We start from the raw sequence: 57,671 nt of genomic DNA on the forward strand, positions 1-57,671 counted from the left end.
AGCCGGGGTTTGTCAGGTCCTTCAGACTCCCTTCAGATTCGACGCAGATACTCACCCCCGTCGAGCCCAATCGGGGGGAGTTTCATGACCCAGCTTGAATGGAGCAGCCTGCTCCCATTGTCTGTCGGCAGTCATGCCGAGCATCACGCACAGCTATCCCTTCACCTTCCTCACGACAGCGGTCGCGGGGAACTGGAGCAGTTCATCCATCAGTGTTTCGCCAGCATGCACCAGGCCGATGTCCAGCACTATCTGCCGGAACTGCTGGCCCTGCATGACCGCAACGGGCGGATGATCGCAGCGGCCGGGGTACGTCCGGCCCAGACCGGTCCGCTGTTTCTGGAACGTTATCTGGACGAACCCCTCGAGGTTGCGGTTTCGCGACTGGCAGGCGGTCCGCTGGGGCGTGATTGCCTGGTCGAGGTGGGTAACCTGGCGTCGCTGAGCGCCGGCAGTGCCCGGATCATCATCATCGTGGTTACCTGGTTGCTGGCCATTCGCGGCCTGAAATGGGTGGCCTTCACCGGTGCAGCTTCCTTGATCAACAGCTTCCAGCGCCTGGGGCTGCAGCCCAGCTTACTGGCGGTGGCCGATCCTGAGCGCCTGGACGGCGAGCAGGACCAGTGGGGGACCTACTACGCCCAGCGTCCCCAGGTCTTTGCCGGCAACATCGGCTACGGCTTCGAGGCCTTGACCCAGGCCGGGGTATTCCAGCGCCTTGGCTTGCCGGCGCTCTCCCAGGGGACCGGTCATGCCGCATGAACTGGAACGTTTTCAGCAGGTACTGACGATCAATGCCCGTGACCGGGGGGACGCCATCGCAATACAGGGGGCCAGTCGGCGCTTGAGCTGGATGGAGCTGTTCGTCGAGATCAAGGGGCGTGCCCAGGTCTTGCGCCAGCAGGCACCGGGCGCCCTGGTTCTGGCCATGGACAACGGCCCCGAGGCGTTGCTTTGGGATCTGGCAGCGCTGTTCGCCGAGCGGCCGTGCGTGTTCATTCCGTCGTTTTTCAGTGCTGCTCAGTTCGAACACTGCCTGCAGCAGAGCGGTGCCACGCTGGCGTTGGCCGAAGCGCAATGGAGCGATCACTTCGCCGAGCAGGGTTTCAACCAGCAGGACGGATTCTGGCGACGGGCCGTCGCGGCGCCGGTGGCGCTGCCCGGCGGCACGGCGAAGATCACCTACACCTCCGGTAGCACTGGCCGACCCAAAGGTGTGTGCCTGAGTGCCGACACCCTGCTGCGGGTGGCTCGGGAACTGGAAACGGCCAGTCGGGCAACCGCTCCCCAGCGCTACCTGGCGGTACTGCCGCTGGGGGTGCTGCTGGAAAACCTCGGCGTCTATGCCGCGTTGATGGCCGGTGCCTGCGTGCTGCTCTATCCGCAGGCGCAACTGGGCATCGGCGGTGCCAGCCAGGTGGATTTCAAGCGTCTGCTCGGTGCCGTTGCCCTGAGCGGTGCGCACAGCCTGATTCTGGTGCCGCAACTGTTGATGGGGCTGGTGACTGCCATTGAGCGCGGACTGATGCCGGTCGGCCCTCTACGCTTCGTCGCCGTTGGTGGTGCCCGGGTTTCCCCTGACCTGTTGGCCCGCGCCGAAGCTGTCGGCCTGCCGGTATTCGAGGGCTATGGCTTGTCCGAGTGCGCGTCGGTGGTGGCCTTGAACCGGCCAGGCGCCGTGCGGCCTGGGAGCGTCGGCAAGCCGTTGCCGCACGTGCAGGTCCGCATCGCCGAGGACGGCGAAGTCATGGTGGCCGGATCGACCCTGCTGGGTTACCTGGAGGAGCCAGTATTCCATGGACAGTGGTGGGCTACCGGCGATCTTGGCTACTTCGACGAGCAGGGCTACCTGTACCTGAACGGACGCAAGAAGCACCAGTTCATCACCAGCTTTGGACGCAACGTCAACCCTGAATGGGTGGAAGCCGAACTGACCCAGGGCGGAGTCCTGGCCCAGGCCTTCGTCCATGGCGAGGGCCTGCCGCGCAACAGTGCCTTGCTCTGGCCGCTCGACCCGAATGCCAGTGACGACACCATCGAGCAGGCCGTTCAGCAGTGCAACGCACGCTTGCCGGATTACGCCAGGGTACATGCCTGGCGGCGCCTGCCAATGCCCCTCGATAGCCGTGATGAAACCCTGACTGCCAATGGTCGTCCGCGCCGCGAGGCGATCCTGAAGCGTTACCACACCCTGTTATCCGACATTCCGTTGTGAGGTTCACCATGTCCTTTTTCGACACCCTGCAAATGCAAACCGCCCAGGAACGCCAGGCGCTATTCGCCGTTCCGGTGATCCGCGAGGCGCTGGCCGGCCAGGTCAGCCTGGACAGCTACATCGCGTTCCTGAGCCAGGCCTACCACCATGTCCGCCACACCGTGCCACTGATGATGGCCTGCGGCGCACGCCTGCCATCGCGCCTGGAGTGGCTGCGCGGCGCGGTCTGCGAATACATCGAGGAGGAGTACGGCCACGAGCAGTGGATTCTCAACGACATCAAGGCCTGTGGCGGCGACTGGGAGGGCGTGCGGGACGGCCGGCCGTCATTGCCCATCGAACTGATGGTGGCTTACCTCTACGACCTCATCGCCCGTGGCAATCCGGTCGGGCTGTTCGGCATGGTCAACGTGCTCGAGGGAACCAGCATCGCCCTGGCAACCCAGGCGGCCGGCACCATCCAGAGCACCCTGGAGCTGCCGGACAAGGCTTTCAGCTACCTCAGTTCCCACGGCGCCCTGGACCAGGACCACATGGTCACCTATCGCAATCTGATGGATCGCCTGGACGACCAGGCAGACCAGCAGGCCGTGATCCATGCCGCCAAGGTGGTGTACCGCCTGTACACCGGGATGTTCGAGAGCCTGCCACGGGTGGGGCAGTCTGAGGTGCGCCATGCGCTTGTCTGATTCCGTGGTGATCCTGACCGGCGCCAGTGGTGGCATCGGCCTTGAACTGGCCGAGCAACTCTGTGCCGCCGGCGCCAGGGTCCTGGCGGTCAGCCGGCAGATGGGCGAACTGAGCAGTCTGTTGAAGCGCTACCCGCAGCGGCTGTATTGGCAGAGCGCCGACCTGCGCACTGCCGAAGGCCGTGAGCTGGTAGTTGGTCGGGCCCGGGAAATCGGCGGGGTCAACGTGCTGATCAATGCCGCAGGTGTCAATCGCTTCGCTTTGCTCGACCAGTTGGACGAGCATGCGCTCGACGAGTTGCTGGATATCAACCTTAAGGCGCCGCTGCAATTGACCCGAGCTTGCCTGCCCTTGTTACGAGCGCAGGCTCGGGCACTGGTGGTCAACGTCGGCTCGACCTACGGCTCGATCGGCTATCCGGGGTACGCCACTTACTGCGCCAGCAAGTTTGCCCTGCGCGGATTTTCCGAAGCACTGCGCCGGGAACTGGCGGATACCAACGTTGATGTGTTGTACGCCGCACCCAGGGCCACGCGCACGAGCATGAACAGCAGCGCCGCTATCGCCCTTAATCAGGCCCTCAAGGTCGGTATGGACGATCCAGCGGACGTTGCTAGGGCGGTGCTCGAAGCCGTGCAGTCCGAGCGCAGCGAGCTTTACCTGGGCTGGCCGGAAAAGCTCTTCGTACGCCTTAACGGCATGCTGCCGGGGGTGGTCGATCGAGCGCTGCGCAAGCAATTACCCTTGATCCGCCGGCACATTGGCAGTCACTCCAAGGAGTCGATCAAATGAAACGTCTTTTCGTAGCCTGCCTGCTGGCATTCAGCCCCCTGACCTGGGCGCTGGACCAGGCTGGCCTGCAGCACCTGGGTGAGTTGCAGCAACGCTGGGCACAGATCCAGTACCAGACACCCAAGGACCAGCGTGCCGATGCCTTCGAGAAACTGGCCGGTGATGCCGCCAGCTTCGTTCAGCAATATCCCGGCAAGGCCGAGCCGCTGATCTGGGACGGCATCATCAATAGCAGCTGGGCGGGGGCTATCGGTGGGTTGGGCGCACTGGGCAAGGTCAAGGCGGCGAAGGCCAGCCTTGAGCAGGCCCTGAAACTGGATGCCAATGCGCTGCAGGGCTCGGCCTACACTAGCCTGGGCACCCTGTACGACCAGGTGCCCGGCTGGCCGATCGGCTTCGGTGACAGCGACAAGGCCGAGACGTTGTTGCGCAAGGCGTTGCAGATCAACCCCAACGGTATCGACAGCAATTACTTCTGGGCCGATCATCTGTTCCGGCAAAAACGCTATGGCGAAGCCCGTCTGGCGCTGGAGAAAGCCTTGCAGGCACCGCCGCGACCGGGGCGTGAACTGGCCGACCAGGGCAGGCGTAGTGATATCGATGCTTTACTCAAGGCGATCAAGGACAAACAGGACTGACTATGCGGCTGCTGCTGGTTGAGGACGATACCGCGCTGGGCGAGGGGATCTGCGATGGTCTGCGCCAGGAGGGCTATACCCTCGACTGGTTACGCGACGGTGTGAGCGGATTGCATGCGTTGCAGCATGAGGCCTTTGACCTGGCGATCCTCGATCTGGGGCTGCCGCGCCTGGATGGCATCGAACTGCTGAGGCGGGTGAGGGCCGGCGGTGACAGCCTGCCGGTGCTCATTCTCACCGCCCGGGATGCTACCGAAGACCGCATCACCGGCCTCGATGCCGGAGCAGACGATTACCTGGTCAAACCCTTCGATCTTAACGAACTCAAAGCCCGCCTGCGTGCCTTGCTGCGACGCAGTGCGGGGCGGGCCAAGGTGCTGATCGAACACGCTGGCGTCAGCCTTGACCCAGCCACCCAGCAAGTGCACTACAACGGCGAGCCCGTGGTACTCACGCCCAAGGAATACGTGTTGCTACACGAACTGCTGGCCCAGCCGGGCAAGGTCTTCACCCGCGAGCGCCTGACCCAACTGCTCTATGGCTGGGACGAAGAACCGGAAAGCAACACGCTGGAAGTGAACATCTATCACCTGCGCAAAAAACTGTTCAACGGCCTGATCCGCACCGTGCGTGGTATCGGCTATCTGGTCGAGGGCAAGGCATGAGCTCGCTGCGCCAGAGGACGCTATGGCGGGTGATGCTTTTGCTGGTGCTGGGGACCAGCCTGTTGGCGCTGTACAACTACCACGACAGCCGCCGCGAAATCACCGAAGTCTATGATGCCCATCTTGCGCAGAATGCCCGCCTGCTAGAGGGCGTAATGAGCATACCGGTGCAGGACGGTAGCCGTGAGGAGCTGTACCGGGCCTTCAACGACGCCTTGGGCAAAGCTGGACGGCATAGGGTTGGCCATCCCTATGAAAGCAAGCTGGCCTTTCAGGTCTGGGATGATACCGGCAAGCTGTTGGTTCACACCCCCAGCGCCCCGGCCCTGGGGGCGCTTCCAGTCTCTTCGGGCTTTGCCGACTTTCCGGTTAATGGTGAACAGTGGCGTGGTTTCGTCCTCCCCGTGCCGCAACGGCATTGGGTCATCTGGGTCGGCGAACGCGAGGATGTCCGATACGACCTGATCGACCGGATTGTCCGCCACACCTTGTTTCCTTTCCTGGTCGGTAGCCTTGCCCTGGCCCTGCTGGTCTGGGCCGCGATCGGGTGGGGGCTGCAACCCTTGCAGAACATGGCCAATGTCATACGCGCCCGGCATGCCGACTCCCTGGAGCCGTTGCAATTGGTGCCATTGCCATCGGAGCTGGAGCCCATGCAGGCGGCGATCAATCGTCTACTGGCGCAGATCGAAGACCTGTTGCGTCGCGAGCATCGCTTCATCGCCGACGCAGCCCATGAGATGCGCACCCCACTGGCGATCCTGCGCCTGCATGCGCAGAACGCCCAGGCGGCCACCACCGAGGACGAGCGGCATAAAGCTCTGACTTTCCTGATCGGCGGCGTCGATCGCCTGGCTCGGGTGGTCAACCAGCTGTTGACCCTGGCCCGCCTGGAGCCGCGCCTGGGACAACGTGCGAGCCCCCCGGTCGATCTTGCGCAGGTGGTCACCGATACGCTGGCGGAGTTGACCCCCTGGATTCTCGACCGTGGCCTGGAACCGTCGCTGGACATCGGCGAGGGTGATCACCATCTGGCTGTCGATCCCGGCGTGCTGGGCATCGCCTTGCAGAACCTGGTGGCGAACGCGGTGGAGCACTCGCCGGCGGGAGGGCGTGTCACGGTGTCGCTCAGGCAGTTGGACGGTGAGGCCGTGTTAACCGTCGAAGACGAAGGTCCGGGTATCGACGAGGCCAGCCTGTCGCGGGTCTTCGAGCGCTTCTACAGCCGGAACAGCCCCAATGGCGCCGGCCTCGGACTCTCTATCGTCGCCACCATCGTTGAGCGCATGGGGGGGCAGGTGCGGCTTGAAAACCGATCGGGCGGCGGACTTGCCGCGACCCTGTCGATCCCGCTCGAGCGCACGGTCGCTACGGACTTCAGACTTCCTTAAGCTTCAGATGGCACCTTGGCATCGTCTGTTCCACTCCGAGGGGCCAAGGATATGAAGCACGAATCAAGCACTGACCGTTACGGTCGCCTGTCCATCATCATGCACTGGAGCATGGTGATCCTGTTCATTGGAACATATGCCTGTATCGAGTTGCGTGGTGCCCTGCCCAAAGGGCATGCCCTGAAGGGACCACTGCTGGGCGTCCATGGTCTGCTGGGCCTGGCAGTCTTCGCGCTGGTCTGGGTTCGCCTGCTGGGCCGTCTGACTCCCCGTCCGCCGATACGGCCGCAACCACCGGCTTGGCAGAACGCGGTGGCGAAACTTATGCACCTGGCGCTGTATGGCCTGATGATCGTTACGCCTTTGTTGGCCTGGCTAATGTTGAGCGCCGCAGGCAAACCGCTACCGTACTGGGATATCTCGCTGCCATCGCTGATCGCTCTCGATCCCGCCTTGGCCCGGCAACTCAAGGGATGGCATGAATGGTTGGGTAGCGCTGGTTATTGGCTGATCGGCATGCATGCGCTGGCTGGTCTTGTTCACCACTACTGGTTCAAGGACAACACCCTCAGGCGCATGCTGCCTGGTCGTTGAGCGAAGGAGCATGCCTTGTGGCAACTGCCGCTGCATGCCTTGTTCTACATCAATCCCGCCTTTGCACTGAATAGAATAATGATCTCGACGGCGTCTGCCGATCGGGCCACAAAACCCTGGCGTGCGTTGCCCATCAACCTGTTGTAGCTATTCGGGAACTCATCATGTGGTTTAGACAAATACGGATTGGCCTGCGCTCGACCTTGGCATTTTCGTCGTTAGGGCTTCTGTTGATCGTGCTGGGGCTTATCTCGCTCTATCAGATGAACCAGATGGATGGCCACAGCGACGAGGTCAATGACAACTGGTTGCCATCGATCATGACGGTCAACGACATGAGTGCGGCCAGTTCGCGCATTCGCGCCATGACCTTGCGCTATGCGCTGGTGGAGGGGAGTGCCAGGGACAGTACCTTGGCTAGCCTGGAAAAGGCCGAACGCGACCTGGAAACGAGCGAGCGCCTTTATGAATCGCTGATTTCGTCCAAGGAAGAACGTGCCCTGTACGAGACTTACAAATCCGCCAAAGCACTCTATATGGAGCAGTCCAGGTTGACCGTTTCACTCAGTCGCTCCGGCGATCTGGAGGCGACCCGCAAGTTGGTGGCGCAGAAGCTCGGCGACTATGCCGAAAACGTTGCCAGGGCTCTAGACGAATTGACCCGGGTCAACGACGAAGGCGCCAAACGCGCTGCAGCCGCCAGCGATACCGCGTTCAACGACTCGATGAAGATGGTGATCTTCATCATGCTGGTGGCCGTGCTGTTGACCGCCGCGCTTGCCATGACTTTCACCCGAAGCCTGGTCCTCCCCCTCGCGCAAGCGGTGGAACAAGCCCGGGTAGTGGCGTCCGGCGATCTGACCCGACATGTCGAGATCGTGGGTAAGGACGAGCCGGCACAGTTGCTGAGTGCCCTGCAGGACATGCAGGTTAGCCTGCGTGGCACCATCCAGCATATTGCCGACTCCGCCAACCAGTTGGCCTCTGCCTCCGAACAGTTGCATTCGGTCACCGAGGACTCGACCCGTGGCCTGCACCAACAGAATGCGGAAATCGAGCAGGCAGCCACCGCTGTGAACGAGATGACCAGCGCCGTCGAGGAGGTGGCGCGCAATGCCGTGAGCACCTCGGAAGCCTCGCGCCAGGCCGACCAGACGTCACGCAATGGTCGTGAGCAGGTTGGCCAGACGGTAAGTTCCATTGTTCGGCTGGCCGAGGACGTCACGCAGACTTCCGGCAGTGTCGAGCATCTGGCCAATCATGTACGTGACATCAGCCAGGTGCTCTCGGTCATTCGTGCCATTGCCGAACAGACCAATCTGTTGGCGCTCAACGCTGCTATCGAAGCGGCTCGCGCCGGAGAGCAGGGACGCGGCTTTGCGGTGGTGGCCGATGAGGTAAGGGCACTGGCGCACCGTACCCAGCAATCGACCCAGGAAATTGAACAGATGATAGCGGCCATCGACCAAGGCACCAGTCAGGCCGTGGCGGCGATGCGTACCAGTTGTGAGCGGGTCGATTTCACCTTGGAAGTGGCCCGTGCGGCGGGTATGGCACTTGACGAGATTGCCCAGTCGATTTCCGCCATCAACGAGCGCAACCTGGTGATAGCCAGCGCCTCGGAAGAACAGGCCAATGTCGCCCGTGAGGTTGATCGCAACCTGCTGAATATCCGTGACCTGTCGCAGCAAAGCTCAGCAGGTGCCGATCAGACCAGTGCTGCGAGCCAGGAGCTGTCGCGGTTGGCGGTCGATCTGAATGGTGTGGTGCAGCGCTTTCAACTGTGAAGGTTGAGCAAGCGAATTAGCCATACGGGCCACTAGCGGCTTTTCCCGGGAGCTGTTTTGGGGCGAGTCCACAGTTTCGGACACAGATGAGTAGGAGATGTAACCACCTCATACAGCGGAGTCCTAGTCGATTGAGTACCTGCCGGGGTGGCATAGTCATGCATCTACCGGAGCACAGCGCTATTCAGGGTTTCCAGGATGGTAGACGCTTGGCTCAGGAAAACGAACCGGGTATATGGATGCAATGCTCACGCAACGCAGATTATCCCATCACGCTGGTATGGGGGCTGACGAATTCTAGCGTCTACCCAGGAGTTGCCGATTTGGGGCGATTGCGGTCATCCAAGAGCGGCTTGGCGATGGAGAGCTAGCCGATACTCAAATCTATCGGCTACATCAATCTTCCGAGGCTCCAGATATTGAGCATTTCCTCTCAGGTTTGGAAATACGCATTGGCTGATGACGATCAACTGAGAATGGTCACGGGAGCCATGGATGGCCTGCTGAGGGCTTTCACAAGTGAAGAATACCCAAATGGTTGAGACCACCTCTACAGTGAGTGAACAGCCGCCATCACAAGCGGCTCAGCAGTCAGTCGGCCTCTGTGAAGCCTTCCTGTTCTGGCTCAAACTGGGTTTCATCAGCTTTGGTGGGCCCGCCGGGCAGATTTCGATCATGCACGAGGAATTGGTTGAGCGTCGGCGCTGGATCAGCGAGAAGCGTTTTCTGCACGCGCTGAACTACTGCATGTTGCTGCCTGGCCCTGAGGCTCAACAGCTCGCCACTTACATCGGCTGGCTCATGCACCGCTCCTGGGGCGGAGTGATTGCCGGCGCATTGTTTGTGCTGCCATCACTGTTCATCCTGATCGGCTTGTCTTGGGTCTACGTCGCCTTTGGCGAGGTGCCGGTAGTCGCGGGAATCTTCTATGGCATCAAGCCGGCGGTCACGGCCATTGTCCTCCATGCAGCTCACCGGATTGGCTCGAGAGCCCTGAAGAATGGCTGGCTGTGGGCCATGGCCGGTGCCTCGTTCGTGGCCATCTTCGCCCTCAATGTGCCATTCCCGCTAATCGTGCTGGTCGCCGCCATCATTGGCTACGTGGGTGGTCGCCTCGTCCCAAGCAAATTCGTGATCGGTGGCGGGCATGGGGCCGCGAAGAACAGCTACGGCCCGGCCATTATCGATGACGACACCCCGGCCCCTGAGCATGCCCGTTTCAACTGGGGACATCTGGCACGCCTGCTGCTAGTCGGTGCAGGGCTCTGGGTCCTGCCCACGGGACTGCTGACGCTGTCGTTTGGCTGGGGCGGCACCCTGACGCAGATGAGCTGGTTCTTCACCAAGGCCGCACTGATGACGTTTGGCGGTGCATACGCTGTGCTGCCCTATGTCTACCAAGGCGCTGTCGGGCATTACGGGTGGCTGACGCCAACCCAGATGATTGATGGCCTCGCCTTGGGGGAAAGCACTCCGGGGCCTCTGATCATGGTGGTTGCCTTCGTCGGCTTCGTGGGTGGCTACGTGAATCCGATGTTCGGAGCAGAAAGCCCTTTCCTTGCCGGCGCAGTCGCCGCGAGCCTAGTCACCTGGTTCACCTTCCTGCCATCGTTCCTATTCATTCTCGCCGGTGGCCCACTGATGGAATCGACCCACAACGAGATGAAGTTCACCGCACCGCTGACAGGCATCACCGCCGCTGTGGTGGGTGTGATCCTGAACCTCGCTATGTTCTTCGGCTATCACGTGCTTTGGCCAACGGGCTTCAGCGGGACGTTTGACTGGCCTTCAGCGCTGATCGCGCTTGCAGCTGCAATGGCTTTGTTTCTCTTCAAGCGAGGTGTAATCCAGGTACTGTTCGCCTGTGCAGTGGCTGGCCTAGCAGTTCACATGCTGCGCATATAAGGCCAACGGATATGCCTAGCAGGAATTTTCAGAGGCTGACCCAGCCCTTTCTCAGCGAGCCCTGGCAAGAACTGAAAGGATTTGGAGGGCGGGTTTTCCTCGCCAACGTCTGCTTTGGGTCGAAAGCCGCCGTTCGCAAGTGACCGCTTTCGACCCAGGCTGTGTGAAAACGTTTTAGAGCAAGATTGACAGTCAGAATCGGAGCGAAAGTCGCGTTCCTACGCAAATTTCAGGTCTGCTGACTAACCAAACGCTGGCAGATTTTACGTAGCAACGCAGACTTCAAAACGGTGCATACGTTTTCACACAGCCTGGACCCAAAGCTGACAGGCGCGGAACAATTTCATGGTCAGAAGTTGGCATAGAAAGACACGGATGGAACTTCGGGAGCCGCGATGAACGAAGCGAGTGCGTAGGAATCTACTCGGATATGATGGACGGATGCCAACCGGATAACGTCATGACAGCAAACGAAGATTTGATTAATTGGAATACGCGCTGGCGACTTGCTGGTGGAGTTGTGTCTTGCAGGACATGTCATTCCTGGCAGCCTGAGACTCACCGAGGAAAGGCTTTTGAGCATCTTCCGGGTTGTGGTCATGCGGGGCAGCACAGCACGCCGTGGGATGACCTAGACATGATCTGCCAGAGCTTCAAACACTACAAATGACCTGTTATCCCAATCAATCGTAGTGGCACCGACTGCTTCTGGCCGTTAGCGACGGCCTGACTCCGACCGTCGCCATGCGGCCATTCCCTTATTCGAAGGCTGATGGCTGCGTGTTGCAAAAAAGTTCATGACTTATCCTCCTCGTTGAGTGAGAGCGATGCTGGATAAGTGCGAAGCGGGCTTGCGCTGGTTCCGCGCTGTCATTGCCCGATGGGGTGATAGTATCGATCCTGGATGCGCTCCAGCTCGCCCGAGTGGCGCAGTTGCTCTAGGGCGTGGGCCCAGGAGGCTACCAGTTCGTCGTCACAGTCGCGGCTGAAGGCGATGTACAGCGATGAGCGATAGAGCTCGATGGGAATCTGCCGCAGCGTGCCGGGGGCGATGTTCAACTGGCGGCTGTAGTAAACCACTCCCGCATCGGTGTCGCCTATGATGATGTCGGTGCGCCCGGCTAGCAGCATGCGATAGAGCTGCAGGCTCTCGGTTGCAGTTTTTTCGAGGTTGTTGAAGCCGCGCGACTGTAGAGTCTCGGGTATCAGGCCGGCATGTCTCGTCGTAATTTTTGGGGCGTGAAGTAGCTGCTCCAAGGAATTCACCGGCTGCTGCGTATTGGCTAACTGATAGGGGTGAATGGACTCTTCCACGATCGGTCCGACCCACTTGTATAGCGGTTCGCGCTCTGCCGTGCGGAATAGTGAATACATGATGGTCTTGGGCCGGGTCTTCAATACACGGGCGCTTCGCATACTAGGCAGCACCACCACCTCAAAGTCATCCCCGGTCCGCGCCATTATGGCTCGAACGATCTCCGTGGCCATGCCGGTGAGGTGATTTTTCTGCTGGTAGTTGTACGGCGCCCACTCTTCAGTAACGACCTGATACTGCTCGGCCCTCACGGGAGGGCCAAGTAATAGACAGAGCAGCGCGGCAGTAAGTGTCGAATGTGTCACGTGTTCTACCTGGTGGGCTGTGCGGTGATTAAGGATGGATCTGATCAAAATATAGAAATTAGTATAGACCCGTGACACACGGCAAACGCCGGATGCAGTCCCGTAAATCGCCACCATGGCGATTGATACACACGAACCAGTACGTATGGCATAGGTTTCTCAAGAGCGTTTAGCGGATTGCCTCTTATCGATATCGGTTGGAACATGTTGTGACCGTACGGTTCTGGCCGTTTTCTGCCCTCCACGAACGGCACAGATCGGCCAATTGCTGCCGGTGGCGATAGTCAAAAAACGGCCAGAAGTGTTCATTCCGAGGCGTCTACGAAATTGGCATTTAGGACGACGCGCCAGGCTAGATTTCTATTTAGTTCAGGCGCCCTGAAAATCGCTCTTCAGGCAGTCCGTCGGCGACAATAGCTTCGGCTTTTATGAGCGCCCCATCCGAATTTGTCGGCTTATTCAGTCCTATCAACGCGCTGGTGCTGTACAGCGTTGCATAACCGGGGCCCGCTAATACCGGGCAAGTGGTCTGAACACACGGGGAGTAGATTACGCGATCGACTTTTCCATCGGGCGTATAACGCACCACTCTGCTGCCGCCCCATTCGGCATTCCAGAGAAAGCCTTGAGCATCAATGCACGAACCGTCTGGAGCGCCTTGACCGTCAACTGTCGTGAACACGCGCTGGTTTTCCAGCGAGGGGTAATCGCAGCAGGAAATGCATCCCTGAAGGGAATCGGCGTAGTAGAGGGTAGAACCGTCCGGACTGAAACAGATGCTGTTCGGAATCGCTACTGCGGGAAGGTCGAGCGTTTCTGTTTCGAGCGTTGCCGCGTTGAGTCGATGAAATCTGCCGGTGGTTTGCACATGCTCAGCTGCGTCCATCGTACTGAATACAAAGTTGCCCATGCGGTCGCAGCGGCCGTCATTGATACGGGTTCAGGGGGCACCCGGCGTGGCTGCAATTTTGCTGAAACGACCGGTGGTCAGTTGGTAGTAGCCCAGGCAGGATGCCAACCCCATTAGCAATACGTCTTCGTCTGCCGTGAGGGCAAATGAACCTAGCGACTCGGGCAGTGACCAGCGCTGCACTTCACCGCTTGTGAGATCCAGAGCACGCAACTCACAGCCGGGGATGTCGGTCCAGAACAGACGTTCGGTTCTTTCACACCAGACAGGGCACTCGCCAAGTAGGCTGGTGGTATCGGTTAGGGATTCTCCGATCAAGTCAGCATCGGCATCTGACCTGTGCTGAAATAGCCCTCCGTCCAATTGCCCTCTACAAGCCCGCCATCCCATGAGTCAGATGAGCTTTTCCGATTTCGAGTACGCTGGTAAGCGCAAGCAAACCCGTCGCGAGCGTTTCCTGGCCGAGATGGAGCAGGTGGTTCCATGGAGCGGTTTGGTGGCATTGATCGAGCCGCATTACCCAAAGGCCGGCGGTGGTCGCAAGCCGTATCCACTGGAAACCATGCTGCGTGTTCACCTGCTGCAGAACTGGTTCTCGTTGAGCGATCCAGCCATGGAAGAGGCGCTGTACGAGATCACTTCGATGCGCCAGTTTGCTCGGCTGACGCTCAGCGCTCCTATCCCCGAAGACACGACGATCATGAATTTCCGGCACCTGCTGGAGAAGCACCAACTGGCGTCGGGCATTCTGGAAACCATACCTGCGAGACAAGGGCCTGTCGTTGCGCCAGGGCACCATCGTCGACGCCACCATCATTCACGCGCCCAGTTCGACCAAGAACAAGGAAGGCAAGCGCGATCCTGAAATGCATCAAACGAAGAAGGGCAACCAGTACTATTTCGGCATGAAGGCGCATATCGGTGCCGATGCTGAATCGGGCCTGGTGCATCACGTCCACGGCACAGCGGCGAATGTGGCTGATGTAACGGAGGTCGCTCACCTGCTGCATGGCGACGAAAATGTTGTCTGTGCCGATGCGGGTTATACCGGCGCAGAGAAGCGACCGGAGCATGAAGGGCGGCCGGTGATCTGGCAGATCGCAGCCCGCCGCAGTACCTACAAGCACTTGAGCAAACGCAGCGTGCTCTACAAAGCCAGACGCAAGATCGAGAAGGTCAAAGCGCAGACGCGAGCGAAAGTCGAACATCCATTTCGTGTGATCAAGCGTCAGTTCGGCTATGTGAAAACCCGCTTCCGTGGCTTGGCTAAGAACACGGCGCAACTGACCACGCTGTTTGCCCTATCGAATCTGTGGATGGTGCGCCGGCAATTATTGCCTGCTACGGGAGAGGTGCGCCCGTGAGGGCAGATAACCAAGGCTTCGCCTTGGTTATCCAATAATCAGCGACTGATAGTCGGGCTTTTCGGCATCCCTGAGCCGCCCATTTCCGGCTGATGAGCAACTTGTTCGGAGTTTCCTTAGGGTTTTAAACATGGTTACGACCTACAAAACAGGATGGGGTAAACAAGGCAATCAGTTGGAGAAAAGTGCTGACCACCTGTCACCGAACAGGGCGATAGCCAGGCCTGCGAGCATCACCATCGCCCCGACCAACTTAATGGGAGACACCGGCCTTTCTAATGCTCCCATCAAGCCGAAATGATCGATAACCAGTGACGAAATGATCTGCCCGGCGATAGCGAGGCCGAGCAGGGCTGACAGACCGATCTTTGGGGCAAGCACCACATAGCTAAGCAGCGCACCGGCACCCAGCAAACCGCCCAGCAGGTTCCATAAGGGTTGGGTAGGGATAGCCGCCAGTGAGGCCACTATCCCGCCTCGCATTAATGAGAAGATGCCCAGGCATACCGCGCCGGCAGTGAAAGAGAACAGCGCTGCCGCTACGGAATCTCCACCTACACCTTTAGAGAGTTGGCCATTCAGCGTGGTCTGCAGAGTGATGCCAAGCCCAGCACAGACGGCCAGCAGGTAGTAGGCTACGTTCATCTCGCGCCTCCTTATTTGTCTGACTCAAGCGGCAGGAATGTCTCGGCAAACATATCCTGCTGATAGCCTGCAGCAGCAAACAGATGCTCACGGGACTCGTCGATCGCCGCACGCAGCCTTTCGCTGTCCACGCCCAGCACTTTGCCGCCGCGTTTGACGATACGCCCACCAATCATGACCGTGTCTACATTGCTGCGTTCGGCCGCATGTACAACGGTGCCAAAGGCGTTGCCTGACGGGTAAAGGTTGATGTCCTGCGCGTTGATCAGGATCAGATCCGCCTGTTTGCCTGGAACCAAGCTCCCGACTTTGTCCTGCAGGCCAGCGCAGGTGGCGCCGTCTAGCGTGGCGGCTTTGAGCAGGCCGTGGGCGGGCAGGGTCACTACTGGATTATGATCTTCACCGCAGCAGCGCTGCTGGTGCATGCCCATGACGCGTTGCAGGTAGAACGCCACCCGCATCTCCATGAACATGTCGCCGCTGTAGGAGGTTTCATTATCAACGCTCAGCCCCGGACTGATGCCGTGACGCTTGGCCGACCGCATGGCGAACATTCCATCTTCAATGCCGTAGTGAGCATCTGAACGCGGGCATACGTTGACTCTCACGCCAGCCTCGCGAAGGATCTTCCAGCCGGCGTCCGGCAGCGCCGTGCAGTGGTTGAAGATGTTGTCGGACCGCAGCAGGCCTTCGCGATGCAAACCTTCCAACTCAGCAGCCATGTCCCCGCCAAAAAACTCGGTGATGATCGGCAGCCCCAGGCGTCTGGCCTCAGCCCACAGCTCAGGTTCCAGCTGCGCCATCACCGCCAGCGAGAGCAGCGGGTTGTCACCGTTCTTGATGTATTTTTCCTGCAGGCGCTCTAGGTTGCCCGGCCAGTGGGCTTTGTCCCACTCACCCGCAACCGGCGCCCCCGAGGCATGTACGGCGCGTATACCAGCATCAAGCAGCGCCTCGACCGCAGCGTCGGAGTGAGCGCCGGTGCGGCTGTTGTGCGAGTTGTCCACCAAGGTCGTGATACCGGCATCAATGCAGCCCAATGCACTCAGCAGGTTGCCGATGTACATGTCCGCCGGACGATAGTGTTTGGCGAACGAAAAGTGGGTGGCGTTGCAGTAGTCCTCCAGGGTTGCGGCGTTCGGATTGATTCGCCGTAGTTGCCCTTCCCAGGAGTGGCGGTGCGTATCGACCATGCCCGGCATGGCGATCATGCCAGATGCCTCGATCACAACAGCATCGCCGGCTTCGATATGTTCACCGATGGCCGCGATGGTGCTGCCTTCGATAAGGATATCGCCACGCACCAGATTGCCGACGTCGCCGTCCATGCTCAGCACAGTGGCGCTGCTGATAAGTGTGCGGGCGGCCTGAGCGGCCGGGGCCTGCACGATGCTGCGGTTGTATTCCGCCATATCAGTACACCTCTTCAAATTTCGTTGGAAGAAATGTACGTAAGGCGATACTGCCAGAAAAAGATGGGTAAACTGTTTTTATTATTCAGTATTGGCGAATAATAACGCCGTTCCCGATCACTGTTTTGAGGCTGCTAACCGCCATGGATCGTATTCAAGCGATGCAGGTTTTCGTCCGCGTGGCTGAGGCAGGAAGCTTTATTCAAGCGGCGCAGACGCTCTCTCTACCGGCCTCGACGGTCACCAGCAGCGTCAAAAATCTTGAGAAGTACCTGCAGGTGCGACTACTCAACCGAACAACGCGGCGGGTCAGCCTTACGCCGGAGGGCGCAAGGTATCTGACGCAATGCCGGGAAATATTGGAGCTGATCGAACACACGGAGACCAGCCTGACGGACTCCATAAAACGGCCGCAGGGGCGTCTGCGTGTCGATATGCCGGGCGGTATTGCCCACTTCATTGTCATGCCGAATCTGTACGACTTTTACCGGCGCTACCCGGATATCTACCTGATGATAGGTGTGAATGATCGACCTGTTGATCTGATTCAGGAGGGCGTCGATTGCGTGATTCGTACGGGCGAGCTCCATGATTCGACGCTCGTTGCGCGTCCACTCGGCCGGTTTCGCTGGGTGACCTGTGCGTCTGCCGCCTATCTCGAAGAGAACGGTACTCCGCAAACACCACACGACCTATCGCACCACCGGGCCATCCACTACTTTTCGGGCAGCGCTAGGCAAGCTGGTGAAATGCGCTTCGCACGCGCTACTGAAAAGATCTCAGTCCCGATAAACGGTACAGCCGCCGTCAACGAGACTGGGCTCTACATCAAAATGTGCCTTGATGGTTTCGGGTTGATTCAGCTCGCTGAGAACGTGGTGAGCGAGCACCTGCAGCAAGGACGGCTGATCGAAGTGCTTGCTGATTGGCAACCGGATCCGGTGCCCGTGAACCTGCTGTACCCGCATCAGCGATTTCTTTCGCCCGCTGTGAGCTCGTTCGCCGATTGGATAGCTGGGCTGATCCGAGACGAGTAATTGACACTTGCTAGCAGGGGAAATCTCATCTGCCATTTGAAAAAGCGTTAGCCCCCGACTCTTCTTCATACCCCATAACTGAGGCCTCCTAAGCGTCTGCTTTTGGCCGAAAGCAGCCTCTGGGGGACGTCCGCAATGGGGCGGCAGCGGTCATGTTCGACTATGCGGTCCGTGGTGAGCTGCTCATTGCATACCACGACCGCGTTCCCTTCGCAAAAGCAGAACGCTGGTCGCCAATTCGCGTCCCGTTCGACTCTTGACGCTGCCCGAACTGTCCCGCCACGCTGGGGGGCAAGACGCTCCAAGGCACGGTGCCGCGCGACATCGATAGCGACCTCGCCCTGGAGGAAAGCTGCACTTCGGGATTGAGCGTTCTCCTGTCGTCGCTACAGGATGGGCCAGCCGGATCTTCATAGACTTCACCCTGAACCGGCTCAGCGCCGAAGCCGAACAGCAATTGCTGGCCGAGATGTTCCGAGCACTCAGCCTGACCGGCTGCTCTATCTGCGGTGTAATAGTGAGTGACGAACCATTGGAGTCCCTGCACAACGTCGGCTCAGATCACTTGGGGGCGTTGGATGTGCTGGAAGAGAACCGCAGGGTTGAGGTTGACGGGACGCGCGCTGGTAGGTCAGCAAGGCGACGGGACCGGCCAGGCCTTGGCGACGCTGATCGGCGTCACCCGTACCGCGCGCAACAGCGTAAATGAGGCAGTGGAATACCTGAGCAGGGTGGTGCCGCCCGATGTCTATCGGAATGGAGATTCGTGTCGCTAGATCAGAGAATACAGAAGCGATCCAGGCCATCTAACTGCCTATCGCGCTCCATCCGGCCAATCGAAGTGTGGAGCAAATGCGTCAGCGGATCGCCACGACGCTGCAAACCTTCCCCTATCTGGTAGCCGTACGGGAAGGGTGGGTAGTCGGTATATGCCTATGCCAGTCAGCACAGGGCGCATGCGGCGTACCGCAGGGCGGTGGGTATGACGTTCTATGTCGCCGAGGGCCAACGCCGCAGTAGGGTTGGTCAGCAGCTCTATGACGTGCTGCTGACGGTTCTGAAGCGTTCGGGGTATCACTGCATTGCTTTGTCGAATGAAGGCAGTGTCGGGCTATACGAGCGACTGGGTTTCCAGCACATCGGGACGTTTCCCTAGGTCGGGTTCAAGCCCGATACCTGGTATGGCGTAGCGCACTAGATTTGATCTGGGGGCGACGGCCTTCGTCCCGATGATCTCGCGCGTTTTCGAGCAATCTGCTGAAACGCGGGGTCATGCTTGCGGCGGGCGAATTTAGAGCGCTTCAAATTTCGCTTTCTGTTGGGCCATTTCCGCAATGGCTTGATGGACACGGTTCTCGATGATCTCTATCAGTTCGAGGTGCTTGGGAAATTCCTGCTTGAGCCAGGTGCTGCAGACGAAGTAATGATCGAGGTGTATCGCAAGAGGTTGCCGGTCACCCTGAGCGCATAGCATCACATTGAATTCTGTCTCGTCTCCTGCCATGGCGGCGGGCACGAAAATGGTCCCCTTGTCGCTGAAACCGCACGAGCGGCGCCATTCAGGGATGCGTTTCTTCTCGGGGTTATCTGCGGCAAACCAGGTGATTCTTTCCATTAAATCGACCTCATAGATGAGCAATGCGAAATGTGCGTCGTGTCTGATGCGGGTGTTTGGTTCAGCCCGAATGGAGGTCCGCTAGAAGCGTTGGGTCGTTACCTGGCTCGGGCGTTGGTAGGGCAGGCAACTGGTTTGTTATCAGCCGCAGGATGACTCACCGGCCACTGGCGAACTTGGCAACTACCAGGTGACGCTAGAGGCTTGCATCGACCAACAGCTCGGACGGTTTGCATTCCACTGCAACGGCGATGCGCAAGATATTCAGGAAGGTGACATTCCTTTCCCCCCTCTCGATCTTCCCCATGTGAGAACGATCCACGCCTGCCGCATCGGCTAGTGCTTCCTGAGAAAGCGCGAGCGCCAGGCGGCGGGCCCGAATTGCTGCACCGAGCTTTTTCAGACTGCCGTCGTTGTCGAGGGTTGCGGAGATTCTTGCCATGGAAAGAATCGTCCCGTTATGATGCCTATACGGCCACGGTATTTACGACCCATTTTTGAGTTTGGCTTGTTGGGCCCAGTTCGCGGTTAACCGTCATACGACAAGAGAGAGCATCCATGGATGGGGCGCGGAGAGGCGTGCTGCTTGAGCAGGAGGGCAGGCGGGCTGGTGAGAGGAAGCATCTCCAATCCAGGTTTGGCATCAGACGTTTCTGGTTCGGTTGGCTCAGCGTGAGATTTGATGGCGGCCCGGTCTACTTCGACATGGTTGAATCACTTCAACAGGCAATTGCTGATTTCGGATATCTCGTGAGGTGTGGCGAGCAGTTGAGTGCTGAGGAGTGGCTCCACCGAATCAATACACTCGGTCTCCGTATTACGCCAGCGCAATTGACGGCGATCGAAACGCTCATGCGGAATCACTAAAGCTGCAGTAGCTTGCTTCAATAGGGGGAGGGTGGTGAGCTGTCGTCTTTGAATGACAGGCTCACCACCGCTGTGCGGTAGCATTAATCTGGCTGCAACTGTCTAAGTTTTGCCGAAGTAGCCTTCTAGCCATTTTTCGTGCTCTTCCTCCAGAGCAAGCGTTTCCGGCGTTGGCAAATGGTGTACCACACCCCTGCTCCTGTTTACCGCTTTACCGTGCCGCGAGCTGCACGTGTTTGATCTTGCCTGTGAGCCTTGTTTCCCGTGGCCTGGAGCGAGTTCCTTGTCTGGCAGAGATGTCCGGAAATTGTCTGCCTTTTGGCTGAAGCCTGTCAGGCTGTTGTCTGCCAGAAAGGCCCTCTCTATCTCCTCAGCAGTTACTGAGAGGGGGCGCAATGTCTTTTTATCGAGGCGTTCGGAGCCACTGTCGCTACCGTCGGCGATGAACAGAATTCCCTTCAGGTTGCCCATGTAGTCGTGGAATGAGGATAAGCGAGCAGGGAACTTCAGGCCGGAGCGCTCCCAGAATTTGTGAAAGCCCCACCGCTGGTTGTTAATTCGAAATTGGCCAGCGGGTAACCTCCCTCCTTTCTTGCCTGCTACCGTGTTTCTTGAACGAGATAAATCAGCATTGTAAATCGCATAGGCGTGGGTCCTTTTTACCACGGAGCGAAAATGAAGGGTTACGCCCCCAGATTTTTTCGTTCCATAAAAGTCAGCTCCATAATCATAATACTGGTATGAGTCTATCCCTAGGCCAGAAAGGATATCTTTTATAATCGCGTCTGAATGTTCACTCAGCCATTCTTGTGGTACTACCTTCTTGCTCTTCGGGCGAATAGCTAGTCGTCCTAAGTCGATACTAACTTCGTCACCTTTTTTAAGTAGTCGAATGAGCATGTTTGCTATTGAGCTGATGTAATTATTGATGAGGTGCAGGAAAAGTCGATTCGCGCAGCGCTTATGCTCACCTCGGAGAAGTGCACAAGCGCCACGGTGAAAGCCCGCCGAGAAAAGTCGGCTTGACTCAGAGGGACTTCCCGGTGTGGTCGGCAGTGCGGCGAGCCATGAACTCGGCCAGCCCGCTCAGTCGGTAGCGCACCAAGCGACCGACTTTGAGGAAGGGGAGGTTATAGCGACCGGTAGAGCGCCAGACGGAGAGAGTGCTGACCTTCACGCCCAGGATCTGGGCTGCTTGCTTGTCGTCTACATGGACGGGAGGGGTCTTGGGATCGTAGCCAAGTTGCGCGGCAATTTCGGTCTTGATTGCCTCGATTTGATTGGTGCTTGTGTCTTGCATGGAGAAGCCCTGTGCGGAATTAAGCTTGGCAGGACTACATGGTGTCCTGCAGGTTTTGACCGGTCAGGGCTAGTCTCCGGTAAGCGAATCGGTATGTCGTTACACTGATGGCGCTTGGTGTTCTATAAATTTTTTGACCCATTTCACGACCGTCTGCGGGCGGTTCAGTTGCTCAAATACTGTACACACCTCCTCAGCAAATTTTACGGGAGCTTTCTTGTCATTTAGATTGAATTCTCCACTCGTGATCCGCTGTGCCAGCATCCGTTCTACCGTTTCGCGATTTATGTGATTTTGGGCGGGACGAGGCCCTTTGCTGGCTGAGCTAGCTTGCCTAGATTGCATTTCCTTGTAGGCGTGTGTGCGAACCGCATTCGCGTTCTCGATAAACCTTGGGGGCAAATACTTACCTAACTCTTCGGGGCGAGTTGTTTCGGCAAGCGCCGTAGGTTTTCGTATCTCGTGAAAAGATTTTTGCTCAAGGCGTTCGAAGAGTTGCATAACGAGGATCGGCGACAACCCTTCTGATAAATCTAATTCAGAAAAAAGCCGTTCGAATCGCTCTAAAAGCTGCTCGGGAGTTGCGGGAATGTCTGCCCAAAGGAAACCGAGGAATTCCTTCTCCAGTAGCTCGACCGCCGCAAGCTGTCGTTTGAGTTGGGCTTGATGATTGGCGATTTCGATAGTCATTGCGTCTCCATTCATTTGCGATGGTTCTGGTGTAGATCAAGCACCTTGGCGGGCTCCTTCAAACCCGCAGCCTCAAGCATCGCTTGTGTTGCGGTGTTGACCGATTGGCGAACTGGGTCCAGGTCTAGGCGAGCATAAATCTGCGTCGCCTGATGGGTCTTGTGGTTGAGGCTTTTGCCAATGATCGCCAGCGAGGCGCCGGTTTTCGCCTGCCAACTGCCAAGCGTGCGGCGCAGATCGTGAATGCGTAGATCGGTCATGTCATACGAAGCCGTATCTATGGCGAGGCTATCTGCCAGTGCCCGGTATTTCCTTTCTGCTTTTGCCGAAGCAGTCAGAAGTTCGAAGTCGGCGGTCTGGCGTTCTTCGCTGCTCAGCTTCTCCTCTTTCTCCAGCAGATCCAGCAAGCGTCTCATGCTGGCACGGCGTAACACGGTTGCCCACGCCTTCTTTGGCTCGACCAGGTGTCCAGTTTTCCCCGTTCCTGGAAAAACAAAACTGGAGCCCTTCTTTTGCGGTTGCCGGTTCTTCAGTGTGGCTACGGCCTGCGGGGAGAGGGTGACGTTTTGCGGGGTTCCGTTTTTGGTCATGCCAAGACGCCAGATGCCCGCGTCGAGGTCGAGATCGCGCCATGCCATCTCCTGCACGTTAGAGCGGCGTGCGCCGGTCAATAGTGACAACAAAAAGAAGTCGCAAAGATCTGACTCTGCGATGGCCTCCATCAGATAAGGAAGCTCGGGGCCCAAGGCGAATCGATCCCGTGATGGAGCGGGGTTCTTTTGGATACGGCTTGCAGGGTTGCTGCCGGTGAACAGTTCGAGGTCTGCTGCGAAGTTGTAGACCGACGATACGACGATGATCGCGCGATCAGCTTGAGCGGGGCTTTTCTTCGTCGTCCTGGAGTGAATCGTCTTGATCTCGGACCGTGTTATCTGCGACAGCTTGCTGCTATGGATTGGCGCCAGATACATGTTCACCACATCCGTATAGTCGCGCTTGGTGCGTTCACTAAGCGGGGAGCCGTCGCGCTTTTTCTTTTCAGACAGGTACTGCTGGAACACGTCGAGGAAAGTGGGCTCCTCTCGGATCGCTCGACGGACTGCTGCTGGATTGGCCCCAGTGGCGAATTCGCTGAGCACCTTCTGTGCATTGGTACGAGCCTGCTCGACCGTCATCTCGGGGAAGGATCCGAGTTTGATCCACTCCATGGCGCCGGCAACCCGCTTGATCACATAGAAGGTACGGCTGCCTGCAGCGGTAATGCGAAGTACCAACTTGGGTATCTCTGTGTCGTAGACGTTCAAGCGGTTAATGGCTGGCGGCTCGATGGCCATCAGGGCGGTCTTGGTGAACTTCAGCTTCATCGTGGCTTCAACCTGAATCGCTGGCTAGCACTGGGCTAGCGCGGGCTATCAAAAATGGTCCATCTCGGTGATGGTTCGTTAAGCCAAGACTAAGCTGAAAGCCCTATTCTGCATAGGTCTGTAAGGGGTGATGAAAATTGGTAAAGCATACGAGCATCTAACTCGTAACGCGAAGGTCGCAGGTTCGATTCCTGTCTCCGGCACCAGTACAGGTTCCAGCGAAGGCTACCAAAATCTCTGGAACCCCCGTAAAACCCGCCTTCTGGCGGGTTTTTTCGTTATGGCGTTCCGTTGGAAACCGACAGTTGCCAGCCGATTTAGGGGTAACGTTTGGGATAAAGTCGATTCGATGACTGGCATAAGGAAGTGTCCGTGAAGTGGGCGCCTGGCCATTCCCGGACAGTGCTGAGTCGTTTGAAGACTCACGTATTCCCGCTGCTAGGCGCACGGGCCATCGTTGATCTGGATACCTTCGACCTCATGCAGCCGCTTGAGGCAATCAAGAAGCGCGGCACGATCGATGTGGCGTTAAGGGTACAAAACTACCTTCAAAGCATCATGCGTGAGGCGAAGCGGCTGCGGCTGATCACGGTGAACCCTGCATATGACCTTGAGGGCTTCATCAGCGCGCCACGGGTTACGCATCGGCCTGCACTCCCGCTGTCACCTTTGCCTGAGTTGATGGACCGCATCGAGAACTACAAGGGACGCACGCTCACTCGGCTGACCGTCATGCTCTCGCTGCATGTGTTTGTCCGGTCCAGCGAGTTGCGCTTCGCACGCTGGAGTGAGTTCGATCTGAAGCGCGGCATATGGGATATACCTGACACGCGGCCCGCTTTTGAAGGCGTCCCGTATTCGACCAGAGGCACGAAGATGGCGGGCGACATCCATCTGGTCCCTCTGTCACCGCAAGCGGTGGCGTTGCTCGAACAGATTCATGCGATCACGGGGTACTTCGATCTGGTGTTCACCAGTGACGCTCGCTCGTGGAAGCCAATGTCCGAGAACACGGTCAACAGTGCTCTGCGGAACATGGGCTATGACACCAAGACCGAAATCTGCGGGCATGGCTTCCGGTCCATGGAGTGCAGTGCCTTGGTCGAATCTGGGTTGTGGTCAGAGACCGCTATCGAGCGGCAGATGAGCCACAGGGAGCGCAACAACGTTCGGGCGGCGTATATCCACAAGGCCGAGTTTCTGGAGGAACGGCGATTGATCATGAGTTGGTGGAGTCGTTATCTCGAAGCCAACCGGCGAGAGCATATCTCGCCGAATGAGTTCGCGAATCAGACCGGGGCAAACGTTTCTAGCCTAAGAGCAAGGCGTGGCGCCGTCGAGTGAGCGCACGGCTTTGAAATTTCGGTGATCCGCTTTCCACTCGGGTCCATCCAAACAGGGCTGCAAAGCCGCCCTGTTTGGATGGACCTCATCTGAAAAGTCAAAAGCACCCAATATGCCACTGGAAACCACGGGATTCCGTACATGGCCAATGCCATTTTCAACCGCAAAACCCAGCGGGCGAGTCGCTTGACCCTCTCGAATTGCGGGCGTAGAAAAGACAGTGCAAAGGCTGTCGTTGACAGCACCCCAGGTGACCCGAGCCTTCAAGGTCGCGCCGCTCTCGCGGTGGTTCTCCCCAAGGGCGATTCGCATCCGGCAGCTCGCCCGGTCACTACCCATGTGATGGATGCTCTTACACATAAGGCGTTCGTGCGCCGATGCACCGTACCTCGCTGCCCTGCAGCAACCTATCCGCTTGGCCGAATATTGCGCCAACCTGTGCCCGTCTCTTTCTTTTGGAAAGAGACGGGCACTTCTATCACTGCTGCAGCCCTGATCGCACGGGGTTTTGCGGCAATCCTCCTCGTGACAATCGGTGTGACAAACGCTGATGTCACCAGCAACAGCCATGTAGATGATGGTGCCGCAGACCAGGGAATGGACTGCACCTGACTGACAGTCAGGCATGTCCCGGTCATCGCATTGCTGCGTTCACCCGGCTCAGGATCTTCAGGCGCTGGTTTAGTCAGCCAGCACTGCCTCCACCCGCCCACCGGCAACGGTGTTAGGAGGCCAGATCATGAGATGCCCTTGCTCCCGGTTGTAAGGAGCCGTCAGTCCCGCGTAGTGGGCATTCCCCACAGGTCGCAGGGGCCTTGATCCCTGATAACACTAAACATTCTTGGCGGGATGACGTGGGGCGAGGATCGGAAAGCGAACGATGAGGTGACAGACATGGCATTGGTGGGTAGGCGCGACGGCCGCAATTTTGGCTGCGGCAGACAATTGAGCTATGCAGGGCCGCAAGCGCTGAAAGACATGTTCTGCAAGGGCCACTACGGCACGGTCAAGGCGCATTTTGCGCGGGACATCCTGCATGCACTCAACCTCAAAGGCTTCCATGTGCTACGAGCGGAGTATGCCTGTGAGCGCTATGAGCAGATCACCGACACCGAGCGCCCATCAACGGCGGCCAATATTGCCAGGTAGATATGAACCTTGATAGTGAAGCTCGGAGGCAGATCAGCTGTCAGCTAGGATACGGTCGGCTCGATGTAGTCGCTGCCTATGTAGGAGATCGCAGATGAGTAAGGTATTCGATATGAAGCTGTTCTTGGCTGCAGTGCTGACAGGTTCGTACGCAACCCGGCAGCGACATTTACGTCAAGCAAAGCACATCCAAACCGAGATATCTGTGCACTGGCAGCTTGAAACACCGTGGTAAAACATATCTCTTAGTTTCTTGAGCACCGACTAGCTGGGCGATGCGTGGCGACCCAGTAGTACTACTTGCTAACGGTGCGGCTGCTTGCTCGTCGTTTGGAAAAACCGTGGGTCATCAAATACCAGGCTAAGGTCTGATTGATAGACACAACTGACCGCTTTTGACCCAGGCTGCGTGAAAACGTTTTCGAGTAGGTTTTACAGTCAGGATTGGAATGAAAAGCGCGCTCCGACACAAATTTCCGGCCTGCTGAGTAACCAAGAGCTGGCAGATTTTACATAGCAACGCAGACTTCAAAGCGGCGCATGCGTTTTCGCACAGCCTGAAGCCAGAACAGCCTACCGCAGAAGGTAGCAATCGGGTTGAGATGCCATTCGCATACCTCGAATGATTTTAGGCCGATTGAGCCTGCTGAGGCGTTGAAAGGAGGGCTGGAGGGGGCAGCGCGAAGCTCATAATTCCCCCCCAAAAATAGAAATTTGTGCTATACCGATATCAAATTGCCATGACTGGCTGTGCAATTCTTCGCTCTAATCGACAATAAGAGTTGGCGTTATTGGAAGTTCAATGAAACTAAAAATTATGAATAATCTGAGTGTGCCTTAAGAGGTTTGGGGGTAACGCAGGATGCTTTTTGAATAATACTGGGGGTTATTCATGGCTAACATTTATGAAGGCGTAAAGGTTTAAGTTAGGGGTTTGTTTGTGACTGAGCCAATTATTTCATATGGAAAACAAGTGACGGAGTTTGTCTTTGGTTTTTCCGTGCTTAATTCAAATAAAATTGATCTCTGCCTGGCTCAAACATCAATGCCGGATTGGGAGTTGGTAAAGGATGATTTATCAAGGTCGCAGTCTGTAAATGCATTTAAAGAGTTATTTGTTGGCGGCGACACGCATCCTCAAGCTATTTTAGTAGAGATGATCCCTAGTAGTGAGGCTGTCGTGGTAATCGCTCCGGAGTTCGCGTTTGGATTCATGGACTGGGATAGTTTAGATAGTTATATCCGAGCTAGCGAAACTAGATTGATTGTTATTGCAGGTTTTGGGGCTGCTCTTGGCTCAAGTTTAATAGATTGGGAAAGCCAAAAGGGTGAGACCACTCGTCATTTTGGCTGGAATGCTAAACTGAGTCACACAAAACCGGTGAACGGAGCTTGGTGTTGGGTGCACCAACCAGGAGTAAGAACTGATTGTATCGCTATTAGGAAAAATGTTGCAGAGCAAAGCACGGAGGCTGTAGAGCTCCCTAATATGCAGTATGGTAAAGAGGTGCTTCATCTAAAATTTAATGACCTTGATTTGTTTCCATTGATCTGCGCGGACTTGTTGCCTTCTGCGAGTGCTTCAATTGACTCACCTCAGTCAATAATCAAATCTGCAGTTATGGATGAGCAAAGAAAAGGTATACCTGTATTGGTGACAGGTTCTCTCTGGCAAAAAGGTTATAATAGAAATTGGGAGGCGGCAATCAGTGATGTCCTTCACCACATTGTTCCCGCTAGACCAGTGGCGCTTGCTCTTTGCAATATTGCATATGATAAACCAACTCAAGATGAGGGGTGTGATAGGTGGCGAAGTCTTAGCGGCGTATATGTGAAGTTTCAAGATATGCCAAAAGGGCAGAAGAACCTTCCCGCAGGACGAGCTTTAGATACAGCTACAATCTCTGGGGTAGTGGTGAGAGATACGAATGCTTGTGTAGTAGGAGGTAAATTAGGTTGGCGTCCATATACGCCTGTGCTTGGTAACTTTGCTTGGCATCCGGATGCACTATATCACATTAAGGATGAAGGAATTGATCTGGCAGGATCACATTCGAATAGTGCAGTTAGATGTGAAGTTAACCGCCAGCTTCGCCGCTTCCCATGTGAAAGTGAATGGGACCCGAGAGTGGCTACAGGCATGGAGCAAATTAAGGCGCGAGTCAATCTACAGTCCGATAGCGTTTTGTCAAGATTTGTATCGTCAATACTCTACGGCGTCGAGTCTGAGGAAAGAGCAGATATTGACGGCTTGCATGAAAGCGAAAATTTTCGATATTACCTTGAGGGTATTTATGCAATAGCAACTTTGAAAACTCTGGGAGATACAGAGTGGGTTGCGGATCACAAACAATATGGCCAGGTGGTAGTGTCAGGTGCTAGTAATTTGCTCGTCTGGAATCATAAGGCAAAAACTGCGCGTTCAATCGTAAGAAGCATTGAGTTGTGGTTGAATAATCCTATTGCTCATCCAGCTCTTATTGTATTCGGTGGTAGGCATAGTGGAAGCGTCCCGCAGGGCGCGATAGTGCCAAGTAGAAGAAGTGATATAACGGGAGTTGATCCACAGTCTAGCGGAAAGTTAAATGTAGTCGAAATCCTAAGGGATGGCGATGATATTACTCGGCCAAAAATTTTAAGAAAAGCAGCATATTATAGTATCGATCAAGTTTCAGATGTCTATCTCGATTTTGATCCTAATGATCCAGTTGCTCGTGTTGATCGGTTGTTACAAGTAATAAAAACAAGCTTTGAGGAGCGAGTATGATTGCTGCTATCGAGGGCGCGCAACTAATTCTGGATTCATTATGCTCAAAGGTGAAGCTAAGTAGAGATAGTATTCCGGTAATAGATATTTCAATTCCTATACCAGAGGGAACTTGTCTATGGTCTGGGGACTATGCGTGCCTATTACTCTGGCCTTTAGCTGGGCAGACTTCAGAAAGTATTAGAGAAAGCGTTGAGCGAGCTCAAGATTATTTTGATGAGGTTCTAGTAGCGAAGGAGGGGCAATTAACTAGCTACGATGGATATCTGGTATTGGCTTTAGATTCACAGCCAGTAGGAGATATGAATAAAATCGTCCAGGAGGTTGAGCTTTCAACTAGCGTTTGTCGGAAGAATGTTATCTGGCCAACGCTTGGAATAACACAGTCAGAAAGAGAATGGCCACGGATAGCCGACGTGGCCGTTTTAGGGTTGCCTGATATTCCGATTGTTCCGGAAGAGCATTTATCTTGGCCAGACGTCGGCGACGATGTGCGGCGGCTTTGGCAGGAATTAAATTCAACCGCATATCTCAAAGTTAGCTCAAAAGTGGAGAAGTACGGTGAGCGTTAGAATCGAAAACCTTCGTGTGGAAGCGTTTAGGGGTATTGGAGCTCCATTGTACTTTGATTTTAGTTCACCTTTGACTCTGATATATGCACCGAACGGTACGGGCAAAACCACTTTATGTGAAGCTGCTGAGTGGTTGCTGACTGGCCAAGTAGAGCGGCTCTCTAAAGGAAACGAATTTGATAGGGCTTTATTGAATTCAAAGTTTATGAGTTCGCCCTCATTCCCGGTTGTGGAAGCGGAAGTCGGCTTCGAGAACGGGGTTGAATACGTGCGCAGAGAAATTAATCAAAGTGCTGAGGTTTTACAGGTAAAGTTATCTAACGGATCTTCTGCGTTAATTTCCGATCATCAGTGGCTTAAAACACTTGCTACCGGTGTCGAGCAATCCAGTGCAGGATTAAGTACCTCTTCTTCTATAATGAGGCAATGGATAAAAGGCTCAAGGTTTTTAACCATTGAAGCTTTGGCTGCGTTAGTCGATAGCGATGAAGATAACGCCGAAAAAAGATTGCAGGTATTTTCAGATATTTTGGGTGTGCGGCATTTACTTGAAGCAGAGAAGCTTTTTGCAGGTCATGCTTCTGCGCTAAACGAAAAGCTTGAGGTATTGCAAAGAGATGTGATCGCTCTGGAAAATGAAAAAAATAGTCTTAGGGATTTTGAACAAGGCTCAATTAGCGGTGCACTTGTTCCAAGTGGTGGTGTAGGGATTGATTCCAAGCTCAATTCTATTGAAGGATTGCTTGGGGTATCTACAGATAACTCATTAACATACTCTCCTACAGCTTTGCGAATTGAGAAGGCTGAATCTGCCTATGGCAAAAGCAAACGGAATTATGAAAGAAGAAGTAGTTCGTTTGATAAATTAAGTAACTATGTCTCAGAGCAAGAAAGCAATGAAGAACGTCTCAGGGTGATCGATAAGACTCTAATAAAGTTTTCTAGTAAATATAAATTATCCGAGGAGCGCTGTCAGAAAAAGCATAAAAATTTGCAGGTGCTTGATGGTCAGGTTAAAGTTAATGAAGAGCTTTTAAGAAAATTTATTGATATTAAGATGGATTTGGACGCGCGCTCGAAGGAGTTGTCTGCGGAGCTAGAGCGTCATTCTGAGATTTTGAAGATTCCAAGCGGTATTGGTTTTAAACTGTCGCGCTTGCGTAGCTTTCTAAATCATAATGGAATGAGTGGCTACCCTAGCGATGAAGATTCTGAGTTGCGAGAGTTGCATAGTAAAAGTAATAGTTTGAAGTATTTGAAGAGTGAGCTTAATAAACTAGAGAGTGAAAGAAAGCACCTACAATCCTCGCTCTTGGACGAGTCAAAGGTTCGAGAACTTGAGGAAAAGGTCTCAGAGTTAGATGTAGAGATAGAGAAGTTATCAGCTGATTTCGACGTAATGGCGCGACCTTTAGAGCGACTGAGGTCGTCAGTAAATAGCTATTTAAGTCACTCGCACTTTGGTAGCGCTGAAGCGGACTGCCCAGTATGTGGTCACGAATGGGATAGTTTGGAGTCTATGCTTTCTGCTATAACTTCAACGATTGATGAATTCCCGCTGTTTATGAAAAAGAGAAAGGCGCAATGCGACTTTTTAAGTTCAAAAAAATCGGCAATACAGGGAGAAATAAATTTCGCAAAAAACCAGAGGTCAAAATTTGAAATTGTTGAGGTTGATTTAAAGTTAAATCAATATCGGCTGGAGATTTTAACGTCGGAACTTAAGCTTCACGGAATTTCTTCGCGCGATCCATTGATCTCGTTGCAACGTGAAGCTGCACGTATGCGTCTTCGCTCTAGATATACTGAGTTGCTAAATTCAATTTCTTTGTTTGAGAATTACTTTCCAGGGGAAGAAAAGCTTCTTAGCGTTCCTCTGGCTGGATTTTCGAAAGCTATTTCAGCTTTGCTCTCAGGGGTACAGAGAAAACTTGAAAAAAACGTTGAGACCGCTCGTGAATCAATTGTCCGTGAAAGACATGAGCTCAATGGGATGCGAGCGCAGCAGAGTGTCGAAAGGCAAGAGCTGAAAGAAGTGCAGAATAAATATGATTTCCTCCGGCGTCGAATATCCGACTTCCAAGTTTTATGGGGCGAGGTCGGAGATGGGCTCGAATGGAATATGGCTAATTTCAAGAAGGCACATGCGGAAATCATACTTTTGCATGGGCGGCTTATTTCAATCGGTTCTGCTTTAGATGAGGTAAGGCAGGAGTTTAAAAGTTTGGCATCCGCGCACAGAATTGGCGAGCTAGACAAGGAGATTCGAATTCTTTCACACAAGCTTTCTCGAGCTAAAGTTGAGCGTGATTTGGCGAGCCGAGCACAAGATGATTTTAAAACAGCTTATTCCAAGACTACCTCGGAACGGATGTCCGAGTTGTCAGGAGTGGTAAATCCTTTGTTTTCTCGTATGCACTCTAATCGAGTTTATGATGAAATACAGTTTGGCAGTAAAAATGATAAGTTATTTTTGACCGCAAGTTCGGCGGGCAGTCAATTTAATCCTGATAGGGACTTTAGCCAGGGTCAGCGTCAAGATCTAGCTTTGGCGATATTTATTGCTAGGGCACGAAGTATTGGAGGGACGTTCTTTTTGGACGAGCCTGTTATGCATCTTGATGACCTCAATCGTGTTGGTCTCTTGGATATTTTTAGGTCGTCAGCTTTGGAAGGTAGCAAAAGATTTAATTTGGTTGTTACTACTTCAAGTAAAGCCCTCGCGCGTCATATAATTCAGAAGTTTTCTTCAATTAAAAGTGTGGAATCTTCAAGCGGCCTTGTCCCGCCGCTGAAAGTCTATGGCTTGGAGGGAAACGCGCGGAGTGGAGTGGCCGCAACTCAGTTGTACCCTTTGTAGGGTTTAGGCTCTGTCTGAAGTTCGGAGAAATCGAACGCCCGTACTCCAAAAGCTGAAATTTTGAAAAATTTTAGCCATCTACAGAAGGCAACTCTGTGATGGCTAAAGTATGGGGCGTAATTGCGGATCTCTTCACCTCAACCCACTCCAGAGGCTGGACCGCGATCAAGTGATCACCTGTTGCTCGGCGGCGTGGAGTGGCTGCTGTGCTCAGGCGCTGCGTGGAGGGATATGCCCAAGTAGTTCGGGCCTTGGCGAACGGTCTACCATCGCTTCCGGGTATGGCAGAATTGGGGGGGCGTTCAATCAGTTGCTTAAGCGTTTACACCTCAGGCTAAACGATCAAGGTCTCATCGAGCTGCAGACCTGGCTGATTGACACGACCGCTGTCCGTGCAACCCGCGCCTCATCAGGTGCAGGTATAAAAGGGGGCCTGATGAACCTGCCGATCACGCTCTAGGCCGCAGTCGCGGTGGCCTCACAACAAAAATTCATATGCTTTGCGATGCCAATGGAGTGCCGTTCCACTTCCTTCTCTCTGGCGGTGAAGCCAGTGACATCAGCCCCATGCAGCCGGTCTTTGCGTTCGATGAAGCGCAAACCCAAAACTAGGCTACCCCGCTTTTTGATCGCCCAAAATGCCGGCAACGCAATGTGATCGAGCGCATGTTTGGCAGGTTGAAAGAAAATCGAAGGGTCGTTACTCGTTTCGAAAAGCTTGCGAAAAGTTATGCGGCGGTGGTCTCGCAGGCTTACGTGATGCGGTGTTTGAGGTACCTTTTTCAGGCAGGATCAAGGCAAACTTTGGAGCATGGGTGCAGAGTCCTCCAGCACCTTCCATCACCCAGTCAGGGCTTCTTCACGGCGGTTCGCAATCTGGAAATAGGCTGAGGATAATTTTAGAGATAAAGAGCTGTACCTTGAAGAATAATACCTATTGAATTCAGCTCCTTTCGCGCTGATACGACTCCTGTCTCCGCACCAGTACAGGTTCCAGTGAAAGCAGCCCAAATCTCTGGAAACCCCTTGAAACCTGCCTTCTGGCGGGTTTTTTCGTTATGGCGTTCCCTTGGGGGCCTGTTGTTTCAGGGGTAGCTTTGGGGATGCAGCCGCTTGAGGTGATCAAGAAGCACAGCCTGGCGCAGTCGAGTAAGCGTACGGCCTTGAAAATTCGATGATCCGCAAGGAATGGCAGCGTTCTGGCCCACTATCCATTTTCGGCAATTCCTCCTGTCCGCCCCGCCCTTGGGAGCGGAACTTGCTTCGGATGCGGTTCCCGCCTCAGCGTCTCGCAAATGGTTACCGATATGCTCACTCCCGATCTCTGCGCATCCTCGGCCGCTGGCATGCACCACCACCACACCACGGATGTAGAAGAACACGCCGAGCGCCTGCAGGGCTGGCAATTGCGATACGACCAGCTCACTTCCGGCCGCTTCAGCGGCACGATCAGTGAGTTGCGCCTGGACGGTATGCAACTGGTGCGCGATCGGGCCAATCAGGCAATGGTGAAGAACGGCTGTACCTGGGATGGTGCCATCAGTTTCAGCATGCCTCTGGCCAAGCATCAGGATGATTTCCACTGTGCCGGCCACTCCATCAGTGGCCATAACCTTCTGGTGGCTCGGGGGCAAAGCCTGCCAGAACTGCGTGCCCCGGCCGGACTGGATCTGCTCTGCGTGACCATCGACCAGCAGTTGCTGGAGCAGACCCTGCAACACCAAAACCATGGTTTCGACCTCCAGGCGCTGCCACGTTGTTACCGCCTGCACGACGGCGGTAGTCAGTTCGGGTTGATCACGCTGTTCCACAGTTTGTTCGACGAGACCAGCCTGCAGGCGCCGCTGCTGGATTACAGCGCGATTCGCGAAGGTATCCGCGACGCCGTACTGATGCACCTGCTTGATCTGTTGGACGAAGAAGACGTCCAGCCCCTCACGCCCAGCGCCCGCAAGCGCATGGTGGACCGCGCCCGGGAATACGCCCTGAGCAACCCCGACAGCCCGCCGTCGATTGTTGAACTGTGCAACCGCGTCGGTGCCAGCCGGCGCAAGTTGCAGTACTGCTTCCAGGAAACCCTGGGCATCAACCCTCTCGCTTATCTGCGCGCGCTGCGCCTCAACGCTGTGCACCGCGTCCTGCTCCAGGGCGATTCCGCACCGGTACAGGACGTTGCCGCCAGTTGGGGCTTCTGGCACTTGAGTCGTTTCGCCACCGATTACCGCCAATTGTTCGGCGAGCGACCCTCGGATACCCGGCGACGCAACCGCAACCGTGCTGATTTCGGATAACGTCCACGCCTTCCCCGGCGCCAGTCTCGTGGCACAACACGCCAACACCGGGGATCACGATGTACACCAACAACGCCAAGCTGCTTGCACTGCTCCTCTGCTCGTCCGCCTTGCTCGGCAACACCGCCTGGGCTGCTGAAAACGGCACGCCCACCACGCCCAACGGCGTCTACGACTTCGGTGCCGGTTTCACCCCTCCACCCACGCCCACCGGGACTTTCGGCCTGCGCACCGCGTTTTACTCTGCCAACCGGCTGATGGACGGCAACGGCGACAAGGCACCGGTGGATTTTTCCATTGATGTGCTGTCTATCGGCGCCGCCTACGTGCGCATGACCGGTCACGAACTGTTTGGTGCTCGTTACGGCTTTGCCGCAGTCCTGCCATTTTTCAGCATGGACGCTTCACTGGACGTCCCCACGCCGTTCGGTACGGTTTCCCGCGATGCACGCCTGTTTCGCCAGGCCGACGCCCAGATTATCCCGCTGATCCTGCAATGGACTCCGGCGCCAAACCTTGGAATCAACACCCAGTTGCAGATTCAGACGCCCACCGGCGACTACGACAAGGACCGTTTTGTGTCGCCGGGCCTGAACCACTGGACCGTTTCGCCGATTCTCAATGCCACGTGGATCAGCGAAAGCGGGCTGGAGTTGTCGTCGAGCTTCGAGCTGGATTTCAACACCCGCAACCGCGCCACCGACTACCGCAACGGTGTCGAGTACCGCCACGAATTCGCCGTCGGCCAGCACGTAGGGCCCTGGACTGTGGGACTCGGCGGATATTACTTCCGTCAACTGAGCGACGACGACGGTCCGAATCTCACCGATGGCAATCGCGCTCGCGTTATCGCTCTGGGCCCCGCCATCAGTTGGTTCAAACCAGGGCTGCCGCCGGTCTGGCTGCATGCCTACAAGGAGTTCGACGCTCGCAACCGGGCCGAGGGCTACACCGTTGCCCTGCGCTTCTCCCATAGTTTCTGAGGACATCCCGATGAATTCCCAAACCCGCGTAGCACGCCAGGCCAGTGCCGGGCGCGAGGGGGTCGTGCTGGTGCTCGGCAGCAGCTTGACCATCATGGGCGCAGTGATGGTGGCGCCTATCCTGCCCCGTTTGGCGGCTGAATTTGGCCCGATCGAACCGCGTGCCGATGTGCTGATTCCTTTGGCGATCACTGGCCCCGCCCTGGCCATCGCCCTGTTCGCGCCACTGGCCGGTTGGTTTGCCGACCGTATCGGGCGGAAAACACTGCTGATCGTCGCGACCCTGCTTTACGCACTGCTCGGCGCATTACCGGCGCTGCTCGACGACCTGGGCTCAATCGTCGCGTCGCGGCTGCTGTTCGGCTGTGCCGAAGCCGCGATCATGACCTGCTGCGCCACCCTGATTGCCGACTACTGGCAGGGCGAGCAACGAATGCGCTTGGTCAATTACCAGGTGGTGGGCATCGGTCTGGTAGGTGCGTTGTTCTTTGTCATCGGCGGCGTGGCGGGCGAGCACGACTGGCGCATGCCCTTTTATCTCTACCTGTTGCCGCTGTTGCTGGTGCCGCTCATGAGCCGGCTGCTGTGGGAGCCGCAAAGCCGCCAGCACGCCGCTCCGCAGCCTGAAGACCAGCGTACTGCCGTGGGCAGCGTAGCGCTCGGTTACCTGCTGATCTTCGGCGGCATGCTGCTCAACTTCGTGGTTCCGGTGCAGACGCCTGCGCTGCTGGTGAGCATCGGTGTCACCTCCAGCACCTTGATAGGACTGGCCGCTGGCCTCGGCCTGCTGGCGACCCTGGTCGGCTCGCTGCTGTGGCCCCTGTCCCGCAGCTGTCTTGGCGTTCGCGGCAGTAATGCGCTGTTGCTGACCCTGCTGGCCGTCGGGTTGTGGTGGCTGGGCGAGGCCCGAAGCTACAACAGCGTGCTCTTGGCGGTGTTTATCCACGGTATCGGCGCCGGGCTGCTGGTGCCCAACGCCATGGCGCCGGTGATGAATGCCCTCAGCGCCCGTGCCCGAGGCCGTGGCCTCGGTGGCTTCACTGCCGGTCTGTACCTCGGCCAGTTCGCCAGCCCGCTATTGGTCATTGCCCTTGCCGGTGGCGACCACAACCTGCGCGGCGCCATCCACTGGCTGGCTTTTGCGAGCCTCGTCGCTGCCTTGGCCTGGGCCATCTGCGGAGCGCTGAAGCGTCCGTCTTGTTCCATCGACAACAACGCCCACTGAACACCGGCCTGACCTGAGGATCACCATGTACGACATTCAAGCCCTGCTGGATCAGCACGACGCCACCGGCCTTGCCGGCCTGGTCAATAGCGGTGAAATCAGCCGCCGCGAACTGCTGGAGGCCAGCATCGTCCGCCTGGAACAGGTGGAGCCGCGACTCAACGCTGTCGCCGAGAAACTCTACGACAGCGCCCGCCGCGCGCGAGCGGTGGAAGGCCCCTTTGCCGGGGTGCCTACGTTGACCAAAGACCTGTTTTCTCCTCTGGCCGAGGCGCGGATGACCAACGGCTCGCTAGCCCTTGGCGAGGCTCGCCCCGGTCTGGATGATGCAGTGGTCAGCCGCCTGCGAGAGGCCGGTTGTCAGTTCATTGGCACCAGCACCTCACCAGAATTCGGCACCTCATATACCACTGAGTCGACTCGCTTTGGCGCCACCCGCAACCCCTGGGACACCGACCGCAGTGCCGGCGGTTCCAGCGGTGGGGCTGCCGCTCTGGTAGCTGCCCGGGTAGTGCCCTTCGCTCATGGCAACGACGGCGGCGGCTCGCTACGGGTGCCTGCTTCCTGTTGCGGGGTGTTTGGCCTCAAGCCGAGCCGCGGGCGTATGCCTTGCGGCCCACTGGTAGGCGAAGGTTGGGCCGGGATGGGCACGCCCCATGCCATCACCCTGTCGGTGCGCGACAGTGCCGCTTTGCTCGACATCACCGCCGGCGCCGACCTTGGCGCGCCCTATGCAGCGCCGTGGCAGGACATGCCCTTTGTCGACACCTTGCACCAGCCGCACCGTCCGCTACGCATTGCTTTAGTCGAGCACCTGGCCCCCTGGACCAGCAGCCCGCAGGCGCTGGAGGCGGTACGCCATACCGCGCGTCTGTGCGAATCGCTGGGGCACGTAGTGGAGCCCGCGATGCTGCCGGTGCAGCCGCTGGGATTTCTGGACAAGGTGTTCGATGTAATCGGCGCGAGTACTCGCAGCTATCTCGATCTGCTCGGTGAGTTGCGCGGGCAGCCGGTTCCCGATGAGGAACTGGAACCGCGGACCCGGATTATCCTGCGGGAGAAGGGGGGAATCAGCGGCGCGACCTACGCCAGTGCCGTGGAAAGTATCCATGCACTGGGCCGGCAGTTGGCCCGCTTCATGGAGAACTATGATTTGGTTCTGACGCCGACCCTGACCCGCGAACCCCCCTTGATCGGCAGCCTCGATCGCTTCGACGACCGGCTCGACCTCGCCACGTTGATCGAGGACTTCCACAGCTATTCGCCGTTCACCGCGCTGTTCAACGCCAGCGGCCAGCCTGCGATGTCGGTGCCGCTTTACTGGACGCCGGGCGGCTTGCCGATCGGTTCGCATTTCGCCGGGCGTTTCGCCGAGGAAGGCACCTTGCTGGCGCTGGCTGCGCAACTGGAACTGGCCCAGCCATGGGCGGGGCGGGTTCCACCTGTCAATGCCGTTCGGAGCTGAATCCTTCTCAGGTCCAAAGGCATTCGCCCGCAATAGCGGGCGAATGCCTTTGGACTCATCGTCTCACTCTTGCACACCCATCCCGCCATTCCCTGCGAGGAAGCCTTGTTGCACGCATGGATGCTGATAGGTCGCAAAACCGGTGCTCGATGATCAGCGGGTTGGTTGCCTCCTAAACAACCCTGAACTGCTGCAGCGCAGCCATCATGCCGACCAACGCGACGGCCAGGCCGATGATCGCGGTGATATCAGCCTGCCGGGTATCACGGAGCCAGGAACCTTTTTGAGGATACCGTCCGAGCGTGATGAGTTTCACGAGGGGCCAGCCGAGGGGGTAGAACAAGGCCCGGAGAACAGGGGCAATGAGTTCGAAGAACAGGGATGACAAGAAGTCGAGCATGTAGGTGCTTTCCATGGCTGATGTCGAAACGATATCTCAACCATGACCGGCAAACCATGCATTGAGTGGATGGTTATTCGGTCGAATAGGCGGCAATTCAAAACCATCCATTCGGTCAGGTTTGTAACATTCAGACACAAATTCCCGCATCACCCTGAATACAAACCTTTTTCTAACCACTCCTACCGTTCGTCGGCTCAAGACCACGCCCCACATCGGTTTCATCTCGCGAAACCGGCTACTAATCAGGAAGTATTAATACTAAGTGAACGTACGAATTGTCCGACGTGGATCCAATTTTTCGGCTACAAATTCACCCCAAATGGAACCAGTAGTCGCCAAGGTCAGGCTGTTCGACGCGCAGTGTGTGTATTTCCAAGGGGGCTTATCTCGACACCCCACACGCATTCAGTAACGGATATGCCTGGCCCACGAAGGAGTCGCCCGTGGTCAGACAGTTCGGCAAAAAAACCTTTCAAGCTCGCTTTGCTCCGCTTCCGCTGGCCATCAGCATGGCAGCGGCCGGCGCGCTTTCCGGATTGCTCAGCCCGCAGGCGCTGGCGGCCTGTGTCACGTCTGTCCCCACCACCACTTGCACTGGTGTCACCGTTGGTCTGGTGAGCTCGGCCAGCAACCAGACATATAACGTGGACAACGGCGCGCAGATCTACACGGGTTTGGTGGATCTGGTGAACGCGGTGTCGCTCACGGGAACTGGCGTCACTTTCAACAACTCCGGGAAAATCGACCCGTCGCTGGTGGGGCTGGTGTCGCTTACCACCGCGCTCAATATCAGCAATGCGGCTGGCAGTACTGTCACCGTCAACAACCTCGCGACTGGCCAGATTCTGGGGACCTCGTCGCTGTTGTCGGCTAGCCTGCTCGGGCTGGGCGGGGTTGGCCTGGTGGTGCAGAACGGCGCCAGCGGTACGACCACCCTGACCAACAGTGGACTGATCAGCGGTACCGCTCTGGCGAGTGCTGCCGTGCTGCCGGAAGACATGGCGGTGATCGCGCTGCGTGGTGGTGCGAAGAACGTCATTCTCAACAACGGCATCATCACTGGCCGAGTGGCCATGCAGGCCTCCGCCGCAGGCAACGTCTTTACCAACAACGCTACCGGCGTCGTCAACGGCAGTATCAACCTTGGCGCTGGAAATGCTGCCAACACCTTCAATGCCATTACCGGATCGACAATGGGCGCGGGGTCGGGCGTCGGTGTTGACCTGGGGGTTCTGGGGGGACTGGGTATCAACTACGTGCCTGCCGGCATCGTCAACGGCGGTACCGTCAACAACGGCAACGTCCTGAATCTGCAGAACGCCGTTGGTGGCGGTTCGGGGTCCATTGGTTTAGGCAATATCGACGGCACCAAATACCTCAACTTCAGTAATCTGAACGTCCAAAGCGGTACCTGGACGTTGCTTAACCGGTTGTTCCCCGTTGCGACTACCAACGGGGCAGTGCAACTCACTGGCGGCGTGTTGAGGGTCGACGCCAACGCGCTGATCGGCGCCACGGTGACTGCCAATGGCGGCGGTCTGGATGCTGCAGCCAACAACACCACGGTAAGCAACGGCATCACCCTTGGCGCCAATGGCCTGAGGGTTTCCAACGCCAGCAATACCCTGACCCTGTCTGGCGTACTTACAGGTAGCGGTGCCCTGACCAAGAGCGGTGCCGGCACCCTGATACTCACCGGAGCCAACAACTACACCGGCGGCACTGTCCTCGCGGGCGGTACGGTTCAGTTGGACAATATCGCGGCACTGGGCACTGGCTCGATCATCGTCAACAGCGCGTCCACGCTGCAAAACACTACCGGGATTGCTCTCACCAGCGGCATGACGCTCACTGCCGGATTGAGCATTGCTGGCTCCAACGCGCAGACCCTGAGCGGTACCCTGAGCGGCACCGGAGCCCTCAGCAAGACCGGCGCGGGCGACCTGATCCTCAACGGTGTCAACGGCTTCACCGGCGGCTTCAACCTCGCGGCCGGCAAGGTCATCCTCGGCAATGATTTTGCCGTCGGCAGCGGTCTCATCACTGCGAGCAACACCACTACTCTGGATAGCACTGCCCTCCGTACCCTGACCAACAACCTGGCCCTCAACGGCGCCCTGACCGTCACCGGTACCAACGACCTGATCCTCAACGGCCAGACCAGCGGCACCGGCAGCCTGCTCAAGACCGGCGCGGGCACCACGCTGACCCTCAATGGCGCGAACAATCACAGCGGCGGCGTGACCCTCAGCGCGGGCAGCCTGATCGTGGGGCACAATCTCGCCCTGGGCACTGGCACGCTGACGGTGGGCGCTGCGACCAGCGTCGACGCCAACACTGCTGTCACCCTGACCAACAACATCGCCATGGGCACCAACGCCCTGACCCTGCTCAACAATAACGCCATGAAGCTCGGCGGTACCATCACGGGTTCCGGTAGTGGCGGTGTGGTCAAAACCGGTGCGGCCGACCTGACCCTCAGCGGCAACAACACCTTCAGCAGTGGCGTGAAACTGCAGAGCGGCAAGCTGATCATCGGCCACAACAGTGCGCTGGGCACTGGCGTGCTGTCCGCATCGGCGGGCACGACCCTGGATACCGATGCCGCGTGGGTGGTGAGCAACATCGTCAATGTGGCGGGGAATTTCAGCATCGCTGGCAGCAATGCCCTGACACTCACTGGCGCGATCACCGGCGCCGGTTCGCTGACCAAAGACGGTGCGGCGAGCCTGACCCTTAGCGGTGTCAACAACTTCCTCGGTGGCGTAAGCCTGAATGCCGGCACGCTGATCGCCGGCTCCACTAAAGCGCTGGGCAACGGCGCGCTGACTGCGGCAGCCGGCACTACCCTCGATGCCAGCACCGCGGTGACCCTGGCCAACATCGTCAACCTGAACGGCGACCTGAAGATCGGCGGCAACGCCAACCTTGGCCTCAGCGGGACCATCAGCGGTACCGGTGGTCTGATCAAGAATGGCAGTGCTGACCTGACCCTCAGCGGTACCAACAATTACCAAGGCAACACTCAACTGAACGCCGGGCGCCTGGTGCTCGGCAATGCCGGCGCTCTCGGCCAACGCGAGTTGGTCGCGTCCGGCGGCACCACGCTGGATGTCAGTTCCGCACTGACCCTGAACAATGCAGTCACCGCCAACGGTTTGCTGAACATCGGCGGCTTCGCGGACCTCACCCTCACGGGCGTGGTAGACGGTGCGGGTGGCCTGGTCAAAAACGGCGCCTCCAACCTGACCCTGACCGGCGTCAACACCTACCTGGGTGGCACCATCCTGAACGCCGGGACCCTGACCGTGGCCAACGCGGCCGCGCTGAGCAGCGGTGACCTGACTGTCGGAGGCGCCGCCACCCTCGCGGCCACCGGTCCGCTGGGCAACGCCATTCACCTCAACAGCACCTTGACCACCCCGGTCACCGGTTCCCTGGCTCTCACTGGCGTGATCGATGGCGCCAGCAGCCTGACCAAGACGGGCGCGGGCGTCTTGCTGTTGTCCGGCAACAACAGCTACGGCGGTGGCACGGAACTGAACAGCGGCATCCTGAGTCTGGGCAGCAACACTGCGCTGGGTACCGGCACACTGAGCACGGCCAACGGCACCACCCTGAACGCCCTCGCGGCCCTGACCGTCGGCAACGCCATCAGCCTGACCGGCAATCTCAACCTGCCGGGCACCAACGATCTGACCCTGACTGGCAGCATCAGTGGCGCCGGCGGCCTGACCAAGACCGGCACCGCCAGCCTGACCCTGAGTGGCAATAGCACCTACCTGGGCAACACCAACCTCAACGCCGGCACGCTGGTGCTCGGCAGCAACACTGCGCTGGGCGTCGGCATCCTGAATACGGCGGCGGGCACCGGGCTGGATTCGAATGCAGCGGTGGCCATCGACAATCAGGTCAACCTCGGCGGCATCCTGTATGTCGGCGGAAGTGACAACCTGCGTCTGAATGGCGTGGTCGCCGGCGTCGGCCGGATCTCCAAGGACGGCGCGGCCACGCTCACGCTCAATGGGGCGAACACCTACACGGGCGGTACCGTGCTCAATGCCGGTGTGCTCCAAGTGGGCAACGCCCAGGCGCTGGGGAGCAGCACGCTGATCGTCGGCGGCACCTCGACTCTCGACAGCACTACAGCGCTCAATATTGGCAACCGCCTCAGCCTTGGCGCTGACCTGACCATCGGCGGCAGCAACAACCTCGGCCTGACCGGCGTGATTACCGGCAATGGCGGCCTGATCAAGAACGGTGTGGCTGACCTGACCCTCAGCAACGTCAACACCTACGTCGGCAATACCGTGCTGAACGTCGGCAGGCTGATGCTCGGTAACGCCAGCGCGCTGGGGCAGGGCGCTCTGGTCGCGGCGGCGGGCACCACCCTGGATGCCAGCACGGCGCTCGCGCTGGGCAATGCGGTCACCCTCAACGGCGCCGTCAATGTTGGCGGTACCTTCGACCTGAACCTTCAAGGCGTGGTCGGCGGTACTGGCGGCCTGATCAAGAACGGCAACGCCAACCTGACCCTGAGTGGCGCTAACGCCTTCCAGGGCGGCACCACCCTGAACAACGGCACCCTGACTGTCGGCAGCGGCCTGGCACTGGGCACCGGCGACCTGACTGTCGCCGGCGTCGCCAACCTCGCCAGCGCGGGCGCGCAAGCCATTGCCAATGCGATTCACCTGAACGCCGGCCTGATCCTGCCGGGCAGCGCCAACCTGACCCTCAACGGTGTGATCGACGGCGCCGCCGGGCTGACCAAGTCCGGCACCGGCAGCGTGATCCTCAACGGCGCCAACACCTACACCGGCGGCACCGTCCTCAACAGCGGCAACCTGGTACTCGGCGCCACCACCGCCCTGGGCAGCGGCAGCCTCACCGCGAATGGCGGTTCGCTGGACGCCAACAAAGTCCTTAGCGTCGCCAACGGCATCACGGTCACCGGCAATCTGAATGTGTTGGGCAGCAATGACCTGACCCTCACCGGCGACATCGCCGGCACCGGCGGCCTGACCAAGTCCGGCGGCGCGACCCTGGTTCTGTCCGGCAACAACACTTACCAAGGCAACACCAACCTCAACGCCGGCATCCTGAAACTGGGCAGCAGCGGCGCGCTGGGTTCGGGCACCCTGAATACTGCGGCGGGCACCACGCTGGATGCCACCACCGCCCTGACGCTCACCAACCTGGTCAATCTGGGCGGCAACACTGCAATCGGCGGCAGCGCCGACCTCGCGCTCAATGGCGTGGTCAGCGGCACAGGCGCGCTGATCAAGCAGGGCAGCGCGACCCTGAGTCTGAACGCCGCCAATACCTACACGGGCGGCACCAACCTGCAGGGCGGCACCCTGCAACTGGGTAACAGCCTGTCCCTGGGCACTGGCGCGTTGAACGTCAACGGCGCCGGCACCCTCGACAGTACCACCGCGATCAACCTGGCCAACCAGGTCAACCTGAATGCCGCCCTGACCATCGGCGGCAGCGCCGACCAGACCCTCAGCGGCGTCATCGGCGGCAATGGCAGCCTGATCAAGGCCGGCGCGGGCAATCTGACCCTGACCGGCGTCAACACCTACGCTGGCGGCACCACCCTGGCCGCAGGCACCCTGACCCTCGGCAATGCCTTGGCGCTGGGTAGCGGCGCGCTGAAGCTGAACGTCAGCGGCGCGGCCAACCTTGACACCACCTCGGCATTCGCGCTGGGCAACGCTATTACCCTGGGCGCCAACCTGACCCTGGTCGGCCACAGCGACCTGACCCTCAACGGCGTCATCGACGGTGCCGCAGGCCTGGTCAAGACCGGCGCGGGCAACCTGACCCTGAACGGCGTCAACACCTACGTCGGCGGCACCACGCTGGCTGCCGGCACCCTGACCCTCGGCAACGCTGCGGCGCTGGGCAGCGGCACGCTTAACGTGAGCGGCGCGGCGACCCTGGACAACAGCGCGGCGTTCGCGCTGGGCAACGCCATTGCACTGGGCGCCGACCTGACCCTGGCGGGCAACAATGCCCTGACCCTGGGCGGTGTGATCAGCGGCACTGGCGGTCTGATCAAGACCGGCCTGGCTGACGTGACCCTGAGCGGTGCCAACACCTTCACCGGCGCGCTGAACATCCTGTCCGGCAGCGTGACCACCGTCGGCACCGGCGCGCTCGGCAACACCTCGCTGGTGAATGTTGGCGCTGGCGCCAACCTCAACCTGGGCGCCAGCGGCAGCGTCGGCACCCTCGGCGGCAGCGGTGCGATCAACCTCGGCACCGGCGCCAACCTGAGCGTCGGCACCGGCAATCTCAGCGGCGTCTTCAATGGTGCGCTGAACGGCAATGGCGGCCTGATCAAGGTCGGCAACGGCAGCCTGGAACTCGCCGGCATCAACGTCTACACCGGCAACACCCAGATCAACGGCGGCGTGCTGAACGTCACCGGTTCGGTCGCCAGTGGCGTGGTGCAGGTCAACAGCGGCGGCACCCTGACCGGCAGCGGCTCGCTGGCGGGCGCGGTTTCCGTGGCCGATGGCGGTCACCTGGCGGCCAACAGCGGCGCCAACCTGAGCCTCGGCTCACTGGTGCTGAGCGGCAATTCCAACCTCGACATCGGCCTCGGCTCGCCGTCCACCGGTGGCAGCCCGCTGATCACCGTAGGCGGCAACCTGACCCTCGACGGCAACCTGAACGTCAGCGACATCGGCGGCTTCGGCGCCGGTATCTATCAGATCATCAACTACACCGGCACGCTCACCGACAACGGTCTCGTCCTCGGCACCCTGCCGAGCGGCGTGCAGGCGGGCGACCTGGAAGTGCAACTGGCGATCGCCAACCAGGTCAACCTGCTGGTAGGCGGCGCCAACGGCAGCGTGCTGTTCTGGGACGGTACCGGTCTGCTCGGCGACGGCACCATTCAGGGCGGCAACGGTGTGTGGGACGCCCTCACCACCAACTGGACCACCGTCAACGGCACCGGCAACCGCGACTGGAGCAGCAACTTCGCAGTGTTCCAGGGCGCGGCGGGCACGGTCGCGGTCAACGGCACCCAGACCGTTACCGGTCTGCAGTTCGTCACCGATGGCTATGTACTCAACAGCGGCATTGCGGGCCAGTTGAACCTGGTCAACAACGACAGCGGTACCGCCACCGTGCGTGTCGATCCGGGCCGCACCGCGACCCTGAACCTCGGCCTCAGCGGCAGCGGTCTGCTGAACAAAGCCGACAGCGGCACCCTGGTGCTCAACGGCAACAACAGCTACACCGGCGGCACCCGGCTCAGCGGCGGCACCCTTGTCGTGGGTAACAACTTCGCGCTGGGCAGCGGCCTGCTGACCACCGCCAACAACACCACGCTGGACAGCAACACCGCCGTCACCCTGGGCAACGGCATCAGCCTGCTCGGCGCGCTGAACATTGCCGGCAGCAACCCGCTGACCCTCGACGGTGTGATCAATGGCGCCGGCAGCCTGGTCAAGAATGGCAACGGCAGCCTGACCCTCAACGGCGTCAACGGTTATGTTGGCGGCACCACTTTGAATGCCGGCAGTCTGGTGCTGGGCAACAACCTGGCTCTGGGCAGCGGCACGCTGCACGTGGCCGGTGCCGGTACGCTGGACAACAGCGCCGCGCTGACCCTGGCCAACCTGATCGACCTGGGCGCGACCCTGACCCTGGCCGGCAGCAACGACCTGACCCTCAACGGCACCGCCAGCGGTGCGGGCGGGCTGGTGAAGAACGGCGCGGGCAACCTGACCCTCAATGGCGTCAACACCTATGTCGGTGGCACCACCCTGGCTGCCGGTGGCCTGATCCTCGGCAACGGCGGTGCGCTGGGCAGCGGCGTCCTCAATGTCACCGGCGCCTCGAGCTTGAGCAGCGGCAGCGCGCTGACGCTGGCCAATGGCGTCAATCTCGGTGCCGACCTCACCCTGCCGGGCAGCGCCAACCTGACCCTGAACGGCGTGGTCAGCGGCACTGCTGGTCTGAACAAGACCGGCAGCGGCACGCTGGTACTGAACAACGTCAACACGTTCCAGGGCAATACCACCCTGGCCGGCGGCACCCTGGTCGTCGGCACCCTGGTCGTCGGCAACAACGGCGCGCTGGGCTCCGGCCAAGTTAACGCGGCGGACGGCACGACCCTCGACAGCAACAGCGCCGTGACCCTGGCGAACAACCTCAATGTCCTCGGCGGCCTGAACATCGGCGGCAGCAACAACCTGACCCTGACCGGCCTTATCAACGGTGCTGGCGGCCTGATCAAGAATGGCGCCGGTGTCCTGACCCTGACCGGCAACAACGGCAACCTCGGCGATACCGCGCTCAACGCCGGCACTCTGGTGTTGGGCAGCGATACCGCGCTGGGCCTGGGCGCCCTGAATGCGGCCGCGGGTACCGCCCTCGGCAACACCGGTTCCACGGTGCTGGGCAACGCAATCAATGTTACCGGTAACCTGAATCTGATCGGCCTCGCCGATCTGACCCTCAATGGTGTGGTCAACGGTGCCGGTGGCCTGACCAAGAACGGCAGCGCCAACCTGACCCTCAACGGCATCAACGGCTACCTGGGCAATACCGGCCTCAACGGCGGTACCCTGACCCTGGGCAACAACCTCGCCCTCGGCCTTGGCGCGCTGAACATCGGCGGCGCGGCGACCCTGGCCAGCTCCACCGCAGTGATCCTCGCCAACGCCGTCAACCTCGGCGCCAACCTGACCCTCAACGGCGGCAATGACATCACCCTCAACGGTGTGGTGGGCGGCAGTGGCGGTCTGACGAAAACCGGCGCGGGCGTGCTCACCCTCACCGGTGCCAACAGCTATGGCGGTGCCACCAACCTGGCGGCCGGCACCCTGGTGCTGGGCAACAACACCGCGCTGGGCAACGGCACGCTCAATGTCACCGGCGCATCGACCCTGGACAGCAACGCCACTGTCACCGTCGGCAACGCCGTCAACCTGGGCGCCAACCTGACCGTGGCCGGCAGCAATGACCTGGGCCTGCGCGGCAACGTCACCGGCGCGGGCACGCTGATCAAGAACGGCGCGGGCATTCTGGCCCTGTCGGGCACTAACACCTATCAGGGCGGCACCCAGTTGAACGCCGGTACCCTGGCACTCGGTTCCGCCACGGCGCTGGGCAGCGGAAAACTCACCGCCGCCGGCGGTACGCTGCACAACACCACCGACCTCAGCCTGGCCAATGCCCTGACCCTCACCGGCAACCTGACCCTGGCCGGCGCGCAGAAGCTGGTGCTCAACGGCGTGATCGACGGCGCCGGCAGCCTGAGCAAAAACGGTACGGCTGATCTGACCCTGAGCAACACCAACACCTACACCGGCGGCACCACCCTCAACGGTGGCAAGCTGATCCTCGCCACCAACGGTGCTCTGGGTACCGGCGACCTGACCGCGAACAACAACGTCGCGCTGGATAACAGCATCGCCGTGGCGCTGGCCAACAACGTGCACCTGCTGGGCGCGCTGGGCATTGGCGGCAGCGCCGACCTGACCCTCAATGGCACGGTCGATGGTGCGGGACAACTGACCAAGAATGGCGCGGGCGTCCTGACCCTCAACGGCAATAACAGTTACGCCGGCGGTACCACCCTCAACGCAGGCGGCCTGATAGTCGGCCAGAATGGCGCGCTGGGCACTGGCGCCCTGCAGGTCAACGGCCCTTCGAGCCTCAACAGCAGCAACAGCGCCGTGGTACTGGGCAACAACGTGGCGCTCAACGCCAACCTTGCCGTCAACGGCGCCAACGATCTGGGCCTGAGTGGCGTGATCAGCGGCGGCGGTCAACTGGTCAAGTCCGGCACCGGCACCCTGGTGTTGACTGGCGCCAACGGCACCTGGACCGGCGGTACCGTTCTGAACGGCGGCACCCTGTCGATCAACAACAGCGGTGCGCTGGGCACCGGCGTGCTGACCGCCAACGGCACCGCAACTCTGCTCAACACCCAGGCGCTGATCCTTGCCAATGCCATCGTGGTCAACGGTGATCTGACCCTGAACACCGCTGGCGCGCTGACCTATGCCGGCCAACTGAGCGGTAGCGGCAATTTGATCAAGGCTGGCGCCGACGATCTGGTCTTGACCGGCAACAGCAGTTTCACCGGTACCTGGGACATCACCAGCGGTAACGTTACGTCCCTCGGCGCCAATGCGCTGGGTACTCCGGGCCTGGTCAACATCGGCGGGGGCAGCGCCCTCAATATCAACGGCAACACTAGCGTTGGTTCGCTGACCGGCTCCGGTTTCACCAACATTGGTCTCGGCAGCACCCTGTCGCTGGGAGGTACGGGTGCCGACAGCGTGTTCGCCGGTTCCTTCGGCGGCGATGGCGGGCTGAGGAAGGTTGGCGCCGGTGTGCTGGAACTGAGCGGGTTCAGCAACCTGTCCGGTGCAAGTCAGGTCACCAATGGCACCCTGAACGTCACCGGTGCCCTGAGCGGTGGCAACCTCACCGTCAGCTCCGGCGCGACACTGACCGGTACCGGTTCGGTCGGCGGCCTCGTCCGTATTGAGAACAACGGCCATTTGGTCGGCACCAGCGGCAGTCAACTGAGCCTCGGCTCGCTGACACTCGCGCCAAACGCCCAGGTCGATGTCGCCCTCGGCTCGCCGGTTACCGGCAGCAATACGTTGTTCAATGTGGCCGGTAACCTGACCCTCGACGGCACGCTGAACATCACCGATGCCGGCGGCTTCGGTAACGGTCTCTACCGTCTGTTCGAATACAGCGGCGGGCTGGTGAACAACACCCTTGTCATCGGCAACCGGCCGGACGGTGTGAGTCTTCTCGAACTGCAACTCCAGGTTATCCCCGGGCAGGTCAACGTGGGTGTCGCCTCGACGAACCTGATCCTGCAGTTCTGGGACGGCGCCGGGACGGTGCCCAACGGCAGCATCGAAGGTGGCAGCGGCGTGTGGGACACCACCAACACCAACTGGGCCCTTATCGACGGCCTGACCAACGAGCCCTGGCTCAACCAGTTTGCGATCTTCCAGGGCAGCGCGGGCGTGGTCACTGTCGATGCGTCGGGCAATACCAATGGCATGATGACCGTCGACGGTATGCAATTCATGACCGACGGCTACGTGCTCACGGGCGATGCACTGAACGCAGTCAACCGCAATGGCGGCACGTTCGCCGTGCGTGTCGACCCGAATGTCACCGCGATGCTGGAGCTGGATGTCAACGGCACCGGCACCCTGAACAAGCTGGACACCGGCACCCTGATACTCAATGGCAACAACGGCTACACCGGCGGCACCCGGCTCAGCGGCGGCACCCTCGTGGTCGGCAGCAACAGTGCCTTGGGCACCGGCGATCTGACGACTGCCACCGGCACTACGCTGGACAGCAACAAGGCAGTGGCCCTGGCCAACAACATCGCTGTTACCGGCAACCTGAACCTGGCGGGCAGCAACGCGCTGGCCCTCAACGGTGTGATCAGCGGCAGCGGCCGTCTGGCCAAGAATGGCAGTGGCGTCCTGACCCTCGGCGGCGTCAACACCTTCCTCGGCCCGCTGGCACTGAATGCTGGCACCTTGGTGCTTGCCAACGACGGTGCGCTGGGCCAAGGCGCCCTCAACGCCGCCAACGGCACGCAACTGGATGTCAGTTCGGCAAGGACAGTGGCCAACACCGTCAACCTCGCCGGTAACCTGGCCGTGCTCGGCAGCAACGACCTGACCCTCAATGGTCTGGTCAACGGTGCCGGCAGCCTGGTCAAGCAAGGCAACAAAACCCTGAGCCTGAATGGCGTCAACGGCTTCACCGGCGGGCTCAACCTGCAAGCCGGCAAACTGCGCCTGGGCAACGCTGGCTCGCTGGGCAGCGGCACCCTGACGGTGAGCGGCCTGTCGTCGCTGGATACCAGCAGCGCCTTGTCCCTGGCCAACAACGTGCACCTGCTCTCGGCGCTGAGCCTGGACGGCATCAACGACCTGACGCTGAACGGTGTGATCGACGATACCGGCAGCCTCAGCGGCGGCCGCTTGATCAAGAACGGTGCGGCTCGTCTGTCCCTTAATGGCGCGAACACCTTCACCGGCGGCCTCGCCCTCAACGGCGGCAACCTGACCCTGGGCAATGCTGGTGCCCTGGGCACCGGCACGCTGAGCGTCACCGGTATCTCGCAACTGGACACCACCAGCGTGCTGACCGTGGCTAACAACGTCGATGTTGGCGGCACCCTGACAGTGGCCGGCAGCAACGACCTGACCCTGTCCGGCGTGGTCAGCGGCAACGGCACCCTGAACAAGGACGGCCTGAACAACCTGACCCTGACCGGCGCGAACACCTTCGGCGGGATTCTCAACATCCGCTCCGGGCGTCTGACAGCCAACAGCGGTTCGCTGGGTACTCCGTCGCAGATCAACCTGAGCAGCGGCGCTGACCTCAACCTCGCCGGCAACCTCAGCCTGGGCGATCTGGATGGCGCGGGTACCGTCGATATCAATAACGGCACCACCCTGTCGGTCGGCAACGGCACCTTCGCCGGCAACCTGAGTGGCACCGGTGCCTTCGACAAGAACGGCACCGGCACCCTGACCCTCACGGGCACCAGCACCCACAGCGGCGCCACCACCGTCAGCGGCGGTAGCCTGATGGTCGACGGCAGCCTCGCCAGCAACACGGTCACGGTTGCCAACAACACCTCGCTGGGCGGCAACGGCGACCTCGCCGGCACCGTCACCGTGGCCAACGGCGGCAACCTGGTGCTCAAAGGCGGCGACACCCTCAATGTCGGTTCGCTGGTGCTGAACGACACCTCCAACGTCAACGCCAGCCTCGGCGCGGCGCTGGCGGGTCAGCCTTCGCTGGTCGACATCGCCGGCGACCTGACTCTGGACGGCAAGCTCAACATCACCGATGCCGGCGGCTTCGGCTCCGGCGTCTATCGCCTCATGAGCTATACCGGCGCCCTGACCGACAACGGCCTGGACCTGAACACCCTGCCGGGCACCGTGCAGGCCGGCAATGCGCTGCTGCAGACCGTGGTCAACAACCAGGTCAACCTGGTGGTTGGCGGCCCCGACACCGTGCTGTTCTGGGACGGCGGCCAGATCGTCGGCAACGGTGCGGTGGATGGTGGCTACGGCGTCTGGGATGTGACCAACAGCAACTGGACCGATGCCAACGGCACCGTCAACCGCGCATGGAACGACACCTTCGCGGTATTCCAGGGCACCGCAGGCACGATCACCGTCAACGGCTCGCAGACCCTCGGCGGCTTGCAATTCGTCAGCGATGGCTATGCGCTCAACGGCGGTATCGGCGGCGAACTGCTGACCAGCGGCACCACCAACATCCGGGTCGACAGCGGCAGTACCGCGACCCTGGGCGTGGCGATCAATGGCAGCGGCACCCTGACCAAACTCGACAACGGCACCCTGGTACTCAACGGCGCCAACGGCTACACCGGCGGCACCGCGCTGAACGGCGGCACCCTGGTGGTGGGCAACAACGCTGCGCTGAGCAGCGGTGACCTGACCGCCGCAGCCGGCACCACCCTGGACAGCAACACCGCGGTGAGCCTGGCCAACAACGCCATCCTCAACGGTGCGTTGGCCATCGGCGGCAGCAACGCCCTGACCCTCAATGGTGTGGTCAGTGGCGCCGGCAGCCTGGTCAAGAATGGCAACGCCAACCTGACCCTCAACGGTGTCAACACTTACGGCGGCGGCACCACCCTCAACGCCGGCACCCTGACCCTGGGCAACAACGGCGCGCTGAGCACCGGCAACCTCAGCGTCACCGGCGCCTCGACCCTCGACAGCAGCGGCGCGCTGCAACTGGGCAACGCCATCAACCTCGGTGCCCAACTGACCCTGGCCGGTGTGCAGAACACCACCTTGAGCGGCGCCATCACTGGCACCGGCAGCCTGGTCAAGAACGGCAACGGTTCGCTGGTGCTGAGCGGCGCCAACACCTACAGCGGCGGTACCACGATCAACGCTGGCAGTGTCAGCGGCGATACCACCAGCCTGCAGGGCGCGATCGTCAACAACGCGGCACTGACTTTCGAGCAGAACGCCAACGGCAGCTACACCGGCAACCTCACCGGCACCGGCAGCCTGACCAAAAACGGTACCGGCCAACTGTTGCTCACCGGCAACAGCGGCTTCACCGGCAACACCACGGTCAACGCCGGCAGCCTGGTCAACAACGGCACCCTGGCCAGCAGCAACGTGCAGGTCGCCAGCGGCGCCAGCCTTGGCGGTAGCGGCACCTACAGTGGCACTGTCAGCCTGGCCGACGGCGCCACCCTGAATGCTGGCAGCGCGACCGCGCCGCTGTCGGTTGGCAACCTCAACCTGTCGTCGGGCACCAACCTCGACTTCGCTCTGGGCGCGCCGAATGGTTCCACCACCATCGTCCAGGTGGCCGGCAACCTGGTGCTCGACGGTACGCTGAACATCAGCAACGCCGGCGGCTTCGGTCAGGGCGTCTACCAACTGTTCACCTACGGCGGCAGCCTGACCGACAACGGCCTGGTCTACGGCACCCTGCCAGGCACCACCGTGCCGGGCGACCTGACCCTGCAGACCGCCATCGCCAACCAGCTCAACCTGGTGATCGGCGGGACCAGCCTGCAATTCTGGAACGGCGGCAAGACCAACCCGGACGGCTCCATCAGCGGCGGCGACGGTACCTGGGATTCGAGCACCAACTGGACCAACGCCAGCGGCAGCAGCAACGCCGGCTGGACCAGTCAGTTCGCGGTCTTCGGCGGCGCCAGCGGCAAGGTCACCGTGGCCGGTCAGCAATCGTTCACCGGCATGCAGTTCCTTACCGATGGCTATAACGTCGTCGCTGGCACAGGCGGTGCACTGGCACCGGTCAATGCCGCCGACGGTAGTCTGGCTGCGGTACGGGTCAACAGCGGCACCACGACCATTTCGGCGCCGCTGGTCGGCACCGGCGGTATCGAGAAACTCGACTCCGGCACGCTGTACCTGACCGGTGCCAATACCTACAGCGGTGGCACCACCGTCAGCGGCGGCACCCTGATGGGTAACACCACCAGCCTGCAGGGCAACATCCTCAACAACGCCAGCCTGGTGTTCCAGCAGGATGCGTCCGGGCAGTTCAACGGGACCCTCAGCGGCACCGGCACCACCATCAAGCAAGGCACTGGCGATCTGTTGCTGGTCGGCAACCAACCGACCAACGGCGCGTTCGACGTCAACCAGGGCACGCTGATCGTCGGCAACGCGGCCAACCCGGGGACCGTACTCGGTGCCCAGGTTACCGTCGCCAACGGCGCCACCCTGACCGGTACCGGCAGCGTCGGTTCGCTGGTCAACCACGGCACCGTGGCGACTGGCGCCGGTGGCAACAACCTGAGCGTGGCGGGCAACTTCACCAACGCCAGCGACGGCACCTTGGCTATCACTGTCACGCCGACCGTGACCAACTACCTCAACGTCGGCGGCACCGCCAACCTGGGCGGCAGTCTGCAAGTGCTGGGGCTGGGTAACTACACCGGCGACACCACCTACACCCTGGTTTCGGCCACGGGCGGTGTGAGCGGCACCTTCGCCAGCAACAACCTGAGCAGCCTGCTGTTCCTCAGCTCGGCGCTCAACTACGACGCCAACAACGTCACGCTGTCGGTTGCGCGTAACGGCGTCGCCTTCGCTGACGTTGCCGAAACCAGCAACCAACGTGCGGTGGCCGCAGCCCTTGATAGCGCAGCGGCTCCGGCCAGCCTGCGCAGCACCATCATCAGCGGCGATCGCGAGACGGCGGTGAAGGCCTTCGACAGCCTGTCCGGCGAGATCCACGCCAGCACCGCCAGCGTGCTGATCGAGGATTCGCGCTACATCCGCGACGCGGTCAACGACCGTATGCGCCAGGCCAGTTGCAGCGACGAGCAGGACCCGCGCCGCGCACTCGCACCAAGCGGCAACCAGCAGACCACCGGTCAAGGTTGCAATGGCGAGGGCGTGGGCTGGATCCGTGCCGTCGGCGGCTGGGGTGACTTCGACGGCGGCCATAACGCGGCCGACATCGACCGTGACCTGTCCGGTTTCCTGATCGGCTTCGACAACAGCCTCAACGACGAATGGCGCCTGGGTATCGCCGCCGGTTACACCAACAGCAGCATCAACGCCAAAGGCAAAGGGCAGGACGCCTCGGTGGACAGCTACCACCTGACCACCTACCTGAGCTACCAGATGGACGCCTTCGCCGCACGTGTCGGCGCCGGCTACACCTGGCACGACATCGACAGCAAGCGTTACGTCGAAGCGGGCAGCTACAACGACCGCCTCAAAGCCAGCTACAAGGCACGTACCGCTCAGGTGTTCGGTGAAGTGGCGTACACCATCGATGCCGGTGGCGTTGCGCTGGAACCGTTCGCAGGTCTGGCTTACGTCAACTACGACAGCGACAAGGCCCATGAGAAAGGCGGGGTAGGGCGTCTGGAAGCCAGTACGGATCAGGACGCGACCTTCTCCACCGTCGGCCTGCGGGTTGGCAAGGCGTTCGCGCTGGACAACGGCAGCACCCTGACGCCACGCGGCAGCATCGGCTGGCGGCATGCCTTCGGCGACACCAAGCCGGATGCGGACCTGCGCTTCATCGAAGGTGGCGCCGGCTTCAGCAGCGAGGGCGTACCGATTGCACGGGATGCTGCGGTGGTCGAGGCGGGCGTGGACCTGAGTGTTGGCAAGGCCGGCAAGCTGGGTCTGGGGTACTCGGGCCAACTGGCCAGCGAGAACCGCGACCATGCGGTGACCGTGAGCTTCAGTCTGGGCTTCTGATGTAAACCTTGGGGCCCAATCGCGAGCAAGCTCGCTCCTACAGGAATCTCAGCCTCCTGTAGGAGCGAGCTTGCTCGCGAAGGGCCGCAACCCCGTCCCATTTGCGGTATCGTCCGGCTCTCAATCCGTCCATCCAGGGTCGCCGCATGGCGCGTTTCTACGTCACCCTCAGCCTTCTGCTCTACCTCCTGGCCCTCTGCTTCGACGCCGTCCAGCTCAGCGGCGGCAACGTCATGACCTCTCTGCAAGTCCTCCTCCAGGGCCCGTGGGGCATCGTTTTCGGCCTGTTCGGCTGGTTCGCCAATCCCTTGTTTGGTCTTGCCCTGCTGGTGCGTCGCCGCTGGCGCTGGCTGTCATTGCTGCTCGGTCTCTGGGCGCTGCACCTGGCGGTCATCAGCCATGGCATCCAGCGCCTGCCGGACAACATCAACTACAGCTTCCACGACGTCACCGGATTCGCCGTCGGCTACTACTTGTGGGCCCTCGGCATCGCCGCGTTCTGCGCCGGCCAGGCCTGGTGGTGCAGCCGCGGACGGGCTGTCGAAGTCCCACGATGGGGCCTGCCGGACGGCGGGCTGGCGGTGCTGTTGCTGGTAGTGGTGATGATCGGCCTGCGGGATGAAAACCTGCGTTTCGACCTCGACAAACTCTTCGATATGCCGCCGTCCTCGTGGGACATCCAGACCCCGCGGCGCAACGAGTCGATCTAGCATGCCGAGCGAACAGGACATCATCGACATTGCGCTGGAAAACCCGGGCAACGCCGCCTTGCTGGCCATCCTCAAGGACCTCGACCTGCCGCAAGGCATGCTGGTTGCCGGCTGCCTGTTCCAGGCGCTGTGGAACCGCAGGTCCGGCCGCCCGCCGGACTGGGGCGTGAAGGATTACGACGTGGCCTACTTCGACGAAGACCTGTCATGGGAAGCCGAGGACCGGGTCATCCAGCGGGTGCGCGAGGCCTGTGGCGCGCTGGCGGACAAGGTCGAGGTGCGCAACCAGGCGCGGGTGCACCTCTGGTATGAAGCGCGGTTCGGCGCGCCCTATGCACCGCTGCGCAACGTGACCGATGGCATCGATCGCTACCTGGTGTGTTCGACCTGCGTGGGCCTGGATGTGCGCAGCGAAACGTTGTACAGCACCCACGGGCTGGACGATCTGCGTGCGGGGGTGTTGCGCAGTAATCCGCTGAATCATCAGCCGGAGATGTTTCTGCGCAAGGCCCGCAGTTATCAGGAACGCTGGAACTGGCTGACCATCGCGGGCTGAGTGTGCGGGGCGGGCAAGCCCGCCACCAGACCACCGCATCCCGCGAGTCGACCCTTGTGCTCTAGAAATCGTACTTCATGTTCACTGCCAGGCTGCGCGGCGCGCCGTAGTAGCCGGAGAACCACCAGTCGGAGACTGAAGCGATGTACTTCTTGTCGAATAGGTTGTTGACGTTCAAGGTTGCCGAGAGATTCTCGCTGATGTCATAGCGGGTCATCAGGTTTACCACGGTGTAGGGTTTCTGCTCCCAGTACAGGCTGTGCCTCACCTGCCAAGCGTCGACGGTGGAGTAAGTCTTGCTCTGCCAATTGGCGCCACCGCCTACTGTCAGGCGGTTCCAATCGCCCGGCAGGCGATAGGTTGTCCACAGCTTGACCAGATGACGCGGGAAGGTGGTAGTGATGCGCTCGCCTTCGGCGTTCTTCGATTGGCCATAGGTCCAAGAAGCCGAGACGTTCCAGTCGCTGCTCATCGCGCCGGTAACCTCCACGTCGAGTCCCTGGGTCTTGGCACCTTTGATTGCTCGGGAGGCAGCATTGTTGGTGCCAGGAATGGTGTAGCCGGGGTCTGTTTCTGTGAGATTGTCCTGGCGAATTTGGTAAAGCGCGACGGTGGTACTCAGGTCACCGCCCAGCCATTCGCTCTTGATCCCGGTTTCGAGGGTGGCGCCTTCGCGTGGGTCGATCAGTTGGCCGTTACGATCCTGAGCCGTCTGCGGTTTGTAGATGGTTGCGTAGCTGAGGTAAGCCGTGTGAGTCTCATTGATGTCGTAGACTAACCCGCCGTAGGGCGTCCAGAGGTTGTTCTCCGATGCTGGCTTGGCGCTGTAGTAGTTGTACGTAGGGTTGTTGGTGACTGCATTGGAGCTATAGCGGAACACCTTGGTACCCAGGATCAACCTGAGTTGCTCGCTCAGTGTGAAGCGGCCGGCCGCATACACACTGGACTGACGCATGGGGTTATCGAACCTGACCTGAGCATCCCCATATTGGCCGACGCCCCTACGATCCCAGGTGTACAGATTCGCCGCGCTGTAGTTGAGGCCGCCCTGATCGAAGCTGCCAATCGTA

At 59.3% G+C, this 57,671-nt stretch carries 35 protein-coding genes and 5 pseudogenes (1 of these 40 cut by a window edge); 28 read left to right on the forward strand and 12 right to left on the reverse strand.

Annotation, left to right across the window (positions count from 1 at the left end; translation table 11 throughout):
• The first annotated feature begins 84 nt into the window (after positions 1 to 84).
• From DM374_RS09515 to chrA, 11 genes and pseudogenes are all read left to right on the forward strand, one after another.
• Positions 85 to 762, forward strand: coding sequence for a thermostable hemolysin (locus DM374_RS09515; protein WP_110969615.1), 678 nt, complete (start codon positions 85 to 87; stop codon positions 760 to 762).
• On the forward strand, positions 752 to 2,215 hold the full coding sequence (locus DM374_RS09520; protein ID WP_110969616.1) for an AMP-binding protein: 1,464 nt from the start codon (positions 752 to 754) through the stop codon (positions 2,213 to 2,215). Before DM374_RS09515 ends, DM374_RS09520 begins: the two co-directional genes overlap by 11 nt.
• An 8-nt stretch (positions 2,216 to 2,223) precedes the next feature.
• A complete protein-coding gene (locus DM374_RS09525; RefSeq protein ID WP_110969617.1) occupies positions 2,224 to 2,904 on the forward strand; it encodes a TenA family transcriptional regulator in 681 nt (226 codons plus the stop codon).
• Positions 2,891 to 3,697 carry an SDR family oxidoreductase gene (locus DM374_RS09530; protein ID WP_110969618.1) on the forward strand — a complete coding sequence of 269 codons (807 nt, stop codon included), beginning with the start codon at positions 2,891 to 2,893 and terminating at the stop codon, positions 3,695 to 3,697. Before DM374_RS09525 ends, DM374_RS09530 begins: the two co-directional genes overlap by 14 nt.
• A complete protein-coding gene (locus DM374_RS09535; protein WP_110969619.1) occupies positions 3,694 to 4,335 on the forward strand; it encodes a tetratricopeptide repeat protein in 642 nt (213 codons plus the stop codon). Before DM374_RS09530 ends, DM374_RS09535 begins: the two co-directional genes overlap by 4 nt.
• A gap of 2 nt (positions 4,336 to 4,337) precedes the next feature.
• Positions 4,338 to 5,000, forward strand: a complete 663-nt coding sequence (locus tag DM374_RS09540) for a response regulator (protein WP_110969620.1) — start codon at positions 4,338 to 4,340, stop codon at positions 4,998 to 5,000.
• On the forward strand, positions 4,997 to 6,391 hold the full coding sequence (locus DM374_RS09545; protein ID WP_110969621.1) for a sensor histidine kinase: 1,395 nt from the start codon (positions 4,997 to 4,999) through the stop codon (positions 6,389 to 6,391). The genes DM374_RS09540 and DM374_RS09545 overlap by 4 nt, the downstream gene beginning before the upstream one ends.
• A 51-nt stretch (positions 6,392 to 6,442) precedes the next feature.
• Positions 6,443 to 6,985 (forward strand): cytochrome b, encoded by a 543-nt coding sequence (locus DM374_RS09550; protein ID WP_110969622.1) that lies wholly within the window; start codon positions 6,443 to 6,445, stop codon positions 6,983 to 6,985.
• 164 nt (positions 6,986 to 7,149) lie between these two features.
• A pseudogene (locus tag DM374_RS34285) lies at positions 7,150 to 7,914 on the forward strand (MCP four helix bundle domain-containing protein); the annotation flags it as partial.
• Positions 7,909 to 8,772, forward strand: a complete 864-nt coding sequence (locus DM374_RS34290; RefSeq protein ID WP_371929316.1) for a methyl-accepting chemotaxis protein — start codon at positions 7,909 to 7,911, stop codon at positions 8,770 to 8,772. The pseudogene DM374_RS34285 and the gene DM374_RS34290, both read left to right, overlap by 6 nt.
• 534 nt (positions 8,773 to 9,306) lie before the next feature.
• On the forward strand, positions 9,307 to 10,677 hold the full coding sequence (chrA, locus tag DM374_RS09560; RefSeq protein ID WP_110969624.1) for a chromate efflux transporter: 1,371 nt from the start codon (positions 9,307 to 9,309) through the stop codon (positions 10,675 to 10,677).
• A gap of 870 nt (positions 10,678 to 11,547) precedes the next feature.
• On the opposite strand, the gene DM374_RS09565 is transcribed toward chrA, so the two are convergent.
• Together DM374_RS09565 and DM374_RS09570 are read right to left on the reverse strand one after the other, a co-directional pair.
• Positions 11,548 to 12,297: a substrate-binding periplasmic protein gene (locus DM374_RS09565; RefSeq protein WP_110969625.1), complete on the reverse strand. Its 750-nt coding sequence runs from the start codon at positions 12,295 to 12,297 to the stop codon at positions 11,548 to 11,550.
• 364 nt (positions 12,298 to 12,661) lie between these two features.
• Positions 12,662 to 13,597 (reverse strand): annotated as a pseudogene (locus DM374_RS09570) (SMP-30/gluconolactonase/LRE family protein).
• Between DM374_RS09570 and DM374_RS09575 the strand changes: the two are divergent.
• Positions 13,596 to 14,571 (forward strand): annotated as a pseudogene (locus tag DM374_RS09575) (IS5 family transposase). The pseudogenes DM374_RS09570 and DM374_RS09575 sit on opposite strands and share 2 nt — an antisense overlap.
• Before the next feature lie 171 nt (positions 14,572 to 14,742).
• Here the strand turns inward: DM374_RS09575 and DM374_RS09580 are convergent.
• Entirely contained in the window at positions 14,743 to 15,216 is a 474-nt protein-coding gene (locus DM374_RS09580; RefSeq protein WP_110969626.1) for a DMT family transporter, read from the reverse strand.
• An 11-nt stretch (positions 15,217 to 15,227) separates the two neighbouring features.
• A complete protein-coding gene (locus tag DM374_RS09585) occupies positions 15,228 to 16,628 on the reverse strand; it encodes an amidohydrolase family protein (protein WP_110969627.1) in 1,401 nt (466 codons plus the stop codon).
• Positions 16,629 to 16,771: 143 nt separating this feature from the next.
• On the opposite strand from DM374_RS09585, the gene DM374_RS09590 reads away from it, so the two are divergent.
• Positions 16,772 to 17,665: a LysR family transcriptional regulator gene (locus DM374_RS09590; protein WP_110969628.1), complete on the forward strand. Its 894-nt coding sequence runs from the start codon at positions 16,772 to 16,774 to the stop codon at positions 17,663 to 17,665.
• 982 nt (positions 17,666 to 18,647) lie between these two features.
• Positions 18,648 to 18,821 (forward strand): GNAT family N-acetyltransferase, encoded by a 174-nt coding sequence (locus tag DM374_RS33685; RefSeq protein WP_225422466.1) that lies wholly within the window; start codon positions 18,648 to 18,650, stop codon positions 18,819 to 18,821.
• 135 nt (positions 18,822 to 18,956) lie between these two features.
• On the opposite strand, the gene DM374_RS09600 is transcribed toward DM374_RS33685, so the two are convergent.
• The 6 genes from DM374_RS09600 to DM374_RS09630 form a co-directional block, all read right to left on the reverse strand.
• On the reverse strand, positions 18,957 to 19,280 hold the full coding sequence (locus DM374_RS09600; protein WP_075806311.1) for a hypothetical protein: 324 nt from the start codon (positions 19,278 to 19,280) through the stop codon (positions 18,957 to 18,959).
• Between the two features lie 196 nt (positions 19,281 to 19,476).
• Positions 19,477 to 19,722 carry a helix-turn-helix domain-containing protein gene (locus DM374_RS09605; protein WP_009402735.1) on the reverse strand — a complete coding sequence of 82 codons (246 nt, stop codon included), beginning with the start codon at positions 19,720 to 19,722 and terminating at the stop codon, positions 19,477 to 19,479.
• Between the two features lie 527 nt (positions 19,723 to 20,249).
• Positions 20,250 to 21,047: a hypothetical protein gene (locus DM374_RS33115; RefSeq protein ID WP_157969680.1), complete on the reverse strand. Its 798-nt coding sequence runs from the start codon at positions 21,045 to 21,047 to the stop codon at positions 20,250 to 20,252.
• A 127-nt stretch (positions 21,048 to 21,174) separates the two neighbouring features.
• Positions 21,175 to 21,447 (reverse strand): helix-turn-helix domain-containing protein, encoded by a 273-nt coding sequence (locus DM374_RS09620; protein ID WP_110969631.1) that lies wholly within the window; start codon positions 21,445 to 21,447, stop codon positions 21,175 to 21,177.
• Between the two features lie 99 nt (positions 21,448 to 21,546).
• Positions 21,547 to 22,137: a hypothetical protein gene (locus tag DM374_RS09625; RefSeq protein WP_110969632.1), complete on the reverse strand. Its 591-nt coding sequence runs from the start codon at positions 22,135 to 22,137 to the stop codon at positions 21,547 to 21,549.
• A gap of 11 nt (positions 22,138 to 22,148) precedes the next feature.
• Positions 22,149 to 23,501 (reverse strand): tyrosine-type recombinase/integrase, encoded by a 1,353-nt coding sequence (locus DM374_RS09630; protein ID WP_110969633.1) that lies wholly within the window; start codon positions 23,499 to 23,501, stop codon positions 22,149 to 22,151.
• Between the two features lie 351 nt (positions 23,502 to 23,852).
• Here DM374_RS09630 and DM374_RS09635 point away from each other — a divergent pair.
• From DM374_RS09635 to DM374_RS09685, 11 genes and pseudogenes are all read left to right on the forward strand, one after another.
• Positions 23,853 to 24,845 (forward strand): annotated as a pseudogene (locus DM374_RS09635) (tyrosine-type recombinase/integrase); the annotation flags it as partial.
• A gap of 141 nt (positions 24,846 to 24,986) precedes the next feature.
• A complete protein-coding gene (locus DM374_RS33690) occupies positions 24,987 to 25,457 on the forward strand; it encodes a hypothetical protein (protein ID WP_225422467.1) in 471 nt (156 codons plus the stop codon).
• 282 nt (positions 25,458 to 25,739) lie between these two features.
• A complete protein-coding gene (locus DM374_RS34295; protein ID WP_450088429.1) occupies positions 25,740 to 25,994 on the forward strand; it encodes a hypothetical protein in 255 nt (84 codons plus the stop codon).
• A gap of 940 nt (positions 25,995 to 26,934) precedes the next feature.
• The gene (locus tag DM374_RS33120; RefSeq protein ID WP_157969681.1) at positions 26,935 to 28,761 is read left to right on the forward strand and encodes an ABC-three component system protein; all 1,827 of its coding nucleotides are present in this window, start codon (positions 26,935 to 26,937) and stop codon (positions 28,759 to 28,761) included.
• Positions 28,758 to 29,333 carry a hypothetical protein gene (locus DM374_RS33125; RefSeq protein WP_157969682.1) on the forward strand — a complete coding sequence of 192 codons (576 nt, stop codon included), beginning with the start codon at positions 28,758 to 28,760 and terminating at the stop codon, positions 29,331 to 29,333. The genes DM374_RS33120 and DM374_RS33125 overlap by 4 nt, the downstream gene beginning before the upstream one ends.
• The gene (locus tag DM374_RS09660) at positions 29,323 to 32,193 is read left to right on the forward strand and encodes an AAA family ATPase (protein WP_157969683.1); all 2,871 of its coding nucleotides are present in this window, start codon (positions 29,323 to 29,325) and stop codon (positions 32,191 to 32,193) included. Before DM374_RS33125 ends, DM374_RS09660 begins: the two co-directional genes overlap by 11 nt.
• A 98-nt stretch (positions 32,194 to 32,291) precedes the next feature.
• A pseudogene (locus tag DM374_RS09665) lies at positions 32,292 to 33,084 on the forward strand (IS5 family transposase).
• Between the two features lie 416 nt (positions 33,085 to 33,500).
• Positions 33,501 to 34,484 (forward strand): helix-turn-helix domain-containing protein, encoded by a 984-nt coding sequence (locus DM374_RS09670; RefSeq protein WP_225422468.1) that lies wholly within the window; start codon positions 33,501 to 33,503, stop codon positions 34,482 to 34,484.
• Between the two features lie 59 nt (positions 34,485 to 34,543).
• Positions 34,544 to 35,467, forward strand: coding sequence for a SphA family protein (locus DM374_RS09675; RefSeq protein WP_110969637.1), 924 nt, complete (start codon positions 34,544 to 34,546; stop codon positions 35,465 to 35,467).
• 10 nt (positions 35,468 to 35,477) lie between these two features.
• A complete protein-coding gene (locus tag DM374_RS09680; RefSeq protein ID WP_110969638.1) occupies positions 35,478 to 36,692 on the forward strand; it encodes an MFS transporter in 1,215 nt (404 codons plus the stop codon).
• Positions 36,693 to 36,717: 25 nt separating this feature from the next.
• The gene (locus tag DM374_RS09685; protein WP_110969639.1) at positions 36,718 to 38,157 is read left to right on the forward strand and encodes an amidase; all 1,440 of its coding nucleotides are present in this window, start codon (positions 36,718 to 36,720) and stop codon (positions 38,155 to 38,157) included.
• Positions 38,158 to 38,329: 172 nt separating this feature from the next.
• Here DM374_RS09685 and DM374_RS09690 read toward each other — a convergent pair whose 3' ends face one another.
• A complete protein-coding gene (locus DM374_RS09690) occupies positions 38,330 to 38,572 on the reverse strand; it encodes a hypothetical protein (RefSeq protein WP_225422469.1) in 243 nt (80 codons plus the stop codon).
• Positions 38,573 to 39,069: 497 nt separating this feature from the next.
• Here DM374_RS09690 and DM374_RS09695 point away from each other — a divergent pair, with 497 nt between their 5' ends.
• The 3 genes from DM374_RS09695 (at position 39,070) to DM374_RS09705 (ending at position 56,601) form a co-directional block, all read left to right on the forward strand.
• A complete protein-coding gene (locus DM374_RS09695) occupies positions 39,070 to 55,335 on the forward strand; it encodes an autotransporter-associated beta strand repeat-containing protein (protein ID WP_110969758.1) in 16,266 nt (5,421 codons plus the stop codon).
• Positions 55,336 to 55,481: 146 nt separating this feature from the next.
• Positions 55,482 to 56,045, forward strand: coding sequence for a hypothetical protein (locus DM374_RS09700; RefSeq protein WP_110969640.1), 564 nt, complete (start codon positions 55,482 to 55,484; stop codon positions 56,043 to 56,045).
• A 1-nt stretch (position 56,046) separates the two neighbouring features.
• Positions 56,047 to 56,601 carry a nucleotidyltransferase family protein gene (locus tag DM374_RS09705; protein WP_110969641.1) on the forward strand — a complete coding sequence of 185 codons (555 nt, stop codon included), beginning with the start codon at positions 56,047 to 56,049 and terminating at the stop codon, positions 56,599 to 56,601.
• 61 nt (positions 56,602 to 56,662) lie between these two features.
• On the opposite strand, the gene DM374_RS09710 is transcribed toward DM374_RS09705, so the two are convergent.
• Positions 56,663 to 57,671, reverse strand: partial view of a TonB-dependent siderophore receptor gene (locus DM374_RS09710; protein WP_110969642.1) — the 3' portion only. The gene runs 1,481 nt beyond the window's last position; the window shows 1,009 of its 2,490 coding nt (coding positions 1,482-2,490); the start codon falls outside the window, past its right edge; its stop codon occupies positions 56,663 to 56,665.

Source organism: Pseudomonas huaxiensis (genome assembly GCF_003231275.1).
Taxonomy (GTDB): Bacteria; Pseudomonadota; Gammaproteobacteria; order Pseudomonadales; family Pseudomonadaceae; genus Aquipseudomonas; species Aquipseudomonas huaxiensis.

Bases quoted from the DNA above. Each gene is read 5' to 3' on its own strand.
- DM374_RS09515 (WP_110969615.1), top strand. From the start codon at position 85: ATGACCCAGCTTGAATGGAGCAGCCTGCTCCCATTGTCTGTCGGCAGT.
- DM374_RS09520 (WP_110969616.1), top strand. From the start codon at position 752: ATGCCGCATGAACTGGAACGTTTTCAGCAGGTACTGACGATCAATGCC.
- DM374_RS09525 (WP_110969617.1), top strand. From the start codon at position 2,224: ATGTCCTTTTTCGACACCCTGCAAATGCAAACCGCCCAGGAACGCCAG.
- DM374_RS09530 (WP_110969618.1), top strand. From the start codon at position 2,891: ATGCGCTTGTCTGATTCCGTGGTGATCCTGACCGGCGCCAGTGGTGGC.
- DM374_RS09535 (WP_110969619.1), top strand. From the start codon at position 3,694: ATGAAACGTCTTTTCGTAGCCTGCCTGCTGGCATTCAGCCCCCTGACC.
- DM374_RS09540 (WP_110969620.1), top strand. From the start codon at position 4,338: ATGCGGCTGCTGCTGGTTGAGGACGATACCGCGCTGGGCGAGGGGATC.
- DM374_RS09545 (WP_110969621.1), top strand. From the start codon at position 4,997: ATGAGCTCGCTGCGCCAGAGGACGCTATGGCGGGTGATGCTTTTGCTG.
- DM374_RS09550 (WP_110969622.1), top strand. From the start codon at position 6,443: ATGAAGCACGAATCAAGCACTGACCGTTACGGTCGCCTGTCCATCATC.
- DM374_RS34290 (WP_371929316.1), top strand. From the start codon at position 7,909: ATGCAGGTTAGCCTGCGTGGCACCATCCAGCATATTGCCGACTCCGCC.
- chrA (WP_110969624.1), top strand. From the start codon at position 9,307: ATGGTTGAGACCACCTCTACAGTGAGTGAACAGCCGCCATCACAAGCG.
- DM374_RS09580 (WP_110969626.1), bottom strand. From the start codon at position 15,216: ATGAACGTAGCCTACTACCTGCTGGCCGTCTGTGCTGGGCTTGGCATC.
- DM374_RS09585 (WP_110969627.1), bottom strand. From the start codon at position 16,628: ATGGCGGAATACAACCGCAGCATCGTGCAGGCCCCGGCCGCTCAGGCC.
- DM374_RS09590 (WP_110969628.1), top strand. From the start codon at position 16,772: ATGGATCGTATTCAAGCGATGCAGGTTTTCGTCCGCGTGGCTGAGGCA.
- DM374_RS33685 (WP_225422466.1), top strand. From the start codon at position 18,648: ATGACGTTCTATGTCGCCGAGGGCCAACGCCGCAGTAGGGTTGGTCAG.
- DM374_RS09600 (WP_075806311.1), bottom strand. From the start codon at position 19,280: ATGGAAAGAATCACCTGGTTTGCCGCAGATAACCCCGAGAAGAAACGC.
- DM374_RS09605 (WP_009402735.1), bottom strand. From the start codon at position 19,722: ATGGCAAGAATCTCCGCAACCCTCGACAACGACGGCAGTCTGAAAAAG.
- DM374_RS33115 (WP_157969680.1), bottom strand. From the start codon at position 21,047: ATGCTCATTCGACTACTTAAAAAAGGTGACGAAGTTAGTATCGACTTA.
- DM374_RS09620 (WP_110969631.1), bottom strand. From the start codon at position 21,447: ATGCAAGACACAAGCACCAATCAAATCGAGGCAATCAAGACCGAAATT.
- DM374_RS09625 (WP_110969632.1), bottom strand. From the start codon at position 22,137: ATGACTATCGAAATCGCCAATCATCAAGCCCAACTCAAACGACAGCTT.
- DM374_RS09630 (WP_110969633.1), bottom strand. From the start codon at position 23,501: ATGAAGCTGAAGTTCACCAAGACCGCCCTGATGGCCATCGAGCCGCCA.
- DM374_RS33690 (WP_225422467.1), top strand. From the start codon at position 24,987: ATGGCCAATGCCATTTTCAACCGCAAAACCCAGCGGGCGAGTCGCTTG.
- DM374_RS34295 (WP_450088429.1), top strand. From the start codon at position 25,740: ATGGCATTGGTGGGTAGGCGCGACGGCCGCAATTTTGGCTGCGGCAGA.
- DM374_RS33125 (WP_157969682.1), top strand. From the start codon at position 28,758: ATGATTGCTGCTATCGAGGGCGCGCAACTAATTCTGGATTCATTATGC.
- DM374_RS09670 (WP_225422468.1), top strand. From the start codon at position 33,501: ATGCTCACTCCCGATCTCTGCGCATCCTCGGCCGCTGGCATGCACCAC.
- DM374_RS09675 (WP_110969637.1), top strand. From the start codon at position 34,544: ATGTACACCAACAACGCCAAGCTGCTTGCACTGCTCCTCTGCTCGTCC.
- DM374_RS09680 (WP_110969638.1), top strand. From the start codon at position 35,478: ATGAATTCCCAAACCCGCGTAGCACGCCAGGCCAGTGCCGGGCGCGAG.
- DM374_RS09685 (WP_110969639.1), top strand. From the start codon at position 36,718: ATGTACGACATTCAAGCCCTGCTGGATCAGCACGACGCCACCGGCCTT.
- DM374_RS09690 (WP_225422469.1), bottom strand. From the start codon at position 38,572: ATGGAAAGCACCTACATGCTCGACTTCTTGTCATCCCTGTTCTTCGAA.
- DM374_RS09695 (WP_110969758.1), top strand. From the start codon at position 39,070: ATGGCAGCGGCCGGCGCGCTTTCCGGATTGCTCAGCCCGCAGGCGCTG.
- DM374_RS09700 (WP_110969640.1), top strand. From the start codon at position 55,482: ATGGCGCGTTTCTACGTCACCCTCAGCCTTCTGCTCTACCTCCTGGCC.
- DM374_RS09705 (WP_110969641.1), top strand. From the start codon at position 56,047: ATGCCGAGCGAACAGGACATCATCGACATTGCGCTGGAAAACCCGGGC.